The 57104-nt window shown below is 70.0% G+C and carries 45 protein-coding genes and 1 riboswitch (1 of these 46 running past the window's edge); of the genes, 24 read left to right on the forward strand and 21 right to left on the reverse strand.

The genetic code is table 11. From position 1 onward, the window contains the following. The first annotated feature begins 484 nt into the window (after positions 1–484). The 3 genes from ACS5PM_RS30975 (at position 485) to ACS5PM_RS30985 (ending at position 4081) form a co-directional block, all read left to right on the forward strand. Positions 485–1636 carry a T6SS phospholipase effector Tle1-like catalytic domain-containing protein gene (locus ACS5PM_RS30975; RefSeq protein WP_439391918.1) on the forward strand — a complete coding sequence of 384 codons (1152 nt, stop codon included), beginning with the start codon at positions 485–487 and terminating at the stop codon, positions 1634–1636. A 132-nt stretch (positions 1637–1768) separates the two neighbouring features. Then, on the forward strand, positions 1769–2815 hold the full coding sequence (locus ACS5PM_RS30980; protein ID WP_439391919.1) for a hypothetical protein: 1047 nt from the start codon (positions 1769–1771) through the stop codon (positions 2813–2815). Positions 2816–2845: 30 nt separating this feature from the next. After that, positions 2846–4081 (forward strand): lanthionine synthetase C family protein, encoded by a 1236-nt coding sequence (locus ACS5PM_RS30985; RefSeq protein ID WP_439391920.1) that lies wholly within the window; start codon positions 2846–2848, stop codon positions 4079–4081. Between the two features lie 26 nt (positions 4082–4107). Here the strand turns inward: ACS5PM_RS30985 and ACS5PM_RS30990 are convergent, their stop codons facing one another. Both ACS5PM_RS30990 and ACS5PM_RS30995 read right to left on the reverse strand, forming a co-directional pair. Continuing rightward, positions 4108–5811, reverse strand: coding sequence for a cation acetate symporter (locus ACS5PM_RS30990; protein WP_439391978.1), 1704 nt, complete (start codon positions 5809–5811; stop codon positions 4108–4110). A gap of 20 nt (positions 5812–5831) precedes the next feature. After that, complete coding sequence (locus tag ACS5PM_RS30995; protein ID WP_439391921.1) at positions 5832–6212, reverse strand: DUF485 domain-containing protein; 381 nt, start codon at positions 6210–6212, stop codon at positions 5832–5834. Between the two features lie 124 nt (positions 6213–6336). Between ACS5PM_RS30995 and ACS5PM_RS31000 the strand changes: the two genes are divergently transcribed. Then, entirely contained in the window at positions 6337–8163 is a 1827-nt protein-coding gene (locus tag ACS5PM_RS31000; RefSeq protein ID WP_439391922.1) for a putative nucleotidyltransferase substrate binding domain-containing protein, read from the forward strand. Further along, on the forward strand, positions 8160–8807 hold the full coding sequence (locus ACS5PM_RS31005) for a 3'-5' exonuclease (protein ID WP_439391924.1): 648 nt from the start codon (positions 8160–8162) through the stop codon (positions 8805–8807). Before ACS5PM_RS31000 ends, ACS5PM_RS31005 begins: the two co-directional genes overlap by 4 nt. Here ACS5PM_RS31005 and ACS5PM_RS31010 read toward each other — a convergent pair. Continuing rightward, positions 8776–10590, reverse strand: coding sequence for a DUF885 domain-containing protein (locus tag ACS5PM_RS31010; RefSeq protein ID WP_439391925.1), 1815 nt, complete (start codon positions 10588–10590; stop codon positions 8776–8778). The genes ACS5PM_RS31005 and ACS5PM_RS31010 overlap by 32 nt on opposite strands. 223 nt (positions 10591–10813) lie before the next feature. Here ACS5PM_RS31010 and ACS5PM_RS31015 point away from each other — a divergent pair, with 223 nt between their 5' ends. After that, positions 10814–11905 carry a beta/gamma crystallin-related protein gene (locus ACS5PM_RS31015; protein ID WP_439391926.1) on the forward strand — a complete coding sequence of 364 codons (1092 nt, stop codon included), beginning with the start codon at positions 10814–10816 and terminating at the stop codon, positions 11903–11905. Between the two features lie 460 nt (positions 11906–12365). Here ACS5PM_RS31015 and ACS5PM_RS31020 read toward each other — a convergent pair whose 3' ends face one another. Then, positions 12366–13424 (reverse strand): RNA methyltransferase, encoded by a 1059-nt coding sequence (locus tag ACS5PM_RS31020; RefSeq protein WP_439391927.1) that lies wholly within the window; start codon positions 13422–13424, stop codon positions 12366–12368. A gap of 5 nt (positions 13425–13429) precedes the next feature. Beyond that, positions 13430–13975 carry a cupin domain-containing protein gene (locus ACS5PM_RS31025; RefSeq protein ID WP_439391929.1) on the reverse strand — a complete coding sequence of 182 codons (546 nt, stop codon included), beginning with the start codon at positions 13973–13975 and terminating at the stop codon, positions 13430–13432. Positions 13976–14082: 107 nt separating this feature from the next. Between ACS5PM_RS31025 and ACS5PM_RS31030 the strand changes: the two genes are divergently transcribed. After that, positions 14083–15117, forward strand: a complete 1035-nt coding sequence (locus tag ACS5PM_RS31030) for a LacI family DNA-binding transcriptional regulator (protein ID WP_439391979.1) — start codon at positions 14083–14085, stop codon at positions 15115–15117. An 82-nt stretch (positions 15118–15199) separates the two neighbouring features. Here ACS5PM_RS31030 and ACS5PM_RS31035 read toward each other — a convergent pair whose 3' ends face one another. The 3 genes from ACS5PM_RS31035 to ACS5PM_RS31045 all read right to left on the reverse strand — a co-directional run bounded on the left by ACS5PM_RS31035 (position 15200) and on the right by ACS5PM_RS31045 (position 19541). Continuing rightward, the gene (locus ACS5PM_RS31035) at positions 15200–16606 is read right to left on the reverse strand and encodes a S53 family peptidase (protein ID WP_439391930.1); all 1407 of its coding nucleotides are present in this window, start codon (positions 16604–16606) and stop codon (positions 15200–15202) included. A 249-nt stretch (positions 16607–16855) separates the two neighbouring features. Then, positions 16856–18589 carry a single-stranded-DNA-specific exonuclease RecJ gene (recJ, locus tag ACS5PM_RS31040; protein ID WP_439391931.1) on the reverse strand — a complete coding sequence of 578 codons (1734 nt, stop codon included), beginning with the start codon at positions 18587–18589 and terminating at the stop codon, positions 16856–16858. 10 nt (positions 18590–18599) lie between these two features. After that, complete coding sequence (locus tag ACS5PM_RS31045; protein ID WP_439391932.1) at positions 18600–19541, reverse strand: hypothetical protein; 942 nt, start codon at positions 19539–19541, stop codon at positions 18600–18602. Positions 19542–19630: 89 nt separating this feature from the next. Next, positions 19631–19727, forward strand: a riboswitch (cyclic di-GMP riboswitch). Positions 19728–19911: 184 nt separating this feature from the next. Between ACS5PM_RS31045 and ACS5PM_RS31050 the strand changes: the two genes are divergently transcribed. The 8 genes from ACS5PM_RS31050 (at position 19912) to ACS5PM_RS31085 (ending at position 27991) form a co-directional block, all read left to right on the forward strand. Beyond that, positions 19912–21357 carry a sensor histidine kinase gene (locus ACS5PM_RS31050; protein WP_439391933.1) on the forward strand — a complete coding sequence of 482 codons (1446 nt, stop codon included), beginning with the start codon at positions 19912–19914 and terminating at the stop codon, positions 21355–21357. A 162-nt stretch (positions 21358–21519) separates the two neighbouring features. Beyond that, on the forward strand, positions 21520–23334 hold the full coding sequence (locus tag ACS5PM_RS31055) for a PQQ-dependent dehydrogenase, methanol/ethanol family (RefSeq protein ID WP_439391935.1): 1815 nt from the start codon (positions 21520–21522) through the stop codon (positions 23332–23334). After that, positions 23331–24149, forward strand: coding sequence for a quinoprotein dehydrogenase-associated putative ABC transporter substrate-binding protein (locus ACS5PM_RS31060; RefSeq protein WP_439391936.1), 819 nt, complete (start codon positions 23331–23333; stop codon positions 24147–24149). The genes ACS5PM_RS31055 and ACS5PM_RS31060 overlap by 4 nt, the downstream gene beginning before the upstream one ends. A gap of 23 nt (positions 24150–24172) precedes the next feature. Beyond that, the gene (locus ACS5PM_RS31065; RefSeq protein ID WP_439391937.1) at positions 24173–24589 is read left to right on the forward strand and encodes a c-type cytochrome; all 417 of its coding nucleotides are present in this window, start codon (positions 24173–24175) and stop codon (positions 24587–24589) included. A gap of 42 nt (positions 24590–24631) precedes the next feature. After that, entirely contained in the window at positions 24632–25903 is a 1272-nt protein-coding gene (locus ACS5PM_RS31070; protein ID WP_439391938.1) for a lipoprotein-releasing ABC transporter permease subunit, read from the forward strand. Continuing rightward, positions 25896–26603 carry an ABC transporter ATP-binding protein gene (locus ACS5PM_RS31075; RefSeq protein ID WP_439391939.1) on the forward strand — a complete coding sequence of 236 codons (708 nt, stop codon included), beginning with the start codon at positions 25896–25898 and terminating at the stop codon, positions 26601–26603. Before ACS5PM_RS31070 ends, ACS5PM_RS31075 begins: the two co-directional genes overlap by 8 nt. A gap of 6 nt (positions 26604–26609) precedes the next feature. Then, positions 26610–27149 (forward strand): preprotein translocase subunit YajC, encoded by a 540-nt coding sequence (locus ACS5PM_RS31080; RefSeq protein WP_439391940.1) that lies wholly within the window; start codon positions 26610–26612, stop codon positions 27147–27149. Then, complete coding sequence (locus ACS5PM_RS31085) at positions 27146–27991, forward strand: TatD family hydrolase (protein WP_439391941.1); 846 nt, start codon at positions 27146–27148, stop codon at positions 27989–27991. The genes ACS5PM_RS31080 and ACS5PM_RS31085 overlap by 4 nt, the downstream gene beginning before the upstream one ends. On the opposite strand, the gene ACS5PM_RS31090 is transcribed toward ACS5PM_RS31085, so the two are convergent. From ACS5PM_RS31090 to tyrS, 5 genes are all read right to left on the reverse strand, one after another. Further along, positions 27985–28311: a c-type cytochrome gene (locus ACS5PM_RS31090; protein WP_439391943.1), complete on the reverse strand. Its 327-nt coding sequence runs from the start codon at positions 28309–28311 to the stop codon at positions 27985–27987. The genes ACS5PM_RS31085 and ACS5PM_RS31090 overlap by 7 nt on opposite strands. Before the next feature lie 113 nt (positions 28312–28424). Then, complete coding sequence (gene dtd / locus ACS5PM_RS31095; protein ID WP_439391944.1) at positions 28425–28883, reverse strand: D-aminoacyl-tRNA deacylase; 459 nt, start codon at positions 28881–28883, stop codon at positions 28425–28427. After that, positions 28880–29770, reverse strand: coding sequence for a cation diffusion facilitator family transporter (locus ACS5PM_RS31100; RefSeq protein ID WP_439391945.1), 891 nt, complete (start codon positions 29768–29770; stop codon positions 28880–28882). Before ACS5PM_RS31100 ends, dtd begins: the two co-directional genes overlap by 4 nt. Before the next feature lie 22 nt (positions 29771–29792). Further along, positions 29793–30272: an FKBP-type peptidyl-prolyl cis-trans isomerase gene (locus ACS5PM_RS31105; RefSeq protein WP_439391947.1), complete on the reverse strand. Its 480-nt coding sequence runs from the start codon at positions 30270–30272 to the stop codon at positions 29793–29795. A 46-nt stretch (positions 30273–30318) separates the two neighbouring features. Then, complete coding sequence (gene tyrS, locus ACS5PM_RS31110) at positions 30319–31548, reverse strand: tyrosine--tRNA ligase (protein ID WP_439391948.1); 1230 nt, start codon at positions 31546–31548, stop codon at positions 30319–30321. Positions 31549–31826: 278 nt separating this feature from the next. On the opposite strand from tyrS, the gene ACS5PM_RS31115 reads away from it, so the two are divergent. The 3 genes from ACS5PM_RS31115 to ACS5PM_RS31125 all read left to right on the forward strand — a co-directional run bounded on the left by ACS5PM_RS31115 (position 31827) and on the right by ACS5PM_RS31125 (position 35493). After that, positions 31827–33215 (forward strand): M23 family metallopeptidase, encoded by a 1389-nt coding sequence (locus tag ACS5PM_RS31115; protein WP_439391949.1) that lies wholly within the window; start codon positions 31827–31829, stop codon positions 33213–33215. A gap of 205 nt (positions 33216–33420) precedes the next feature. After that, a complete protein-coding gene (locus tag ACS5PM_RS31120; protein WP_439391950.1) occupies positions 33421–34554 on the forward strand; it encodes an anhydro-N-acetylmuramic acid kinase in 1134 nt (377 codons plus the stop codon). A 153-nt stretch (positions 34555–34707) separates the two neighbouring features. After that, the gene (locus ACS5PM_RS31125) at positions 34708–35493 is read left to right on the forward strand and encodes an outer membrane lipoprotein (RefSeq protein WP_439391951.1); all 786 of its coding nucleotides are present in this window, start codon (positions 34708–34710) and stop codon (positions 35491–35493) included. A gap of 5 nt (positions 35494–35498) precedes the next feature. Here ACS5PM_RS31125 and ACS5PM_RS31130 read toward each other — a convergent pair whose 3' ends face one another. The 3 genes from ACS5PM_RS31130 to ileS are packed head-to-tail and all read right to left on the reverse strand — an operon-like array spanning position 35499 to position 40052. Further along, positions 35499–36635 carry an ABC transporter substrate-binding protein gene (locus tag ACS5PM_RS31130; protein ID WP_439391952.1) on the reverse strand — a complete coding sequence of 379 codons (1137 nt, stop codon included), beginning with the start codon at positions 36633–36635 and terminating at the stop codon, positions 35499–35501. Positions 36636–36681: 46 nt separating this feature from the next. Beyond that, the gene (lspA, locus tag ACS5PM_RS31135; RefSeq protein ID WP_439391953.1) at positions 36682–37191 is read right to left on the reverse strand and encodes a signal peptidase II; all 510 of its coding nucleotides are present in this window, start codon (positions 37189–37191) and stop codon (positions 36682–36684) included. Continuing rightward, positions 37191–40052, reverse strand: coding sequence for an isoleucine--tRNA ligase (gene ileS / locus ACS5PM_RS31140; RefSeq protein WP_439391954.1), 2862 nt, complete (start codon positions 40050–40052; stop codon positions 37191–37193). The genes lspA and ileS overlap by 1 nt, the downstream gene beginning before the upstream one ends. A 410-nt stretch (positions 40053–40462) precedes the next feature. On the opposite strand from ileS, the gene ACS5PM_RS31145 reads away from it, so the two are divergent. Further along, positions 40463–41575: an acyltransferase family protein gene (locus tag ACS5PM_RS31145; protein ID WP_439391955.1), complete on the forward strand. Its 1113-nt coding sequence runs from the start codon at positions 40463–40465 to the stop codon at positions 41573–41575. On the opposite strand, the gene ACS5PM_RS31150 is transcribed toward ACS5PM_RS31145, so the two are convergent. From ACS5PM_RS31150 to ACS5PM_RS31160, 3 genes are read right to left on the reverse strand one after another with little or no spacing between them, the layout of a single operon-like run. Beyond that, positions 41576–42553: a bifunctional riboflavin kinase/FAD synthetase gene (locus ACS5PM_RS31150; RefSeq protein ID WP_439391956.1), complete on the reverse strand. Its 978-nt coding sequence runs from the start codon at positions 42551–42553 to the stop codon at positions 41576–41578. Positions 42554–42577: 24 nt separating this feature from the next. Continuing rightward, positions 42578–43267 carry a 16S rRNA pseudouridine(516) synthase gene (locus tag ACS5PM_RS31155; protein ID WP_439391957.1) on the reverse strand — a complete coding sequence of 230 codons (690 nt, stop codon included), beginning with the start codon at positions 43265–43267 and terminating at the stop codon, positions 42578–42580. Continuing rightward, positions 43264–44268, reverse strand: a complete 1005-nt coding sequence (locus ACS5PM_RS31160) for a P1 family peptidase (protein WP_439391959.1) — start codon at positions 44266–44268, stop codon at positions 43264–43266. The genes ACS5PM_RS31155 and ACS5PM_RS31160 overlap by 4 nt, the downstream gene beginning before the upstream one ends. Positions 44269–44322: 54 nt before the next feature. On the opposite strand from ACS5PM_RS31160, the gene ACS5PM_RS31165 reads away from it, so the two are divergent. The 4 genes from ACS5PM_RS31165 to ACS5PM_RS31180 all read left to right on the forward strand — a co-directional run bounded on the left by ACS5PM_RS31165 (position 44323) and on the right by ACS5PM_RS31180 (position 51009). Then, the gene (locus ACS5PM_RS31165) at positions 44323–46098 is read left to right on the forward strand and encodes a DUF885 domain-containing protein (protein ID WP_439391960.1); all 1776 of its coding nucleotides are present in this window, start codon (positions 44323–44325) and stop codon (positions 46096–46098) included. Positions 46099–46240: 142 nt separating this feature from the next. Next, on the forward strand, positions 46241–49528 hold the full coding sequence (locus tag ACS5PM_RS31170) for a two-component regulator propeller domain-containing protein (RefSeq protein ID WP_439391962.1): 3288 nt from the start codon (positions 46241–46243) through the stop codon (positions 49526–49528). A gap of 71 nt (positions 49529–49599) precedes the next feature. Further along, positions 49600–50565, forward strand: coding sequence for a glycoside hydrolase family 26 protein (locus ACS5PM_RS31175; protein WP_439391963.1), 966 nt, complete (start codon positions 49600–49602; stop codon positions 50563–50565). Between the two features lie 57 nt (positions 50566–50622). Beyond that, the gene (locus ACS5PM_RS31180; RefSeq protein WP_439391965.1) at positions 50623–51009 is read left to right on the forward strand and encodes a VOC family protein; all 387 of its coding nucleotides are present in this window, start codon (positions 50623–50625) and stop codon (positions 51007–51009) included. A 16-nt stretch (positions 51010–51025) separates the two neighbouring features. Here ACS5PM_RS31180 and ACS5PM_RS31185 read toward each other — a convergent pair whose 3' ends face one another. Then, the gene (locus ACS5PM_RS31185; protein WP_439391966.1) at positions 51026–55837 is read right to left on the reverse strand and encodes an NAD-glutamate dehydrogenase; all 4812 of its coding nucleotides are present in this window, start codon (positions 55835–55837) and stop codon (positions 51026–51028) included. A gap of 163 nt (positions 55838–56000) precedes the next feature. On the opposite strand from ACS5PM_RS31185, the gene ACS5PM_RS31190 reads away from it, so the two are divergent. Further along, positions 56001–56669: a hemerythrin domain-containing protein gene (locus ACS5PM_RS31190; RefSeq protein ID WP_439391968.1), complete on the forward strand. Its 669-nt coding sequence runs from the start codon at positions 56001–56003 to the stop codon at positions 56667–56669. A gap of 60 nt (positions 56670–56729) precedes the next feature. Here the strand turns inward: ACS5PM_RS31190 and ACS5PM_RS31195 are convergent, their stop codons facing one another. Next, positions 56730–57104, reverse strand: the end of a protein-coding gene (locus ACS5PM_RS31195; protein ID WP_439391969.1) for a GAF domain-containing protein. 966 nt of this gene lie beyond the right edge of the window; only the last 375 of its 1341 coding nucleotides appear in the window; its start codon lies beyond the right edge, outside the window; the stop codon is at positions 56730–56732.

The raw sequence follows: 57104 nt of genomic DNA on the forward strand, positions 1-57104 counted from the left end.
CGGCCTCGCCGGCCTGCGCGAACATGCGCCGCAGCGCCGGCTGGTAGGCCCGGTCGGACTCGGCCAGGCCCGCCAGCCAGTCCTGCCGCTGCTCGGGCGCCAGCGTCAGCGCCTGCTCCAGCAACTGGCTCAACCTGGCGAGATCCTGTGCACCCAACCCTGCCTTTGCGGCCACTGCTCGACGACCCCCTGACATGCCCGACCGGACGGGCCGCGCCGTGACTCGGCGCCACGGCCGGAGAGTTCACCGGCGGGTGTCCGCCCCGGCCCTGTCCGCAATGTACGCGACGAGGCTGGCGCGGGCCGGCCCCGCAAGAAGGGGACGCGGGCCCGCGCCGCCCTCGTTCCTCACTCTTGTTGAGGATGGCCGGGACGCAACGCCGCCCGGCCTGGGGGATGCCGGCGCTGCAACTAGGGATGGGAACGGCCGCGTCCGGGGAAGACGCTCGCCTCGTCCCATTCGCACCCCAGCAGGAGGCATCTCATGGCCAACATCGTGTTCCTGGCCGACGGCACCTGGAACGGCCCCGGGCAGGCCGGCGACGAGCCGCAGACCACCAACGTCTTCAAGCTGTTCAACCTGCTGGCCGGGGTCGACGCGCCCGACTCGCTGGCCCTGGCCAAGGAGCAGGAGCGCGAGCTGTCCGAGAACGGGCAGCGCGTGCAGATCGCGAAGTACCTGCACGGGGTCGGCGACTCCTCCAACAAGCTGGTGAAGGCGCTGGGCGGCGCCTTCGGCTCCGGGGTGATCACACGCATCGTCCGCGGGTACACCTTCATTTCCCGCCACTGGCAGCCGGGCGACCGGATCTTCATCGCCGGCTTCAGCCGCGGGGCCTATACCGCACGGTCGCTGGCCGGCCTGATCGCGGCCAAGGGGCTGCTGGATCCGGCGGATTGCCGCGACCAGGACAAGGCCTACCGCATCGGTGCGGCCGTCTGGGCGAGCTATCGGGGCGAGCGCAGGGAAAGTGACGAGAAGCGCACCCTGCTCAACGGCGTCCTGAGCCTGCTGCCGGCCTTTGTCGACCCGTCGAGCCGCCGCGCCGAGCAGCCCAGCCAGCCTCTGCGGCAAGCCGACATCGACTGCCTGGCGGTCTGGGACACGGTGGGCGCCCTGGGCATCCCGCTGTACGACAGCGGCGACCGCCGCATCGACGTGTTCCAGTTCTGCGACTGCGCGCTTTCGGCGAAGGTGAAGAAGGGCTTCCACGCCGTGGCCTTGAGCGAACGCCGTGCCGATTTCACGCCGACGCTGTGGGACGCGCGTGAAGGCATCACCCAGATGCTGTTTCCCGGCGCGCATGCCGACGTCGGCGGCGGCTACCCGATGTCGAACGACGAAAGCGGCCTGGCCCACCTGAGCCTGAAGTGGATCTGCGACTCGCTGGAGGCCGAGGGGCTGCGCTTGCAGGCTCGTGCCGCCGACGTCTATCCCGGCTTCGCCTTCGGCCCCAGCCATCAGCCCTGGCGCGAGGGCATCTGGCCGCTGGCTCGCCGCGGCCCGCGCACCTTCGACGTCGGTCACCAGCTGCAGGTGCACGACTCGGTGCGGGCGCGAGCGGCCAGGGGGCCGTATCCCGTCTTCCCGCCCGGCGCCGACGAGCCGTTCGACACCGCCAACTTGCCGGCCTGAGCTTGCAGCGGGCCCGGGCGAATCAATTGCTGACAGCTCGGGTCGCGCGGTAACCACTTGCCTTGCGGCGCCATGCAGCCGCGGCAACACACTGCCGATGAACCCTGGTGTTTCAGGTCAAGGATCATCGGCATGTCTGCCCTTTTTCGCGCCGCGGCCACCGCGGCTTGGCTCGCCTGCTCGGCGCTGGCTGCGCAGGCCCAGCAGTGCCCACCCCAGGTGCCCGTGCAGGGCGCACCGCCGCCGGGGCCCCTGCCGGTCTTCCCGCCCGACAACTGGTGGAACACCGACATCAGCGCGGCGCCGGTCGACCCGGACTCGGACAGCTTCATCGCCTTCATCAACAACGGCGGCGTGCGGCGGCTGCACCCCGACTTCGGCGGCGAAGTGAAGCCGGGCAGCGTGGCGATCTACGGCTTCCCGTACGCCGTCGTCGATGGCACCCAGCCGAAGAAGAAGGTCAAGTTCAGGTACTGGGACGAGAGCGACGGCGTCGACCACGTCACCGGCAAATCGCTGCCGTTCTATCCCTTGCCCGACGAGGCGATCACCGAGCCGCACTGGGTGGAGGGCGGGGCGCCGGCCAACGTCGACCAGCGCAGGAAGAACGACCGCCACCTGCTGGTGATCGACTGCACCAGCAAGCACCTCTACGAGCTCTACAACGTCTACTACAACCCGACGACAGGCAAGTGGTTCGGCGGCTCGGGCGCCTTCTTCGACATGACGAGGAACGACCGCCGCACCGAGGGCTGGACTTCGGCCGACGCCGCGGGCCTGGCCATCTTCCCGGGGCTGGTGCGCTACGACGAGGCCTGGAACGATCTCGTCACCGACATCGGCCACGCGCTGCGCGTGACGGTGCGGGCGACCAACGGCCACGTCTACCCCGCCTCGCACACCGCGGGCAGCACGCCCGGCGCCTTGCCCATGGGCGCGCGACTTCGGCTCAAGACCAGCGTGAACGGCGAAGACCCGGCCACGCGCACGAGCGACCCGCATGCCCGCAAGATCTTCCGGGCCATGCAGCGCTACGGCCTGATCGTGGCCGACAACGGCTCGGACCTGTACATCAGCGGCACCTTCGACCTGCGCTGGAACAACGACCTCCTCAACCCCGCCTTCGCCACGCTCATGGCGAGCGATTTCGAGGTGGTACAGCGGGGCTGGAAGCCGTAGGGGTGACATCGCCGCACAATCCGCCCCACCATGCTGCACGACCCCACTCGCCACGAAGCGCTGCGCGCGCTGACCTGGGACCCGTCACGCGCCAGCGCGGCGATCGACTGGATCGTCGCCGACACGATGCTGCGGTTCCAGCCCCGGCAGGGCTGGCCGGCGCATCCGCAGGACCTGGGGCCGAGCGAGGACCCTGCAGCGCCGGTGACCCCTCTGTACTTCGGCGCGGCCGGTGTGATCTGGGCACTGCGTTACCTGCAGGACGTGGGCGCGGTCCCTGCGGGGCCACGCTGGCAGGACGAGCTGGAGCCGCTGAGGCAACTCAATCGCCGCTGGTTGTCGGAGGATGGAAGCGCCGAGGAGGTGGCCGCCTACCTGATGGGCGACACGCCGATCCGCCTGATGCAGTGGGCGGACGGGCCGGACCCCGGGCTGGCCGACGAACTCGCGGCGCTGATCGAAGGCAACCAGGCCCATCCTTCCCGCGAGCTGATGTGGGGAGCCCCCGGCACGCTGCTCGCGGCGCTGTTCCTGCATGAGCGCGATGGGCAGACGCGCTGGGCCGAGCTTTTTCAAAGCACCGCGGCCCAGCTGTGGTCCGGGATGCGCTGGTCCGAGGAGCACGGTTGCCACTACTGGCCGCAGCAGCTCTACGGCCGCGATGGCGCCTGCCTGGACGCCGTGCATGGCTTCGTCGCCACCGCGCTGCCTTTGATCCGGGGCCGGCATCTGCTCGGCGAGGGCGCATGGCAGGCCTGGCAAGAGCGCATCGTGCAGACGGTGCAGCGCACGGCCACCCGCGAAGGCGGCGGTGCCAACTGGCGAGTGGACCTGTTCGATCCGCCCCTGGGCAGCGGCAAGGTGCTGATGCAGTACTGCCATGGCTCGCCCGGCTTCGTCATCTGCCTGGCCGGGATGCCGGGCACGGGCCTGGACGACCTGCTGCTGGAGGCGGGTGAGGCCGTCTGGGCCGCCGGCCCGCTGGCCAAGGGTTCGAACCTGTGCCACGGCACGGCCGGCAATGGCTACGCCTTCCTCAAGCTGTACGAACGCACAGGTGACGATCGCTGGCTGGCCCGCGCCCGCGCCTTCGCCATGCACGCCATCGCCCAGGCCGAGGAAGAGGCGGGCACCTTGGGCCGCCTGCGCTACTCCCTGTGGACCGGCGACCCCGGCCTGGCGATCTACCTCTGGGATTGCCTGCGCGGCCAGGCCGCGTTCCCGACGCTGGACGTGTTCTGGGGCGCGGCGGCGCACGAGGGCTGAACCCGCGCGCGCCGCCCGTTTCAGTCTCAGTGGCCGGAAGCGCCTGACGCGCCGAAGCCCGTCTCCGACCGCACCTGCTGCGCCTCGAAGGCGCCGCGCTCCTTCGCGGCCTGGGCGCTGCGGTCCAGGATCGAGAACAGCCAGATGCCGACGAAGCCGATGGTCATCGAGAACAGGGCTGGCGAGGTGTAGGGGAACCAGGCCGAGCCCTTGGGATGGCCGAGCGTCACCTCCCACACCGAAGGCGAAACGACGGTCAGGCCCACGGACGAGATCAGGCCCAGGAAGCCGCCTATCACCGCGCCCTTGGTCGTGCAGTCTTTCCACAGCACCGACATGAACAGCACCGGGAAGTTGGCCGAGGCCGCGATCGCGAAGGCCAGGCTCACCATGAAGGCGATGTTCTGCTTCTCGAAGGCGATGCCCAGCAGCACGGCCACCATGCCGAGGGCGACCGTCGTCACGCGCGAGACCTTGAGCTCCGAAGCGCTGTCGGCATTGCCCTTCTTGAACACCGTGGCGTACAGGTCGTGCGACACAGCCGAGGCGCCCGACAGCGTCAGGCCCGCGACCACCGCCAGGATGGTGGCGAAGGCGACCGCCGAGATGAAGCCGAAGAACACGTCGCCGCCGACCGACTTGGCCACCAGCACGGCCGCCATGTTGGCCGTGCCCGCCCCGCCCTTGATGACGCCCTTGGCGACGTCGGCGAACTCGGGGTTGGTCAGCACCAGCGTGATGGCTCCGAAGCCGATGATGAAGATCAGCACGTAGAAGTAGCCGATCCAGGTGGTCGCCCAGAAGACCGACTTGCGCGCCTGCTTGGCATCCGGCACGGTGAAGAAGCGCATCAGGATGTGCGGCAGGCCGGCCGTGCCGAACATCAGCGCCATGCCGAAGCTGATGGCCGAGATCGGATCCTTGACGAAGCCGCCCGGACGCATGATCGAGCCGCCGAGGGTGGCGGCCTCCTCCGGCGTCTTGCCGGCCGCGGCGGCAATGGCGGTCTTGACCGCCACGCCCTTGGCGAACAGCGCCTCGGGGCTGAAGTTGAACTGCGCCATCACCATGAAGGCCATGAAGCTGACGCCAGCCAGCAGCAGGCAGGCCTTGATGATCTGCACCCAGGTGGTGGCCGTCATGCCGCCGAAGAGCACGTAGACCATCATCAGCGCGCCGACGATGACCACCGCCATCCAGTACTCCAGGCCGAACAGCAGCTTGATCAGCTGGCCCGCACCGACCATCTGCGCGATCAGGTAGAAGGCCACGACGACCAGCGTTCCCGAGGCCGCGAAGGCGCGGATGGGCGTCTGCTTGAAGCGGTAGCCGGCCACGTCGGCGAAGGTGAACTTGCCGAGGTTGCGCAGGCGCTCGGCCATGAGAAAGGTGATCACCGGCCAGCCGACGAGAAAGCCGATCGAGTAGATCAGACCGTCGTAGCCGCTGGCCATCACCGCGGCCGAGATGCCGAGGAAGGAGGCGGCCGACATGTAGTCGCCCGCGATGGCCAGGCCATTCTGGAAGCCGGTGATGCCGCCGCCGGCGGTGTAGAAGTCGGCGGCCGAACGGGTACGCGATGCGGCCCACTTGGTGATCCACAGCGTGGCCAGCACGAAGGCGCCGAACATGCCGATGGCCGTCCAGTTGGTGGCCTGCTGGGCGGCCTGGCCGAGATCGGCGCCGGCCGCGGTGGCGGCGCCGGCTGCTGCCAGCATCAACACGGCCATGGAGAGTCGACGGGTGAAGTTCACGGCATCTCCTTGGCGAGGATCTCGCGGGTCAGGGCATCGAACTCGCTGTTCGCCCGGCGTACGTACAGGCCGGTGATGAGGATGGTGAAGACGATGACCCCCATGCCGATGGGCACGCCGATGGTCGTCACCCCCGCACCGATCGGCTGCGACAGGAATTCCTTGTTGAAGGCGATCAGCGCGATGTAGCCGTAGTACACGACGAACATGCACAGCGTCAGCAACCAGCCGAAGGTGCTGCGCTTGCGCTTGAGCTCCTGGTATTTGGGGTTGGCCCGTATGCGCTGCGTGATGTCGCTCGCGGTGCGTTGTGCCGGGTCTTCTGCCGCGCGTGCTGTGGCACGTCTGCTTGCTCTGTCGGTTGCCGTGTCGGCCATCGTTGTCTCCTGTGATGGGGTGCGGCGCAGTGTGGGATCGGGCACTGACCCCTCACTGACCCGGCGCTGACCCGAGGCTGACGCTCAGCAGGGTGTAAGCGAGGCGGCACACCATCGCGCCGCCGTGCCCAATGCATTCAACTTCAGCGCCTCGCCTTTCGATTGCCTCACGGCGGTCGAGCGGCAGCTGGTGCGCGACAGCGTGGACATCGCCTACTACCGCGAGGGCGCGGTCATCCTTGACGCCGGTCAACGGCCCGAGCACCTGTTCGTGGTCTTCAAGGGCCACGTGCGCCAGTTCGACGGCGAGGAGCTGATCGACACGCTCGGCATCGACGACTGCTTCGACGGCCGTGCGCTCGTGGCCGGCCGTTCGGCCGCGCGATTCATCGCCGCGGAGGAGGTGCTGGCCTACCAGCTGGCGCGCCAGGCCGTGCTCGAGCTCATCGCACGCAACGCCACCTTCGGCGCTCTGCTGTTCGCCGACCTGTCGAAGAAGCTGGCCGCGCTCGCCGAGCGCGACAGCCAGCACGAGCTGCAATCCCTGAGCCTCGCGCGCGTCGACGAGGCCGTGGTGAGGCCGGCGACGGTGGTGGACGGCGAGACCGACATCGTGTCGGTGGTCAAGGTCTTCCAGGCCCAGCGAACCGGCAGCGTGCTGGTGCGTGACGAGACGACGACGCCGCCGCGCCTGGGAGTGTTCACCACCACGGGCCTGCAACGCGCGATCCTTCACGGCACGGCGTTGGCCGAACTGCCCGTGCGCGAGCTCGCCAGCTTCCGGCTGGTGAAGGTGCGGCCCGACGACCTGTTGTTCGATGCCCTGGCGCTGATGATCCGTCACCAGGTCCACCGGGTCGTCGTGATGGACGGCGAACGGGTCGAGGGGTTCCTGGAGCAGCTGGACCTGCTGAGCTTTCTTTCGAACCACTCCTACCTCATCACCCGGCAGATCCTGGACGCGGTGGACCTGGACGGGCTGGCCGTGGCGGCGGGGCAGATCACGCGATCGATAGCCCTGCTGCACCGCGGTGGCACCAAGGTCGCCCTGATCGCCCGCCTGGTGCAGGAGCTCAACGCCAAGCTCTTCGATCGCGCCTGGCGACTGGTGGCTCCGCAGGAGCTCGTGGCCAACAGCTGCCTGTTCGTGATGGGCAGCGAGGGCCGCGGCGAGCAGCTGCTGCGGACCGACCAGGACAACGGCCTGATCCTGCGAGACGGCTACGTGCCGCCGGCCGGCCTCGAAGACATCTGCCGACGCTTCTCGGAGGCCTTGGCCCGCTTCGGCTATCCCGAGTGTCCCGGGAAGATCATGGTCTCCAACCCCGCGTGGCGGCAGGACGCGGCCGGCTTCGGCCAGACGGTGCGGCGCTGGCTGCAGTCGGCGGACCCGGAGGGCCTGATGGCGCTGGCGATCTTCGTCGACGCGCACGCCGTGTCCGGCGATTCAGCGCTGCTGGAGCAGGTGCGCGGAGTGCTCGACGCCGTCGCGACGGACAACGACGCCATGCTGGCGCGCTTCGCGGCCTCCATCGATGCCTTCGAGACCCAGAGCGGCTGGTGGAACAGGCTGCTCACGCTGGGCGAAGGCGCGGCCGAATTGCTGGACCTGAAGAAGGCGGGTCTGTTCCCGCTGGTGCATGGCGTGCGCGCGCTGGCGCTGCAACAGCACGTGCGGGCCACCGGCACGGTCGAGCGCATCGAGGCGCTGGTCTCGGCCGGCGCGCTGCCGGCCGATCTGGCGCCCGACCTGGTCGACAGCCTGCACTTCCTCATGGGACTGAAGCTGCGCGTCGGCCTGGAGGCGCTGGAGCTCGGCCGCGACGATGGCCGCGCCGTCGACCTGCGGCGCCTGAACCACCTGGAGCGAGACCTGCTGAAGGACGCGCTGGCGGTGGTCAAGCGCTTCAAGGCCCACCTGCGGCAGCGCTTCCGGCTCGACATGCTGTGAAGCTCTCGCCGCTGCACTGGTGGGACGAGCTCAAGCGCTTCTGGCTGCTCTACCACCTGGGCGACTCGCGCTTCCGTTTCATGTGGGACGAGCCGCCGCCTGACGAATGGGTGGCGCTCGACTGCGAGACCACCGGCCTGAACGTGCACCGCGACCAGATCATCTCGATCGGCGCGGTGAGGATCGCGGGGGACCGCATCCTCGCGAGCCAACGGCTGGAGCTGCTGGTGCGGCCGAGCCGGGCCATCTCGCCCGATGCGGTGAGGGTGCATGGCCTGCGCGAGCGCGACGTGGCGCAAGGGCTGGACCCGGACGCCGCGATGATGCGGCTGATGCGCTTCATCGGCAGCCGGCCGCTGGTGGGCTACTACCTGGAGTTCGACGTGGCCATGGTCGACCGGGCGATCTTCCCGCTGCTCGGCATGGGCCTGCCGCAGCGCAAGATCGAGGTCTCGGCGATGTACTACGAGTACAAGCTGCGCCAGCTGCCGCCCTACCGGCACGGCGCCAGCATCGACCTGCGCTTCTCCACCATCATGGAAGAGCTCGGGCTGCCCGAGCGCCATGCCCACGATGCGCTGAACGACGCGGTCATGGCGGCGCTGGCCTTCGTCAAGCTGCGGCACCTGCTGAAGCAGAGCTGATCCAGGCGTCGATCTCCCGCTCCAGCACCGTCAGCGGCAGCGTCCCCTGCGAAAGCGCGCGGTCGTGGAAGCCGGCGACATCGAAGCGGCTGCCGAGGCGTTCGGCGGCACGCTGGCGCAGCGAACTGAACTTCAGCTGCCCGATCTTGTAGGCCAGGGCCTGGCTCGGCCAGGCCATGTAGCGCTCGGTGGACAGTCGGGCGTCCGCCTCGGTCATGCCCTGGTTGTCGACCATATAGCGCATGGTCCTTTCGCGCGTCCAGCCCTTGGCGTGCAGGCCGGTGTCGGTGACCAGGCGCACCGCGCGGTGCAGCTCGGCCTTCAGGTGGCCGAGGTACTGGTTCGGATCGTCGTAGACGCCCAGCTCGCGGCCCAGCGTCTCGGCGTACAGCGCCCAGCCTTCGCCAAAGGCGTCGCTCCAGCCGTAGCGCCGGAACATCGGCAGGGCCAGTTCCTGCTGGATGCAGATCTGGAAATGGTGGCCGGGCTGGCCCTCGTGCAGCAGCAGCGAGGTCATGCCCGAGTTGTTGTACTTCGCCGGCTGGGTGGGCGCGCCGACGAAGAAGATGCCGGGCCGCGACCCATCGGGTGAAGGGCTGTTGTAGTACGGGCTGGTGGTCGCGCGCTGGACCTCGGGGATCAGGCGGATGGCCAGCGGCTGCTTGGGCCGGCGGCCGAACAGCCGCGGCAACTGGGGCACGACCTGGTCGTTCAAGCGCTCGTACCCGGCGAGGATCTCGTCCCAGGTCCTGTAGGGCCGGAAACGCGGCTCCTGCTCGTGCCAGTGCAGGAAGCCGGTCACGTCGCCCTTGAAGCCGAAACCGGACTGCAGTGACGCCATCTCGGCATGGATGCGCGCCACTTCCGCCAGGCCCAGGCGGTGGATCTCGTCCGGCGTCATGTCCGTGGTGGTTGTCGATCGCACCAGCCAGGCGTACCAGGCCTCGCCGTCGGGCAGTGCCGACAGGCCCGCGCTGGTCCGGCACGCGGCCAGGTAGGGCCCTTGCAGGAAGGCCACGAGACGCTGCAGAGAAGGGCGGATCTCGCGCTCGTACGCGGCATGGTAGGCGCGCGTGATGCGGGTGCGATCGGCCGGCGTGAAGCTGCCGGGCATCACCTTCAGGGCGGCGCCGTAGGGCGTCTTCTCCAGCCTCGACGCGATGAGGTTCTTCAAGGCCGGCAGGGCCGACACGATCAGCGGGCGAGGCACGGTGAGGCCACGCTTGATGCCTTCGCGCATGTTCGCGATGGCCTGCTCGTCGTACTGCGGCAGGCGCCTCAGGCGCTTGAGGAAGTTGTCGTAGTCGGTGGGCGTCTTCAGCGGCTGGCCCTGGTCGCCGCCGGCCCAGTTGGCCAGCGACAACGGCAGTCCGCCCCACTGGTTCATCGGCAACAAGTGCTGCGGATAGCGATCGCCCTCGAGGGCGGTGCGCACCTCATGGTCGAGCAACTCGCGGCTGAGGCGGTCGGCCGCATCGAGCCGCTCGGGCGGGAGCCTGGCCAGTTCGCTCGCCACCCGCTCGTACAGGCCGCGTTCGCGGGCGATGTGCTCGGGCGCGATGCCGATCTCCAGCCGGCCTTCGTACTTCGGATCGGCCAGCAGGGCGGAAGCCTGCAGCGGATCCAGGTCCATGCGTTCGTCGAAATAGCGCGCGGCCAGGGCGGCGAAGTCGGCGTTGCCGGCTGGGACCTGTTGCGGGGCCGCCTGGCCCCACGACCATGGATGGGCGGCGCTCGCCATGAGGGCCGCGGTGGCCCGGCCCCAGTTGCGTCTCGTCAGCATCGTTCGATCGTCCGTTCAGCGAAGCGCGCGATGTTGCCGCGGCGGCCGGCCATGGCGCCGGCCATGCGACCAAAGCCTGAATCGCCGGAGTGAAATCGGTGCCGGGCGGCCTGCGGCGATACACAAAATCTTACGAGCCCGCTCCGGGAGGCGGTGTCGGCGCCGTGAGCCCGCCTGGCGTTGTCAGCACAAGGGCGCCGTGGGGCGCGATGGAGCAAGACAGATGAAGACGACGACACGCTGGTGGATGGGGGCGATGGCGCTGCTGGGCACGCTGGCCGCGATGCCGGCCTGCGCCGAGGTGACGTTCTACGAGCACCACGATTTCGAGGGCCGGGCCTTCACCACCGGCCGTGCAGTGAGCGATTTCCGGCGCTTCGGCTACAACGACACCGCCTCGTCGGTGGTCGTCAGCAACGAACCCTGGGAGGTCTGCGAGAACGTGGATTTCACCGGCCAGTGCATGGTGCTGGTGCCGGGCCACTACCGGTCGCTGCGCGACATGAACATGAACAACCGGTTGTCTTCCGCCCGCCCGGCGCGGCGCGACCACAGCTACGGCGAAGACCGCTACGCGCCCCGCCCGGTCGGTGGCGAGATCACCTTCTTCGAGCATGACGGTTTCCGCGGCCGCGCGGTCCGCTCGACCAACGACCTGCCGAGCCTGGGCGCCTTCGGCTTCAACGACCGCGCTTCTTCCGTGATGGTGGTGGGCGAGCGCTGGGAGGTGTGCGAACACACCAACTTCGGCGGCCGCTGCGTCGTGCTCCGTCCGGGCAGCTATCCCAGCCTCGGCTCGATGGGGCTGAACGACAGGCTGTCCTCCGCCCGCGCGATTTCGCCGAACATGCGGTTCGAGGATTCCCGCTACGCGCCGCCGCCGCAACCGGTGTTCGACTGGCGCCGCCGTCCTCAGGAGCGCCTGTTCGAGGCCGGCGTGGTCGAGGCCCACGCCGTCTACAGCACGCCGCAGCAGCAACGCTGCTGGATAGAGCGTGACCGGGTCCAGGAGCCGAACGTCGGCGGTGCCATTGTCGGCGGCGTGATCGGCGGCATCCTCGGCCACCAGATCGGCGGCGGCTCCGGCCGCGACCTGGCCACCGCCGGCGGCGCCGTCGCCGGGGCGGTGATAGGCGCCAATGTCGACACCGGCGATCGCCGTCCGGCCCAGCGCTGCGCCACCCTGCCGCCCCAGGGCCAGCCGGACTACTGGGACGTGACCTACAACTTCCGCGGCATGGAACACCACGTGCAGACGACCTTCCGCCCGGGGCCGACCATCACGGTCAACGACCAGGGCGAGCCGAGGTTGTGACCGGGGTCTTCTGCGAAGACTCTCGGTCCCCGCCTGCGGGGGAATGTCGGGCTCCCCCAGCCCCCTCCAAGCGGGGGCTCCAGCATGCAGTGGGCTCCCACCAGCCTCCCTCCGGGAGGGAGGCTCCAGCTTGAATGACGAGCTGTCGCTGCCCTTCAACGGACTGGCTGGTGCCCTCCTCGTGGAGGAGGGCTGGGAGGAGCCGTCGAACTGGCTGGAGCCCACTCTCGGAGGGGGCTCGGGGGAGCCGAACGTTCGCCAAAGGCAATGGCCATCGGCCATTGGCTGGAGCCCACTCTCGGAGGGGGCTCGGGGAGCCGAACGTTCGCCAAAGGCAATGGCCATCGGCCATTGGCTGGAGCCCACTCTCGGAGGGGGTCGGGGGAGCCGAACGTTCGCCAAAGGCAATGGCCATCGGCCATTGTCTGGGAGCCCCCTCTCGGAGGGGGCTCGGGGGAGCTCAGGGACGTCCCAGGGCTGTGGGTATCAGAGGCTTCCAGCCGCTGGTACCCGCGGCCCGTGCGCGCAACTGGCCGCAGCCGCCTTCCACATCCTGGCCGGCCGACTGGCGCAGCTTGGTCAGGATGCCGCGTCGGTGCAGGGTGCGGGCGATCTCCGCGGCCCGCTCCCAGCTGGGGCGGCGGTAGGGCAGTCCATCGACCTGGTTGTACGGGATCATGTTGAGGATCGCGTACTTGCCGCGCAGCAGCCGAGCGATCGCCTCGACCTCGTCATCGCCGTCGTTGATGCCTTCGAGCAGGGTCCACTGCAGCTGGATCGGGTAGCCGGTGGTGCGCGCATAGGTCTCGCCGAGCTCGACGAGTTCTTCAGGGTCGATGCGTGGCGCGCGCGGCAGCAGCTGCTCTCGCAGCGCGGGCTTGGTGGTGTGCAGCGAAAGCGCCAGCGCCGGCTTGACGCGGCCCAGCGGCAGGCGATCGAACACCCGCCGGTCGCCGACGGTGGAGAACACCAGCTGCTTGTGGCCTATGCCGCCGGCGCCGCCGAGCAGGTCGATCGCGTCGAGAACGTTGTCGAGGTTGTGGGCCGGCTCGCCCATGCCCATGAAGACCACCTTCTTCACCGGCCTCATCGTGCGCGCCAAGGCCACCTGGGCGACGATCTCGCCGCTGCCGAGCTGGCGCAACAGCCCTTCGCGGCCGGTCATGCAGAAGGTGCATCCCACGGCGCAACCCAGCTGCGTCGATACGCAAAGCCCGTCTCGCGGCAGCAGCACGCTCTCGACCGCCTGACCGTCGGACAGCTCGACCAGCAGGCGGGCCGAGCCGTCCTCCGCCGGATGGTGACTGCGCAGGCGGGCCAGGGCCCGCAGCTCTTCATCCAGCGCGGGCAGCGCGGCGCGCAGGCTCTGCGGCATGAAGTCTTCGAGCCGGCGCCGGCCGCTGGTCTGCGGCAGCGCATTGGCCCACAGCCGCAGCACGCGCTCTTCGTGCAGGGGCAGGGCGCCCAGGGCACGCAGGCGCTGGCGAAGTGCGGGCAGGTTGGCGATGAGGGACTGCAAGGTGATCAGGCGTCTGGCGTCGGGATCTCGGGTCGGCGATCGGTGACCACCTCGTCCCAGTAGTCCATTGTCGCCGCCGTGCGGAAGCTCTGTCCGGCCAGCCGCACGCCGACGCGGCCCGTATCCGGGTAAAAGGCGACGTCGTGCGGATGGGTGGCGCCGACGAGCAGGTAGCGGCACGGCGCGTCGCTGTGGTTGATCAACGTGTGCTCCGCCTTCTGGCCGGCCGGGAAGCAGACGTAGTGGCCTGGTTTCATCACGTAGTGGCGCTGGCCGAGCCTGACCGTCAGCTCTCCCTCCAGGATGTAGACGTGCTCTTCCTCGAGCATGTGGTAGTGGGCCTGGTTGGTCTGCTTGCCCGGGGGCAGTGTCTCCAGCACCACGCCGGTCTGGGTGCCGCCGCCGTAGGTGGAGAGATGTTGCCAGCGCATCTCGAAACGTTCGCCCTTGGCGAATCCGTCGAAAGGCACGACGGCGGTGTCGAAGGGCTCGTAGATGCCCTCGGCGTTGCGGGAGCTCGCCGGCGGATCGTTGTGGGGATCGGTGCTCATGGCTTGCATTGTTGATCGCTGTGGCACAGTCTTGCGACCCCTTTCCGACGTCAACCCCCAAGCCCGTGACCCCCACCCGTTTGGCGACCGCCCCGACCATCATCGACGTGGCCCGGGAGGCCGGTGTGTCGATCAAGACTGTCTCGCGGGTGCTCAACCGCGAAGCCGGCGTCCACGAGCACACGCGCGCGCAGGTGCTGGCGGTGGTCGAGCGGCTGAAGTACCGGCCCAAGCTCTCCGCCCGCAGCCTGGCCGGCGCCCGCAGCTTCCTGATCGGCCTGCTGTACTACGACCCGAGCGCGGCCTTCGTCGGTGCCGCCCAGAAGGGCGCGGTGGTGCGGTGCCGCGAGGCGGGCTACCACCTCGTCGTCGAATCGATCGAGGACCATGCCCCCGACATCGACGCGCAGGTCGATCGCATGGTTTCTGCGCTGCGGCCTGACGGCATGATCCTCACGCCGCCGTTGTGCGACAACCCGCGCGTGCTCAAGGCCCTGACCGAGCGCGGCACGCCGGTGGTGCTGATCTCGCCTGGCGAGCACGACGCCGGCCTGATGACCGTGCGGATGGACGACGTGGGCGCCGCCGAAGAGGTGACCCGGCTGCTGATCCGCCTGGGTCACGAGCGCATAGCGTTCATCCGTGGCCCGGCCGACCAGGCCGCGTCGGCGTTGCGCCAGCATGGCTTCGAGAGGGCCATGAAGGCCCAGGGGCTGCCGATCGATCCGGCGCTTGTCTGCCCGGGCGATTTCACCTTCGCCAGCGGTGCGCGGGCCGCGCGGGATCTGCTCGCCCTGCGGGAGCGGCCGACCGCGGTGTTCGCCAGCAACGACGACATGGCCCTGGGCGTGATGGCCGAGGCGCTGCGCCTCGGGCTCGGCGTGCCGGCGGATCTGTCGATCGCCGGCTTCGACGATTCTCCGGGCGCGGCGCTGGTCTACCCGCCGCTGACCACCGTGCGCCAGCCGCTGGAGGAAATGGCTCGGCTCGCGGTGGACCTGCTCATCACGCCCGGCGAGCAGGAGCCCGAGTCCGCGGACCGCGTGATGGCCCACCGCCTCGTGGTGCGCGGCTCGACGGCGACAAGGTCGCGCGGCGCCACGAGGGCGCAAGGCGCTGCCAACGCCATGCCTCAACCCTGACCCGTGAGTCCCGGCGAGCGGCCTTGAGCGAGCAGCAAAAAGCCCGGCCGAAGCCGGGCTGGTCTTCAAGGGTGGGTGATGCTCACTTGCCGAGCTTGCCGCGCGGCGTGCCCACGCCGGTGCAGTAGTCCCAGCCCGCGCCCGCGGCCGCGCCGTTGCTGCCGGTGGTCACGTCATAGAAGTTGGTCTTGTATTCCTTGTACGTGGCCAGTTGGGCGTACAGCAGGTTGTTCTCCATGTTGGAGTAGTAGCCGCCCGGCGAAGGCGCCACGCCGAGCCGGTTGTTGGAGTTGTTGATGATGCCGGCCATCAGGGGTGCCGAGAGGCTGGTGCCGCCGATGACATACCAGCCGCCTTCGAAGCGCACCCAGGCGCCGCTGTTGGGGTCGGCCACCGCAGACACGTCGGGCGTGGCCCGGCTCGCCTGGCCGAACAGCGGGTACTGGAAGTTCGTCCACGGCCCGGTGCCCTTGCCGAAGGTGCTGCTGTAGGTCTCGTAGGCGCTGATGCCGCCGCCCGAGCCGGCCCAGCAGCTCTCGCTCTGGAAAGCGCCCGTCGCCGGGTCGCGGTTGATGGTGGTGCCGCCTGCCGAGATGACCCACGGCGACGAGCTCGGGTACTGCGCCCCCAGGCCGGAATCGCCTGACGAGAAGATGTAGCTGATCGGCTTGCCGGCGACCCAGTTCTTGCGGAACGAGACGTCCAGGTCCACCTCGGTGGCGAACTCGCCGCTGCCCCAGCTGTTGGAAACCTGGCCGCCGCCGTACGCCAGCAGCTTCTGGCCCGCCGTTTCCACCGCGTACATCATGTCGGCGTAGCTGTTGGAGCAGGCCTCGACGAGGATGATGCGGGCGCTAGGAGCCATCGCGTGGGCCCATTGCAGGTCCATCGAGCCTTCCATGGCCCAGCCGGCGTTGTACGCGGGTGTGCCGCAGCGGCCGTCTGCATTGGCGATGACCTTGGTGAAGTTGGCCGTGGGCAGGCCGAAGAAGCTGGTGAAGTAGTCGAGGTCGGCCTTTGCGGTGGGATAGTCATAGGCGATCACGATCGCGATTGCGCGGCTGCCGCCCACGGCGTTGTGGGCCGGGTCGTTGGCCGGGGCGCAGCCGGCGTAGGTCGGGCCCATCTTGTACAGGCACGCCAGCGAGGCGGGGTACTCGGCGAAGGTGGCCTCTCCCCCGAAGCCGTTCTTGTCGGCCGGCCCCGCGAGGCGCAGGTCGCTCATCGCGCCTGGGCGGATGCCCTTCGGGTTGTGGATGACGTAGTTGGTGTGCACGCGCACGCCGGCGTCGCCGGGCATCTCCTTGCTGCTCTCGGGCACGAAGACGTTGGCCGGCGCCATGAAGGCGGCGGCTTGCGGGGCGACCTGCTTCGCCGACTCGAAGCCGGGCGTGGTGGTTTCGTCGGCCTGCGCGGCCAGGACGAATACGGGCAGCGAGACGATGCCGCCTGCGACAAGGCTGCGCATCAGGACGTTCAAGGCTTTCATGGGAATTCACTCCTCACCTGGATGGATGGACTTTCCGGACACCGTGCAGTCACTGCATCGGCCCGGAAAGTGTGGAAGGCGAGGCCCGCCGCACACATCCCTCACAGCCCCGGAAACATCCCCCAGGCGACGTACACAACGCCACCTAGGCCGACCCCTCGAACAGGGGAGCGCAATGAGCGCGCGATCACGTCTGCCGCGGCTCGCGCATCCCGGTGGTGCGCGCCGATTCCGGCGTCGCGTGAGGGCTCAGCCGGCGCCCTCGACAACCATCTGCAGCCTCTGCTGGCCCTGGAATTCGTCGAGGCACAGGCGGTAGGCCAGGCGCACGCGCGAGGGCAGGGGCTCGACGTGGCTGAACCAGATGGCGTCGCGCAGCACGCCGTGGTGCCTGAGCTGCAGCTTCAGGTGCTTCTCGCCGACCAGGCGCTGCTGCACGACATCGACCTCGTCGCAGAAGACGGGCGCCTCGAAGCCCTGGCCCCAGACCTGCGAATCGAGCCGCGCGACCGTCTCGGCGTTGAAGTAGTGCAAGGGCAGGGGCCCGTCGGTGGCCAGCTGGCGCTTCAGCGCGGCGGGCTGCAGCCACTCGCGCGCCACGCCCTGCAAGGCGGCATCGAAGGTGGCCACATCGCACTCCGCCAGCGTGCAGCCGGCGGCCATGGCGTGGCCCCCGAACTTCTTCAGCAGGCCCGGATGTCGCTTGCTGACCAGGTCCAGCGCATCGCGCAGGTGGAAGCCCGCGATCGATCGGCCCGAGCCCTTGAGCAGGCCGTCGCTGCCGAGCGCGAAGACGAAGGTCGGCCGGTGCAGCCTGTCCTTCATGCGGCCGGCCACGATGCCGACCACGCCCTCGTGGAAGGCCGGGTCGAACAGCACCAGCGCGGGCGGCGCCCCGCTGCCGTCGGCCACGCGCGCGGAGAGCTCTTCCAGCAGGATTTCGGCCTGCTCGCACATGCCGGCTTCCACTTCGCGTCTTTCTCGATTGATCGCGTCGAGCTGCAGCGCCAGCTGCATGGCGCGTTGCGGATCGTCGGTGGCCAGGCATTCGATGCCCAGCGTCATGTCGGCCAGGCGGCCGGCGGCGTTGATGCGGGGGCCGAGGGCGAAGCCGAAGTCGAAGGCGGAAGCGCTTTCGCAACAGCGGCCCGCCGCCTGGAAAAGCGCCGAGACGCCGGGCTGCATGCGGCCGGCGCGGATGCGCTTGAGGCCCTGCGCGACGAGGCGGCGGTTGTTGGCGTCGAGCCGCACGACGTCGGCCACGGTGCCGAGCGCGACGAGGTCGAGCAGTGCGTCCAGCCGGGGCTGCGTGGCGGCATCGAAGCGCCCTCGCGCGCGCAGCTCGGCCCTCAGCGCGAGCAGGGTATAGAACATCACGCCGACACCGGCCAGCGACTTGCTCGCAAAGCCGCAGCCGGGCTGGTTCGGGTTGACGATGACGTCGGCGTCTGGCAACACCACGGCGCCATCGACGAGGGCGGGCAGGTGGTGGTCGGTCACCAGCACCCGCAGGCCGAGGGCGCGCGCATGGGCGACGCCGGCGTGGCTGGCGATGCCGTTGTCGACCGTGACCAGCACGTCGGGCCTCTGGGCCCGCGCCAGGTCGACGATGGTGGGTGTCAGGCCGTAGCCGTGCACCTGGCGGTCCGGGACCACGTAGCTCAGCGTGCCGGGGGCGGCGCCCAGCATGGCGAGGCCTCGCAGCGCGACGGCACACGCCGTGGCGCCGTCGCAGTCGTAATCGGCCACGATGCACAGGCGCAGCCGCTGCTCGATGGCATCGGCCAGCAGGCGCGCGGCCTCTGCCGCCCCTCTCAGGTCGGCCGGTGGCAGCAACTGCCCGAAGCCATCGTCGAGTTCGGCCGGCAGGGTCACTCCGCGGGCGGCGAACAGTCGCGCGAGCAAGGGATGGACACCGCTCTGTTCGAGGGCGAAGACGGTGCGCGGCGGCACGTCGCGGGTCAGCAGGGTGGGGGAGCTCAAGGCAGATGCTTCAAAGGGCGGCCAGCCAGGGGGCGGCGTGCCGGTGTCTGGGGGCCAGCAGGCCGCGCCGCCACCACGGGCGTGCCGCGGGGGCGAAGGTCTGGGCGTGGCGCTCGCCGGTCAAGGTGAGGTGCACTTCGTCGCCCGCCTCGGCGGCGCGCAACGCAGCCGCCACCGGCCCGGCATCCAGGGCATGCCAGGCCTCGGCCCAAGCTGCCCAGTCCTCGGCCAGGGCGGGGGCGCGCAGGCGATCGTCGACCATAGTGGCACCCTGCGATGGCGTGGCCTGCGTGGTCCCTGTGCCGCTGAGCCAGAACGAGTTGACTGGCAGCACGCCTTCGGCCTCGCGGGCTTCGTTCAAGGGGTGACGGTGCAGCAGCATCTGCGCCTCGGCCTGCAGGCGGCGAACGCGCCGGGCGCCGGGATCGTCGCCGAGCCAGAGGTCGACGTTGCGGCCTATCACACGGTCCAGCGAGGCGCTGGGGATGGAAGCCAGGCTCTCGTGGTGGGCGTACCAGCGCGTCGGCGCGCCCCACAGCAGGGTCCAGCCCTCGTCGTCGAACAGCGGCACGAGCGACTCGAAAAGCAGGCGCGAGAAGGCCGCGTCCAGCCCGAGAGCCGCAGGGTCGCCGAGCGAGATCTGGTCGGTGCCGACGTGCCAGTGCGCGGGGGTGAGCAGGGCCCAGGCCTGCCCGGCAGGAGCTTCGGGCAGCCCGTCTCGCCGGGCCGCCAGGGCGGCAAAGGGGTGCAGGCCATCGGGCGTCTGCGGCCAGCCCCAGGCGCGCGCCAGGGCGCGCTCGTGAGGGGGCGTGAGGCTGAACTCGTCGCCCTCATTGCGCTCGGCCGGCTCCAGTCGCGCCAGCAGTCGTTCCAGGGAGGGCAGCTGCAAAGTCGACAGGGCGTGACCAGCGGCCGGCGAAAGGGCGGAGGCGAAGGGGAGCACCAGGTGCATCGGTGAATTATCGACGCCGGCCGGGCGCCCGCCGGCCGGGATCGCGGCTTGCCCTGAAGGCTGCCGTTACAGTCGAATCCTCTTTCCAGACATGACCAGGGCACACCCGCGCGAAAGCCGGGGTCGCAAAGCCACCGGTCCTCGGCCTCGGGCATCGCGCGAGTCCAGGACAGCGGGGCTGCCATGCAGGTGGGGCGCTCTCGCAGCGCCGCGCCTTGCTGGCCGTCGGCACTTTGCCGGCGGCCGCGCGGCCCCTTTCCCGCAGGCTTGGCCCATCAAGCACCCGGGAAGCCATGCCGCACCAATCTCCTTCACATCGACCGCCGCACGCTAGTCGCGGCGGCCCAATCCGTCATGTCCGGGGCGAGTCATGATCGCCACCGGACTTCGCCGCGTGTCGGCCGTGCGCGTGCTGGCGCCGTTTGCCGTGGTCATCGCGGTGCTGCTGGTGTTGTGCATCGGTGGCTACCAGCTGTTGTCGGCGGTCAGGGCCTTCGTGGGAGGCGAGAGCCTGTGGTCCAAGAGCCGCAGCACGGCGGTCGCCCAGCTGCGCGTGTACGCCGACACAGCGTCGCCGGCGGCCTTCAGCCGATTCGAGGCTGCGCTCGACGTGCCGCTCGGCGACCGCGAGGCTCGTGAAGCGCTCGATGCCGAGCACGTGGACGTGCAGGAGGCGCGAAACGGCTTCCTGCGGGGCGGCAACGATGCGGGCGACGTGGACGGCATGATCTGGCTGTATCGCCTCTTCAGCCGCAGTCCTCTCATGCAGGAAGCCGTGATCGATTGGCGCGCCGGTGATCAGCTGATCGGCGAGCTGAGGCTGGAAGGGCACGCCTTGCGGCAACGTCTGCAGCAGTCTTCGCCACTGCCGCAGGCCGAAGCCGCCCAGGTGCACCGGCGGCTGGACCAGCTCGACGCGCAGCTGGTCGCCCGCGAGAAGCACTTCTCGGAGTCGCTCGGCCAGGCATCGCGGGCGACGTTGCTGTTGCTGGAGGTGGCGGTGGTCGCACTGGCACTGTTGATGGGCGCCTCGGTCCTGTCGGGCGCCGCCCGCCGGTTGAAGCGCAACGACGAGCTGACCCGCCTGGCACTCGAGAAGGACGCCGCCGAGCGAGTGGCCCGCGCGCGGATGGAGTTCCTGTCGCGCCTGAGCCATGAGTTGCGAACGCCCTTGAACGCGGTGCTCGGGTTCTCCCAGCTGATGCTCAACGACGGGGAACAGGCCCTGCCCGCCGGCGCGGTGGAGCGCACGCGGCACATCGTGGCGGCCGGGACGCACCTGCTGCACCTGGTCGAGGACGTGCTGGACGTGACCCGCATCGATGCGGGCCAGGTCAGGGTGCAGGTGCAGGAGGTCGAGCCCTGGCCGGTGCTGCGCGCCGCCCTGAACCAGGTCGAGCCCCAGCGCGAGGCGCTGGGCATCGCCATCGAGGCTTCGCTGCCGTCGGAGCCGATGAAGGTCCGGGCGGATGCCGCCCGGCTCGAGCAGGTCTTCGTCAACCTCCTGACGAACGGCTGCAAGTACAACCGCCCCGGCGGCCGCCTCGAGGTGGCGCATCGCGTCGAGGAGGGTCGCCTGTGGATCGATTTCAGCGACCAGGGGCAGGGCATGGAGGCCGACGAGATCGAGACGCTGTTCCAGCCCTTCAAGCGCCTGACCCGCCACTGGCGCATCGAGGGCACGGGACTCGGCCTGGTGATCGTCAAGCTGCTAATGGCCCAGATGGGTGGCACCATCGCGGTCGCCAGCCGCCCGGGTCAGGGCAGCACCTTCAGCGTATGCCTTCAGCGGTGCATGGGGCGCGTGCCGGCCTGACGTGCCCGCCGGCCTGATTCGCTTCGTGCGGCATTCAGCCTGAGTGCCGATTTGAGGCCGTTTGGTTGCAAGTCCCTGCTGGCCAGGCCCCATTCATTCGTGGGCTGTGCAAGGTCCGGATGGCGGCCCAGTATCCGGGCCTCGTCGACACGAGGGGCTGCCATGGGTGCGATCAGGTTTGCGTGCGAAGCAGAGGCCAGGTCATCGTCGGGCCTCGCGGCCGCCGTGCTGGCGGTGCTGCTGTTGCCGGTGACGGCCGCGGCCCAAGGGGCGGGGGGCGAGTGGACGACACCCTCCGGCACGGTGCAGGGCACACGCTTCAGCGAGCTGTCGCAGATCAACTCGGCCAACGTGGCGTCGCTGGTGGAGGAGTTCTCCGCGCCGACGAACGCCGTGGCCAGCCACGAGGGCCAGCCGCTCGTCATCGGCCGCACGATGTACGTCGTCACGCCGTTCCCCAACAAGCTCATCGCGTTCGACCTGGACTCCCCCGGCAGCGTGCGCTGGACGTACACCCCGGGCGCCGACGTCTATGCCCACGGCGTGGCCTGCTGCGACACGGTCAATCGCGGTGCCGCCTACGGCGACGGCAAGATCGTCTACAACGTGCTGGACACCACCACGGTCGCGGTCGATGCGGTGACCGGCAAGGAGGTCTGGCGCGTCAAGCTGGGCGATCCGCACCGGGGCGAGACCATGACCATGTCGCCGCTGATCATCAACGGCAAGGTCCTCGTCGGCAACTCGGGCGCCGAGCTCGGCGTGCGCGGCTGGGTGCAGGCGCTGAACCTGAAGAACGGCAAGACGATCTGGAAGGCCTACAACACCGGGCCGGATGCCGAGGTGCTGATCGGCCCCAACTTCAAGCCGCACTACGCCAAGGACCAGGGCACCGACCTCGGCGTGACGACCTGGCCCGGCACGCTGTGGCAGCAGGGCGGCAGCACGGCCTGGGGCTGGTTCACCTACGACCCGACGCTGAACCTCTTCTACTACGGCACGGCCAACCCGGGCGTCTGGAACCCGAGCATGCGCAAGGGCGACAACAAGTGGGGCGCCAGCATCTTCGCCCGCAATCCCGACACCGGCGAGGCCGTCTGGGCCTATCAGCTGACGCCGCATGACGGCTGGGACTACGACGCGATCAGCGAAAGCATCGTCGCCGACCTGAAGATCGGCGGCTTCCCCCGGCGCGTGCTGATGCACGTCGACAAGAACGGCTTCGGCTACACGCTCGACGCCAAGACGGGCGAGGTGCTGGTGGCCGAGAAGGTCGGCCTGGCGACCTGGGCGCAGAAGGTGGACCGGACCACCGGCGAACCCAAGGTCATCTCCGAGATGAGGCCGCACCAGGGCCGGATCACCGAGAACATCTGTCCCACGCCGCTGGGCGTCAAGGAGTTCGCGCCCTCGGCCTTCTCGCCGCTCACCGGGCTGCAGTACGTTCCGGCGATCAACGCCTGCAACAATTTCGAGCCGCTGAAGGCGCTGTACATCGCGGGCACGCCGTTCATGGGCGCCGACCTCGAGTTCCTGCCTCCGCCGGGCGGCTACATGGGCGAGCTGGTGGCCTGGAACGCCGCCAAGGGCGAACGCGCCTGGAGCGTGACCGAGACGCTGCCGGTGTACAGCGGCGTGCTGGCCACGGCCGGCAACCTCGTCTTCTACGGCACGCTCGAACGCTGGTTCAAGGCGGTCGACGCGACGACGGGCTCGGTGATCTTCCAGACCCAGCTCGAATGCCCGATCGTCGGCAACCCGATCGCCTACAGCGCGCCCGACGGCACGCAGCGCATCGCGGTCTACACGGGCGTCGGCTACCTGGCCGGCGGCTTTGCCGGCGGTCCGTGCCCGGCAGCGGCGCAGCAAGGGCACGGCCCCTCGCCTCTGGCCGCGGCCGTGGCCAAGCTCAAGACCAACGCCGGCCCGAAGCCCGACGCAGAAAGCGGCATGGTCCACGTGTTCAAGTTGCCATGAATTGCCGTCTCTTCATCGCGTTGGCTGCGCTTTGCTGCGGCACCGCCTGGTCCGACCCCCCGCCCGGTCGTGAACTGGCGGTCTGCGCCGATCCGGCCAACCTGCCGTTCTCGAACGAGCGCCTGCAGGGCTTCGAGAACCGCATTGCGCAATTGCTGGCCGACGAGATGCACGCCACGCTGCGCTATGCCTGGAACCTGCAGCGGCGCAGCTTCCTGCGGCGCACGCTCAACGCCCATGCCTGCGACCTCGTGCTGGGCGCGCCAGTGGGTTGGCAGGCCCTGCTGACCACGCGGCCGTACTACCGCTCGACCTACGTCTTCGTCAGCCGCCGGGACCGCGGGCTGGACAAGATCCACCGCTTCGACGACCCGGCCCTGCAGAAGCTGACGATCGGATTGCACGCGCTGGGTGCGGAAGGCGCGAATCCGCCGCCCGCGATGCTGCTGGGGCAGCATGGCCTGGGCGCCAATGTGCGCGGCTATCCCATGTGGGGCGACGAGCAGGAGCAGGACACGCCGGCGCGGGTCATCGACGCGGTGGCGCAGGGCGACGTCGACCTGGCCATCGTCTGGGGCCCCATCGCCGGCTATTACGCCAAGGCCCATGGTGACCGCCTGGCGCTGGTGGCCGCGGAGCCGGACGAGACCGTGCCCGAGCTGCCGCTGAGCTTCGAGCTCGCGATGGGCGTGCGCCGCGGTGACGAGTCGCTGCGGCAGGAAGTGCAAGCGGCCCTGGACCGGCGCGAGAAGCAGGTCCAGGCCATCCTCGCCGACTATGGCGTGCCGCTGATGCCGCCGGCTGCCACCCACTGACCCACTGACAAGGAGATGCCGTCATGCGCACCTTGACCCGGACGACGATCTGGCTGGCTCCCGTGCTCGTGGGCACGCTGCTCGCGCTGGTTTCCGCACCCGCCCCGGCGGCTCCGGCGGCCCCGGCCGCGGCGCCGAAGAACGCCGTCCTCGATGCGCCCCTGAACCGCATCGGCGAAGGGCGGCGCCTGTTCCTCAAGTACAACTGCTACAGCTGCCACGGCATGCGTGCCGAAGGAGGGATGGGGCCCCCCATCGCCGGCAAGGAGATCGACGAAGTCCGCTCGGCCGTGATGTTCGGACGCGAGGGCGGCATGCGCTCCTTCGCCGACTTTCTGGACGAGAAGGACGTGCGCCGGCTCGCCTCTTACCTCAAGAGCATCGGCACCGACAAGGAACCGATGTTCAACGACTGGTGGGTGGACATTCCGCCGAAGTGAACCCCGGCCGGCGGGCATGTCGCTGCAAGGTAGCATGCCCGGATGAGTTGGACTTCCGCGCTGCCCTACGAGTGGCAGATTGGCTGGCGCTACACGCGCGCCGGCCGCGCCGGCCGGCGTAACGGCTTCATCTCCTTCATCTCCTTCGTCTCGGTGATCGGCATCGCGCTCGGCGTGATGGCCCTGATCGTCGTGCTGAGCGTGATGAACGGCTTCCAGAAGGAGGTGCGCGACCGCATGCTGTCGGCGATCGCGCACGTCGAGATCCTGCAGCCGCAGGGCGGGGCGTTGCCCGACTGGCAGGCGGTCGCCGCCAAGGCCAAGGAGGATCCGGCGGTGGTGGCGGCCGCGCCGTTCATCGCCGTGCAGTCGCTGCTTGCACGAGGCGAGGACATGCGCGGCGCCATCGTGCGTGGCGTGCTGCCGGCCGCCGAGAGCCAGATCACCGACCTGGCTTCGAAGCTGCAGTCCGACGGTACCTTCGCCCAGCTGCAGCCCGGCGCGTGGCGCATCGTCCTGGGCGCCGAGCTGGCTCGGGCCCTCGGCGTGAAGGTGGGCGACCCGGTCACGCTGATCGCTCCCGGCGGCCAGGTGACGCCGGCCGGCGTGGTGCCTCGGCTCAAGCAGTTCACCGTGGCGGGCGTGTTCAACGTCGGCCACTACGAGTACGACAGCGCGCTGGCGCTGATCCACCTCGACGACGCCGCCAAGCTCTACCGCACCGACGGCCCGACGGGCGTGCAGCTCAAGCTCGCCGATGTGCAGAAGGCCCGCGAGGTCGGCTGGCGACTCGCCGACACGCTGGGCCCGGAGGTGCGTGTGCGCGACTGGACGCGGACCAACGCCGCCTGGTACGACGCGGTGCAGATCGAGAAGCGGATGATGTTCATCATCCTCACGCTCATCGTGGCGGTCGCCGCCTTCAACCTGGTCTCGACGCTGGTGATGACGGTGACCGACAAGCGCGCCGACATCGCCATCTTGCGCACCATAGGCGCGAGCCCGCGCTCGGTGATGGGCATCTTCGTCGTCCAGGGCGCCACGGCGGGCGTGATCGGCACGCTGACCGGCGTGGGCCTGGGGCTGCTCATCGCCTTCAACATCGGCGTCATCGTGCCGGCCATAGAGCACACCCTGGGCGTGGCCTTCCTGCCCAGCAGCGTCTATCTCATCAACCGCATGCCCAGCGACCCGCAGATGGCCGACATCCTGCCCATCGCCCTGATCTCCCTCGTGCTGGCCTTCCTGGCCACGCTCTACCCCAGCTGGCGCGCCAGCCGCGTCAACCCGGCGGAGGCGCTGCGCTATGAGTGATGTCGACCGCGCGACGCGGCCGCCCGCGGTGCTGCAGTGCACCGGGCTGCAGAAGCGCTTCCACGAAGGCCCGCTCGACGTGCACGTGCTGCGCGGCGTGGACCTGGAGATCTTCGGTGGCCAGACGCTGGCCATCGTCGGCGCCTCGGGGTCGGGCAAGAGCACGCTGCTGCACCTGCTGGGCGCGCTCGATGCGCCGACCGCCGGCACCGTCACGCTGATGGGCCGCCGGCTGGACCAGATGGGCCCGGCCGAGCAGGGCGAGTGGCGCAACCAGCACCTGGGCTTCGTCTACCAGTTCCACCACCTGCTGCCCGAGTTCAGCGCACTGGACAACGTGGCCATGCCGCTGCGCATCCGCCGCATGAAGACCCAGCAGGCGCACGACAAGGCCCGCGCCGCGCTGGCCGAGGTGGGGCTGGGCGAGCGGGTGCTGCACCGGCCGGGCGAGCTCTCGGGCGGTGAGCGGCAGCGCGTGGCGCTCGCGCGCGCGCTGGTGGCCGATCCCGCCTGCGTGCTCGCCGACGAGCCCACCGGCAATCTGGACCGCGACACGGCGGATCGCGTCTTCGCGCTCATGATCGCGCGGGCCCGTGAACGCGGGCTGGCCTTCGTGCTGGTCACCCACGATCCTGCACTGGCGGCACGCTGCGATCGCCAGCTCCGGCTGGACGCGGGCCGCCTCTCGGTCACCGACTGAACGGCCATGCGATTCGGCGGCGGCCTCGACGACATCCACCCGCTCGCGATCATCGTGCCGGTCGCGGTGACGATCGCGCTGCTGCTGGTGCGCCTGTTCATCCTCCTGCGGGTGCGCCACAAGCGGCAGCGGGAGAACCGGCAGGAGACCGAGCGCTTGCGATCGCTGGTGGTCGCCTACCGCTCGCTGGCCGGCTCCTTCACGCCGGCAGGGGCCGAGCACCGCACGCAGCTGGAAGAGGCGCTGGCCGACATCGTGCTGTTCGGCAGCCTGAAGCAGGTCGAGATGGCCGCGACCTGTGCCCACGCGCTGGTGCGGGGCGAGAACGCCGATTGCCAGGCCCTGATCGAGGAGCTGCGCGCCGACCTGCGCAGCCAGCTGGGCCTGGAGGCCGTACCGCCTGAACTCCTGTTGCCGCCGTCCGGCCCCGGTCCTTCGCGATTGCTGCGCGGCCCGGGCGGAGGTGGCGCCCGGGGCGAAGGCGAAGGTGCCCGGGGCGCGCACGCCCGCTGGCGACCGCCGGAGCCCGGCAACACGCCGCGATGAACTGGATAGACACCCACTGCCACCTCGACGCCCCTGAATTCGACAGCGACCGGGAGGCCGTGGTCGAGCGGGCACGATCGGCGGGCGTGTCGACGATGGTGATCCCGGCGATCGATGCCTCGAACTTCGACACCGTGCGCAGCCTGGCGCACCGCCACGGCCACGCCTACGCGTTGGGTATCCATCCGCTGTACGTCGCCCGCTCGGCCGAGGAGGATCTGGATCGCCTGGCCGAAGCGCTGCGGCGTTGGCGCGATGACGAGCGCCTCGTCGCGGTGGGCGAGATCGGCCTGGACTTCTTCGTCCCCGGGCAGGACGGGCAGCGCCAGGAGCGCTTCTACCAGGCGCAGCTGAAGATCGCCCGCGATGCGGGCCTGCCCGTCATCCTGCACGTTCGCAAGTCCGCCGACGTCCTGCTCAAGGGCCTGCGGCGCATCGAGGTGAGCGGCGGCATCTGCCACGCCTTCAACGGCAGCCGCCAGCAAGCCGATGCCTTCGTCGAGCACGGCTTCGCGCTGGGTTTCGGCGGCACCGTCACCTTCGACCGTTCGCTCAACATCCGCGCGCTGGCCGCCGAGTTGCCGGATCACGTGCTGGTGCTGGAGACCGATGCGCCGGACATCCCGCCGCAGTGGCTCTACAAGACCGCCGTCGAGCGCGCGGCGGGCGAGACGAGCCGCAACGAGCCGGCCGAGCTGCCACGCATTGCCGAGTCGCTGGCCGAGTTGCGAGGCTGGTCTTTGCGGGACACCGCGACAGCCACCAGCGCCAATGCCGGGCGGGCCATGCCCCGGCTGGCGGCGCTGTTGGCCCGCCCCGCAGGCGGGTCAGGGACTCACTGAGCCAGGATCCACGCGGCCAGTTGCCTGGCCTCTGCTTCGCTGACCTGCGGCCGCTCCGCCTGGTCCGGCATCTTGGCCTTGTTCCAGTGCGGACCGCCTGTGCCGGCCGACCCTTGGCGAATGGTCTTGACGATGACGTCCTCGGCTTCGGGGCGGCCTTGCCAGCGTGCGGCGATGCGCTTGAACGCAGGGGCGGCACCGTCCTGCGCCATGGCATGGCAGCCGAGGCACTGCTTGGACTCCACCAGCTTCTGGTCGGCATGCACAGGGCCGACCACCATCGTGGCCAGGGCCATGGTCAGGAGCGAGAACGTCTTCATGCTGCATCTCCGTCTGGGCCGAGTGATGGGCACAGGCTACGGCAGGCACCGGGATGGACATTTGCGGGATGTCAACGCATCCCGTGCCGAGGCGTGTCAGTTCAGGCGCAAGCTCAGGCGATGCGCAGGGGAATGGTCACCGGCCCGTCGTTGACCAGGTGCACCTGCATGTGGGCGCCGAACTCGCCTGCGGCGACTTCGCCGTTGTGCAGCGCACGTGCCCGCTGCAGCAGCAGCTCGTAGAGGGCGCGGCCCTGCTCGGCGGGCGCGGCGCCGGTGAAGCTGGGCCGGTTGCCGCCGGTGGTGTCGGCGGCGAGGGTGAACTGGGAGACGATGAGCAGGCCGCCCGGCTGGCCGCGGCCGTCCAGGTCCTGCACGCTGCGGTTCATCTTGCCCGCCTCGTCGCTGAAGATGCGCAGCTTGAGCAGCTTGGCCAGGAAGCGCTCGACCTGCTCCTCGCCGTCCGCCGGCTCGGCGCAGGCCAGCACCAGCAGGCCGGGGCCGATGGCACCGACCACGCGCGCGCCCACTTCGACTCGTGCTGCGCTCACTCGCTGGATGAGTCCGATCAAATCAGGTCCTTCTCGTCGCCGAAATGCGCTTCGACATCCATCGGCAGCAGCTGGATGCTGGCCCGCAGGCCGGGCACGGCGCTCATCAGGGCCTGTTCGACATCGGTGCGCAGGGCCGCCGCGCGTTGCAGCGTCCAGCTCGCCGGCATGTGCATGTGCAGGTCGACGAAGCGGCGCGAGCCGGCGCGGCGGGAGGTCAGGTGGTCGAAGCGGATGGTCGGGTGGGCGAAGCCGGCCAGCACCTTGTCGATGACCTGCCGGTCTTCGTCGTCCAGGGAGTGATCCATGAGCCCGTTCGCCGAGCTCCTCATCAGCGAGTAGCCCTCGCGCAGGATGTTGGCGGCGACCATCAGCGCCGCGAGCGGGTCCAGCCAGGCCCAGCCGGTGGTGCTGACGCCGACGAGTCCGGCGACGACGCCGGCGCTGGTCCATACGTCCGTGATGAGGTGGCGGGCATCGCCCTCCAGGGCCATGGAGCGGTGCACGCGGGCCGTGCGCAGCATGCCCCACGCCAGCACGCCGTTCATGGCCGAACTGACGACCGAAAGCGTGATGCCGATGCCCAGGGCCTGCAGCGGTTGGGGGTGGCGCCAGCGCTCGATCGCGGCCCAGATGATGCCCAGCGCGGCAGCGATGATGAGCACGCCTTCGAAGCCGCTGGAGAAGTACTCGGCCTTGTGGTGCCCGTAGGGGTGGCCCTCGTCGGCTGGACGCGAGGCCAGCGTGACCATCGCCAGCGCGAACATCGCGCCGGCCAGGTTGACCAGCGACTCCAGCGCGTCGGACAGCAGGCTCACCGAGTCGGTGAGCCACCAGGCCCCGGTCTTCAGCACGATGGTGGCCACCGCAGTGGCCACCGAGAGCTTCAAGTACGAGGAAACCTGCATGCGGCGATTGTCGCCGCGGGTGTCACTGCTTCCCGGCGATGCCGAGCAGCTCGACGTCGAACTGCAGCGTCGAATTCGGCGGGACGACCCCACCCGCGCCCTTGGCGCCATAGGCGATGTTCGGCGGGCAGGTCAGCTTGGCCTTGCCGCCGACCTTCATCTTCTGCACGCCCTCGGTCCAGCAGGGGATGACGCGGTTGAGCGGGAACTCCGCCGGCTGGCCGCGGGTGTAGGAGCTGTCGAACTCCTTGCCGTTGGTGAACGTGCCGCGGTAGTGGACCTTCACGACGTCGGTGGTGCTGGGGCTCGGGCCGGTGCCCTCCTTCAGCGAGCGGTAGACCAGGCCGCTGGGCCAGGTCTCGCTGCCGTCGGCGCCCTTGACGGGGCCGGAGGCCGCCGAGGCGGGGGTCGTGCCGGTGACCGGCTCGACCTGGGCATGCACGCCGAGAGCGCCCAGGGCGAGCGCCGAAATGATCAGGGCAATGAGACGGGGTCGGTTCATCGGGATCTCCGCGAACGAATGGAGGGACGGCCGGGTAAGGCCTGGATCAAGCGAGGGTGACGCGAGCGAACTTGCGCTTGCCCACCTGGACGACGAATGTACCGGCTGGAAGTTTCAGGGACTTGTCCGAGACCACGGCGCCGTCGACGCGGACCCCCCCTTGCTCGACCATGCGCAGGCCCTCGGTCGTGCTGGGCACCAGGTTCGCGGCCTTCAGCAGCGCGCCGATGGCAAATGGCGCTCCCGACAGCGAGACCTCGGGGATCTCGTCAGGGATGCCGCCGCGGGCGCGGTTCTGGAAGTCGGCCTCGGCGGCATCGGCCGCCGCCGCATCGTGAAAGCGCGTGGTGATCTCCTTGGCGAGCATCACCTTGGCGTCCTTCGGGTTGCGCCCGGCCTCGACCTCGGCCTTGAGCTTGACGATCTCGGCTTCCGAGCGGAAGGACAGCAGGGTGAACCACTTCCACATCTGCTCGTCGCTGATCGACAGGATCTTGGCGAACATGGTGTTCGCCGGCTCGGTGATGCCGACGTAGTTGTTCTTGGATTTCGACATCTTCTCGATGCCGTCCAGGCCCTCGAGCAGCGGCATGGTCAGGATGCACTGCGGCTCCTGGCCGTACTCGGCTTGCAGGGTGCGGCCGACGAGGAGGTTGAACTTCTGGTCGGTGCCGCCGAGCTCCAGGTCGCTCTTCAGGGCGACCGAGTCGTAGCCCTGCATGAGCGGGTAGAGCAGTTCATGCACGGAGATCGGCGCGTTGGCGGCGAAGCGCTTGGCGAAGTCGTCGCGCTCCAGCAGCCGGGCCACCGTGTACTTGGCAGCCAGCTCGATCATGCCGCGCGCGCCCAGCGGGTCGCTCCATTCGCTGTTGTAGCGGATCTCGGTCTTCTCGGGATCCAGCACCAGGCTGGCCTGGCGGTAGTAGGTCTGGGCGTTCGCCTCGATCTGCTCCTTGGTCAGCGGCGGGCGGGTCGTGTTGCGGCCGGAAGGGTCGCCGATCAGCGAGGTGAAGTCGCCGATCAGGAAGATGACGCGGTGCCCCAGGTCCTGCAGCTGGCGCATCTTGTTGAGCACCACCGTGTGCCCCAGATGGATGTCAGGCGCGGTCGGGTCCAGGCCCAGCTTGATGCGCAAGGGCTGACCGGTCGCCTCGGCGCGCTGCAGCTTCCTGACCCAGTCGGCTTGCGGCAGCAACTCGTGGCAGCCCCGCAGGCTCACGGCCAGGGCATGCCCGACCTGTTCGGTCAGAGGGGCGTCGATCGCGTTTTCGGGCATACGGTCGTCACAAATTGCAAGCAGGGGATGGTGTTTGTAGGGGCCTGGCTATACTCGCGCGCACGCCCGGAGCGGGCTCCGATCCCATCGCGGATCGCCTCGCGCCGGTTCGCCCCGGGGCCATCGCGATGGTGGCTGCCAAGCGGCGGATTCTACGGGCCGGGCCTCGCCAGGGCGCTCCGGTCTTGATATCTGGTCCCCACCTCCAGCCGGTCACGGCTCAAGGTTGGGCTTTGTCGGCCGATGGGCTGTCCTGAAACAAGTTACCGATCGAAGCGATGACCGACACCCCCCGCGCCACCTTGACCGCCCTGGCCCTGGCCGCGCGAGACGCCGCCCACGCCCATCGCCGTGGCTTGGCCGCCACACTGGCGCTTGCTCTCGCCGGATTCGGCGTCACCGCCTTCGGCATCGCGCCGCTGGCGCCCGACGCGGCCGAACTGCCCCGCCGGGTGATCACCGAAGCCGTCGAGCCCGAGGGCCTGGCGGCCCAGATCGATGCCCTGGCCGAAGCCGGCATCGACCTGCGCCGCAGCGAGAACACCCGCGCCAGCGACACCGCCGACAGCCTGCTCAAGCGCCTGGGGGTGATCGACGCCGAGGCCGCGCAGTTCCTGCGCAGCGACCGGGTCGCCCAGCGCGTGCTGACCGGCCGGCCCGGCAAGATGGTGTCGGCCGAGCTGGATGACGAGGGCCGCTTGAAGAGCCTGGTTGCCCGCTATCCGGCCGAGGACGACGGCGCGGCCAGCAACCTGCCTTCGCGCTTCAACCGCCTGACGATCGAGCGCGGTCCGGACGGCCGCTTCGCCACGAGGCAGGAGACGGCGGCGCTCGGCTCGACCACGCGGCTGGCCGGCGGCGAGATCCGCAGCTCGCTCTTCGCCGCCACCGACACCGCCGGCATCCCCGACGCCGTCGCCTCGCAGATGGCCGAGATCTTCGCGGCCGACATCGACTTCCACCGCGAGCTGCGCAAGGGCGACGACTTCGCGGTCGTCTACGAGGCGCTCACCGCCGACGGCGAGCCCATCACCTGGAACCAGGGCAGCGGCCGCGTGCTGGCGGCCGAGTTCGTCAACGGGGGCAAGAGCTACCAGGCCGTCTGGTATCCCGGCGCCAACGGCAAGGGCGGCTATTACGACTTCAACGGCGAGAGCAAGCGCCGCGCGTTCCTGGCCAGCCCGATGGAGTTCTCGCGCGTCACCTCCGGCTTCTCGATGCGCTTCCACCCGATCCTGCAGACCTGGCGGGCGCACCTGGGCACCGATTACGGAGCGCCCACCGGAACGCCGGTGCGGGCGGTGGGCGAGGGCACGGTCGAGTTCGCCGGCTGGCAGAACGGCTACGGCAACGTGGTGGTGATCCAGCACGCCGGCGGCCGCTCCACGCTCTACGGCCACCTGTCGCGCATCAACGTCCAGCGCGGCCAGCGCGTCGATCAGGGCCAGAACGTCGGCAACGTGGGCGCCACCGGCTGGGCCACCGGCCCGCACCTGCACTTCGAATTCCGCGTCAACGGCCAGCACCAGGATCCGCTGAAGATAGCCAAGGCGGCAGAGACGGTGGCGCTGGATGCCTCGCAAAAGCCGCGCTTCCTGCAGCTGGCGGCCGGGCTGAAGACCCAGCTGCTCGCCGCCGACGAACTGCGCGGCGTCGCGAACGATTAGCCCCCACGGCCCCTGCCGGGGCCTGCCCCCCGTGGGGGCTCGCGCAGCGGACCGGCGAAGCCGGATCCGCGCACGCCCTGGAAGGGAGCGGCGCTTCGCGCGCTCGGGTGAGCAGGGCCGGATGCGCACACGCCCTTAAGAGCGGGCGGCGCAGGGCGCGGGCCGAAACGGTGGAGCGTTGAGCTGAACACAACACAATAGGCGGATGGCTCTGTACATCGGCTTGATGTCCGGCACTTCGCTGGACGGTGTGGATGGCGTGCTGGCGCGCTTTCCTGACGATCCTTCGCGGCATGAGATCGCTGTCCTTGCCCATGCGCATCGGCCCTTTGCGCCCGCGCTGCGCGAGGAGTTGCTGACGCTGAATCGCGCGGGCGGAACAGACGAACTGCACCGCGCCATGCTGGCGGCCAATGCGCTCGCGCGAGAGCAGGCCGAAGTGGTGCAGGCGCTGCTGGCGGCCGGTGGTCTTCGGCCCGGAGAGGTCCGGGCGATCGGTTCGCATGGACAGACGGTGCGTCACCGGCCGGGCGAGTTCGATGGCACGGGCTACACGGTGCAGCTCAATGCTCCCGCTCTGCTCGCCGAGCTGACCGGCATCGCGGTGGCCGCCGATTTCCGCAGCCGCGACGTCGCGGCCGGCGGGCAGGGCGCGCCGCTGGTGCCGGCCTTCCATGCGCGCGTCTTCGGCCGGCCCGATGCCGCCAGGGTCTTGCTCAACCTGGGCGGCATCGCCAACCTCACGCTGCTGCCGGCGATGAACGATCCGCAGGCCCAGGTGCGTGGCTTCGATTGCGGCCCGGCGAACGCCTTGATGGACCATTGGGCGCAGCAACACCTCGGCCACGACTTCGACGATGGCGGGCGCTGGGCCGCCGGTGGGCGCGTCTTGCCCGGCCTGCTGACGGCGCTGATGGCGGAGCCCTACCTGCAACGGCCGGCGCCCAAGAGCACGGGCCGCGACCTGTTCAACCTCGAATGGCTGGCCGCGCGGATGACCGGCTTCGAGGCGGCTGCCCCGCAGGACGTGCAGGCCACGCTGGCCGAGTTCACTGCACGCGCGGCGGCCGACGCGCTGCTGCGCGAGGCGCCTGGCTGCACCGAGCTGCTGGTGTGCGGCGGCGGTGCATTCAATGCGCACCTGATGGCTCGACTGTCCGCGTTGCTACCGGCGTGCCGCGTGGGCTCGACCGCCGAGGCAGGCCTGCCGCCGCTGGAGGTGGAATCGGCGGCCTTCGCGTGGCTTGCGCGTTGCGCCGTCCTGGGCCAGCCCGGCAATCGCCATGGGGCCACGGGCGCGCTCGGGCCGCGAGTTCTCGGTGCCGTCTATCCGGCCTGACGGACTGAACGCCTGATCGAGCTGCGACAGGCTCGAAGCATCCGGAAACCATCGCGCGTAGTCCGCCCGTCAGGATCGACGTTGACTCGGTAGGCCGCTCCAGCGGTCCGCTGCGATCAGCAGTTTCCCAATCAATCTCCGGAGGGCTCATTCATGCATCCATCTACCGCCGCCGTTCGACCGCCGGCATCACGCGCCGCCTGGCCACGCTCCGTCTGGGTCGTCATCGCCCTGCTCGTGGCCACCGTGGCCGCGCTCGGCGCCACGCTGGCATGGCAAAGCCGCGCTCCAGCGGAGCCTACGGTACCGATGGCACTGGCCGGCGGCCCCACCGAGCCGACACCCGAACAGGCCGCCCTGCCTGCTGAGGCACCAGCCTCCTCGCCTTCAGTCGTCCCAGGCCAGAAACCGTCGCCCGTGGCCGCTTCGCCGCGTGCTGCTGCGCCCCCGGCCCACGCGGTCGCGCCGGTGAAGCGGCCAGGCACGCCGCCATCGCCCACGAATGGCGCAGCGACATCCTCCACACCCTTGCCTACCCAGCCGGCCGTGGTGTCGGTTTGCAACAGTTGCGGCATCGTCGAGGCCGTGGAGCCGGTGCAGCGTCAGGGCAAGGCCAGCGGGCTGGGCGCGGTGGCCGGGGGTGTGGTCGGTGGCGCCGTCGGCAACCGCATGGGCGCCGGCAGCGGAAAGACGGCGATGACGGTGCTCGGCGCCATCGGCGGCGGCTTCGCCGGCAACGCGATCGAGAAGCACGCCAAGAGCGAGACCGTCTACCGGGTGAAGGTGAGGATGGAAGACGGCTCGCTGCGGACGGTGACGCAGCCGCAGACCGTGGCCGTGGGCAGCCACGTCACGCTGAACGGCGAGACCTTGAAGGTGACCGCGCCTGCGGCCGCGAGCAACGGCAAGTCGCCCGCAGGCGACGCTGCCAACACCTGAGGCCGTCAGCGGACGAAGCGCCCGCCGTCCGCGACCTGGACGAGCTCGATGAACTTCGAGCCGCTCGGGTCGTGGTCGTTGAAATCCACGTTCATGCCCGCCAGGCGCGTGTGGATGCCGCGGATGGCGGCGTGCAGGCGCACCGGGCTCATGTCCGCCGCCGCGCGCAAGGCGCCGATGAACAGCGTGGCGTTGAGGTAACCCTCGAAGCTCGTGTAGTTCGGCGGGGCCTTCCGGGCCGTGCACAAGCGCCGGTACTCCAGTGCCACCGGCTCGACCTCCGACCAGGGATAGGGGACGGCCTGGGCCACGACCAGGCCGCGAGCCTTCGAGCCGATGATCGAGGCGACCGCGTCGCCGGCCACGATCGACATGCCGTAGAAGCCCGGCCGGTGACCGGTCTGCAGGATGGCATCCATCAGCCCGGCCGTGAGCCCGGCATTGAGGAAGAGGATGACCGCCTGCGGTGCCTGGGCGGCCAGCGCGCGGCCCACCTCGGCGACGTTGGCACCGTCGTTGGCCACGGCGCCCGCGCCGCGCAGCTTCACTTGCCGCGACTCGAGCAGCGTCGACACCGAGCGCACCACTTCATCGCCGCCGGGGTTGGCCAGGTGGGCCACGGCGATCTTGTCGATGCCCAGCGTCAGCAGGTGGTTCACCAGCACTTCGGCCTCGCGGCCGTAGGTGGCGCGCACGAAGTACGCCGCCCCCTTGGCCTTGGCGCGTGCGCCATCGCCTACGGCATAGCCGCCGAAGCTGGGCAGGCCGGTCTCGCGCAGGGTGTCGGCGGCGGCCGCGGTGGTGCCCGATCCGACACAGCCCAGGAAGGCGCTGACACGGTGTTGAGTCGCCAGCGCCTTGTAGTTGGCGACGGCCTTGTCCGGTTTCAGCTCGTCGTCGAGCGAGATCAGGCGCAGCGCCTGGCCATGGACGCCGCCGGCGGCATTGGCCTGGTCCAGCGCCAGCTGCATGCCCTGGTTCAGGGCCGTGATGGTCTTGCCCAGCGGCCCGCTGAGGACGGCGGATTGCCCCAGCAGCACTTCGCCGCGGCCTTGTGCGCGCAAGGCGGGCGCCGTGGCGAGGGCCGCGCTGCCCAGGGCACCCAGCAGCAGTTGCCGGCGCGGGAGGGTCTTGTCGTCCATGAGTGTCTCCTCGCCCCAGTGTGGGGCGGGGGCATTGGACGAGTGTTCAGCTCCGGCGCACGCGCAGCAGCTCGTCCAGGACCAGGCAGATGGCGCCCAGCGTGATGGCGCTGTCGGCAAGGTTGAAGGACGGGAACGCGCGGCCGGCGTAGTGCAGCTGGATGAAGTCGACGACGTAGCCGTGCATCAGCCGGTCGATCACGTTGCCCAGGGCGCCGCCCAGGATCATCGCGATCGCGAAGCAGAAAAGCTTCTGCAGGGGATGCTTCTTCAGCATCCACACGATCACCGCCGAGGCCACGATGCCCAACCCGACGAACAACCAGCGCTGCCAGCCCGAGGAGTCGGCCAGGAAGTTGAAGGCCGCGCCGGTGTTGTGCACCCGGACGACGTTGAAGAACGAGGTCACGACCCGGCTCTCGCCGTAGTTGAAGTCGCCCAGGATCAGCGTCTTGCTGAACTGGTCCAGCAGGATGACGACCAGGGCGAGCCCGAGCCAGATCCACAGGCCCGGGCCGGACGACGCTGCGGAGCCCGACGAACGACGCGCTGCCATCAGGCCACCACCCGGGTCTCGCCCGCGCCGTGCAGGTTGCTCACGCAGCGGCCGCAGATGGTGGGATGGGCGGCGTCGCGGCCGACGTCCTCGCGGTAGTGCCAGCAGCGCTCGCACTTGCGGGCCGAGCTGGGCGAGACGATGACCGAGAGCACCGTGCCATCGACCACCTGCACGGCCGAAGTGATGGTGACGAAGCGCAGGTCCTCGCCCAGCGAACGCAGCAGCACCGCGTCGTCGTGCGGGGCGGTGATGGTCAGCGTGGCTTGCAGCGAGGCCCCGACGGCGCCCGTCGTGCGCACCGCTTCGATCTCCTTGTTGGCCAGGTCGCGGATCTCGCGCAGCCTCGTCCAGCGGGCCAGCAGGGCGCCGTCCGGCGTGGGCAGCGGCCAGTAGGTCTCGGTGAAGATGGTCTGCTTCGACGGCGTCCCGTGGGCGAACACCTGCCACGCCTCCTCGGCGGTGAAGCTGAGGAAGGGCGCCATCCAGCGCAGCATGGCCTGGGTGATGTGCCACAGCGCGGTCTGGGCGCTGCGCCGCGCCAGGCTCTTCGGCGCCGTGGTGTAGAGACGGTCCTTGAGCACGTCGAGGTAGAACGCGCCCAGGTCCTCCGAGCAGTAGACCTGCAGCTTCGAGACCACCGGATGGAACTCGTAGGCGGTGAAGTGCTTGAGGATCTCGCCTTGCAGCTCGCTGCAGCGGGCCAGGGCATAGCGGTCGATCTCGAGCAGCTCATCGCCGGAGACGGCGTCGGCCGTGGGGTCGAAATCGCTCACGTTCGCCAGCAGGAAGCGCAGCGTGTTGCGGATGCGGCGGTAGGCATCCACCACGCGGGCCAGGATCTTGTCATCGCCCGCGATGTCGCCCGAGTAGTCGCTGGCGGCGACCCACAGGCGGATGACCTCGGCGCCGAGCTTCTGGCTCACGGCTTGCGGCTCGATGCCGTTGCCGAGTGACTTGCTCATCTTGCGGCCCTGGCTGTCCACCGTGAAGCCGTGGGTCAGCAGGCCGCGGTAGGGCGCGCGGCCCTCCAGCGCGCAGGCGATCAGCAACGACGAGTGGAACCAGCCGCGGTGCTGGTCGTGGCCTTCGAGGTAGAGATCGGCCTCCGGCCCCTGCTCGTGGAAGCCCGGCGTGCCGGCCTCGTTCTTCGCATGGGTGCCGCGCAGCACGTGGCGGAAGGTCGAGCCGGAGTCGAACCACACCTCCAGGATGTCGGCGCTCTTGGTGTAGCTCGGCGCATCGACCGGGCCGAGGATCTCTTCGGCGGTCACGCGGCTCCAGGCCTCGATGCCGCCCTTCTCGACGATGTCGGCGGCCTGGTCGAGGATCTCCATCGTGCGCGGATGCAGCTCGCCCGAATCCTTGTGAAGGAAGAAGGGCAGGGGCACGCCCCAGCTGCGCTGGCGCGAGATGCACCAGTCGGGCCGGTTGGCGATCATGTCGCGCAGGCGCGCCCGGCCGTTCTCGGGGAAAAAGCCGGTCTGGTCGATCGCGTCCAGCGCGATCTGGCGCAGGGTCTTGGGCGACTTGTCCTTGGTGAACACGCCCTGGCCCTCGTCCATGCGGATGAACCACTGCGCCGCGGCGCGGTAGATCACCGGTGTCTTGTGGCGCCAGCAGTGCGGGTAGCTGTGGGTGATGGTCTCGGTGGCCATCAACCGGCCCGAGGCCTTCAGCGTGTCGATGATGACCGGCACCGCCTTCCAGATGTTCTGGCCGCCGAACAGCGGGAAGGTGGGTGCATACGAGCCGTTGCCCTGCACCGGGTTGAGGATGTCGTGGTAGTTCATCCCGTGCGCCATGCACGAGTTGAAGTCGTCCACGCCGTAGGCGGGCGAGGAGTGCACGATGCCGGTGCCGTCGTCCGCGGTCGCGTAGTCGGCCAGGTAGATCGGGCTCAGGCGGTCATAGCCCGCGTCGACGTGGGCCAGCGGATGCTTGAAGTGGATGCCGCCGAGGTTCTCGCCCAGCGTGGTGGCGACCACCCTGCCTTCGAGGCCGAAGCGCGCCAGGCACTTCTCGACCAGCACGGCGGCCAGCACCAGGAAGCCCTTCGGCGTCTCGACTAGCGCGTACTCGATCTTCGGGTTGAGGTTCAGCGCCTGGTTGGCCGGGATCGTCCAGGCCGTCGTGGTCCAGATCACCGCGAAGGCGTCGCCGGCGAGGGAAGGCAGGCCGAACGCGGCGGCGAGGCGGTCGTTCTCGGCGCACAGGAACGCCACGTCCAGCGTCTGGCTCTTCTTGTCGGCGTACTCGATCTCGAACTCGGCCAGCGAGGAGCCGCAGTCGAAGCACCAGTAGACGGGCTTCAGGCCGCGGTAGACGAAGCCGCGCTCGATGACGCGCTTGAACGCGCGGATCTCGCCGGCCTCGTTGGCGAAATCCATGGTGCGGTAGGGCCGGTCCCAGTCGCCGAGCACGCCCAGGCGCTTGAAGTCGGTCATCTGCTGCGCGATCTGCTCGGTGGCATAGGCGCGGCTCTTGGCCTGCATGTCGTCCCGGCTCAGGTTGCGGCCGTGCTTCTTCTCGATCGCGTTCTCGATCGGCAGGCCGTGGCAGTCCCAGCCGGGCACGTACTGCGCGTCGAAGCCGGCCAGCTGGCGGGCCTTGACGATCATGTCCTTGAGCACCTTGTTCACGGCGTGGCCCATGTGGATCTGGCCGTTGGCGTAGGGCGGGCCGTCGTGCAGGATGAACTTGGGCGCGCCGCAGCGGGCCTCGCGCAGGCGCTTGTAGGTGCCTTGTTCTTCCCACTGCTGGATCCAGCCCGGCTCGCGCTTGGCGAGGTCGCCCCGCATCGGGAAGGGCGTGTCGGGCAGGTTCAGCGTGCTGCGGTAGTCAGGGGTGGCGTCGGTCATGGCTGGGGCGCGCTCGTGGGTGGCGCGTGGGGGCAGTGCTGGCGGCGCGCGGCCTGCGCGCCGGGCTCGTGGACGCGGGCGACGGCCGCGTCAGGCGAGGCGCTGAATTCGATCCCGCGTGGTCTGCCGGCGCGTGCAGGCATGGCCTTGTGAGAGGCGCAAGGTCTGCACGGAGCGGGCGCGGGAGGAGGCCATCGGTCGATTCTAAGCGCCCGGGGGCTCGCTGCCTGCCGGCGGCTCGCTGGCGAGGAACTTACGGCTTGATCCAGCACTTGCAGCTCATCGGCCAGGTGTTTCCGGGTTCGCTCGGGAGAATCCGCGGCCAGGAGGAGGCACCAGACCCACCCGGCCGCCCGAGGCGATTCGTCGGCTCGAGGACAGGCCGGGCTTGTTGCCACAAGGATGATTCATTGAACCGCAACCTCTCGATCTACCTCGACCTCGTGCGCTTCCTGACGGCGTTGATGGTCTTCGTCGTCCATGCGAACTACCAGAGGTTCACGGGCGGGCTGCCGTTCCTCTGGCGTTTCAAGGATCTGGGCAACGACGCCGTGATGGTGTTCTTCGTCCTGTCGGGCTTCGTGATCGCGCATGTGGTCACGACCAAGGAGCGCACGCTGACGGAGTACGCCGCGAGCCGGCTGGCCCGGCTGTACTCGGTGGTGGTGCCGGCGCTGATCCTGACCATCACCCTGGATGCCGCCGGCTCGGTGTTCGATCCGAGCCTGTACAGCGGCCGCTGGTACGAGTACGACCAGCCGCTGCAGCGGGTGCTCGCCGGCCTGACCTTCACCAACGAGCTGTGGTTCTCGTACACGCGGCCCTTCTCGAACGGGCCTTTCTGGTCGCTGGGCTACGAGCCCTGGTACTACGCGCTGTTCGCCGCGGCGCACTTCCTGCGCGGGCATGTGCGCTACGTGGCGGTGACGGTGGTGTGCCTGGTGATCGGCCCGAAGATCCTGCTGCTGATGCCGGTGTGGCTGCTCGGGGTCTGGGCCTACCGTGAGACCACGCGGTCGCGACTGGGCGCGGGGCAGGGCCTGACGCTGATGATCGGCTCGGCGGCCCTGTACCTCGTGTTCCGCCTCAACGACGGGCCCGACCACCTGCTCGAGCTCAGCCGCGAGTGGCTGGGCACGGACATCCTCTACGACAAGCTCGCCTGGTCGCGCAAGTTCCTGTCGAGTTACCTGATAGGCATCTGCGTGGCCCTGCATTTCATCGGTGCCTCGGCCCTGGCGCCACACCTGCGGCGCCTGCCGGGCCTGCTGGAGCGGCCGATCCGCTTCGCGGCGGGGCTCACCTTCTCCCTGTACCTGTTGCATTACCCGCTGCTGCAGTTCTTCGCGGCCCTCACGCCGGTGGCGGGCATGCAGGAGTACCGGGCGGCCTTCGTCGCGGGCGGCGTCCTGACGGCGGTGTGCCTGGTCGGCACGGCGATCGAGCGGCAGAAGGGGCCGCTGAAGGAACTGCTGCTGACCTGGTTCGAGGGCCGGCGCCAGCCGGTGCTCAGGCCGCGCTAGCTAGGCGGTGGCGCCTTGCGCGGCGAACCAGGCGCGCGCGTCGGCCTCGTCCTGGGCGATGCCGGCGCGCAGCGCCTCGAGCGATTCATAGCGCCGCTCGTCGTGGAGCTTGTGCAGCAGCTCCACTGAGATCAGCTCGCCGTAGCCGGCCTCGGGGCCGAAGTGGGCGGGCCAGTCCAGGCAGTGCGTCTCGAGCAGCACGCGGCCCGCGTCCTCCACGGTCGGACGCACGCCCAGGCTGGCCACGCCCGCCAGCGCCTCGTCGCCCAGGCCGTGCACCCGCACGACGAAGATGCCGAGCGCCGCCGGCCGCTTGAACGGGAAGCGCAGGTTCAGGGTGCGAAAGCCCAGCTCCCGGCCCAGCTTGCGGCCATGGACGACGTGGCCAGTGACGGCATACGGCCGGCCCAGCAGGGTGGCGGCGCGCTCCATGTCGCCCGCGGCCAGCGCCTCGCGCACGGCCGAGCTGGAGACACGGATGCCGTGGACCTCGTAACTCAGCATGCGGGCGACGTCGAAGCCCAGCTGGGCGCCGGCGGCATCGAGCAGGGCGTAGTCGCCGGCGCGGCGGGCGCCGAAGCGGAAGTCGTCGCCCACCAGCACGTAGCGGGCATGCAGCCGGTCGACCAGCATCTGCTGGATGAAATCCGCCGCGGGCAGCGAGGCGAGGGCTTCGTCGAAGCGCAGGATGACGACGTCGTCCACGCCGCAGCGGGCCAGCTCGCCGAGCTTGTCGCGCAGGGTGGCGATGCGGGCGGGTGCCTTCTCGGGCGTCCCCGCCCTGGCGGCGAAGAAGTCGCGCGGATGGGGCTCGAAGGTCATCACGCAGCTGCGCAGGCCGCGGTGCTTCGCCTCGCTGTTCAGCAGCGCCAGCATGGCCTGGTGGCCGCGATGCACGCCATCGAAGTTGCCTATGGTCAGGGCGCAGCCGGGGCCGGGCAGGGCGTGAGGATGGTGCAGGCCGCGGAGGATTCGCATGGGGTCCCGATGATAGGTCGGCGCTCAACCGAAACTGAGCGGATCCACCCAGCGCCACTGCCCGGGCGCGAGGTCGTCGGGCAGGGTGAGCGGTCCGAAGGCGCTGCGGTGCAGCGTTTCGACGCGGTTGCCCACCGCCGCCACCATGCGCTTGACCTGGTGGTACTTGCCTTCGGTCAGGGTGAGCCGGATCCCCCGCTCGCCCACCGCCTCGCACGCGGCGGCGCGCACCGGGGCCGGATCGTCGTCGAGCACCACGCCGGCCAGCAGGCGCTCGACCTGGTCTGCCGTCACGGCGTGCTTGCAGCCGACCTCGTAGACCTTGGGCACGTGCTTCTTCGGCGAGGTCAGGCGGTGGATCAGCGCGCCGTCGTCGGTCAGCAGCAGCAGGCCGGTGGTGTCCTCGTCCAGCCGGCCGATGGCCTGCACGCCGCGCTGGCGAAGCGGCCCCGGCAAGAGCGTCATCACGCTCGGGTGGTGGCGCGGCTTCTGGGAGCATTCGTAGCCGGAGGGCTTGTGCAGCAGGACCAGCGCCCGGGCCTGGTAGGGCCACTCGCGGCCTTCGACCTCCAGCACCAGGCCGTCGGTCTCGAACTCGGCTTGCGGGTCGTCCACCACCTCGCCCTTGCAGCGCACCAGGCCGGCATCGACCAGGCCGGCGCACACCCGGCGGGTGCCGAAGCCTTGGGTGAAAAGGATTTGCGCGAGCTTCATGCCACGCCTCCCAGCTCGCGGGCCGCCGGCAGTCCCGGCAACCCGGTGGCGGCTCGAACCGCGCGCAGGACGGCCTGCACGACCGCCTCCGCGGCCAGCGCGCCCAGCACCGTGAGGCCCATGGGATCGACCCGCCCGGGTACCGCACTCGTGGCCAGGCCGAACAGCAGGTCACCGTCCAGCTGGGTGTGCACCGGCGCGATGCAGCGGGCCAGCCCGGCCTGCGCCATGGCGGCCAGGCGCTGCACGTCGGCCTTGTCCAGCGCGGCGTCGGTGGCGACGACGCCTATCGTCGTGGCGCTGCCGGCCATGATCGCCGCAGGCCCTTCGCCCCGGGTGAGCGCTGCCACGCTGTCACGCATCCCGAGCCCGAGGGGATCTCGCGCCCCGGCGACCAGCCGGCCACTGGCCGGATCGACGACGTCGCCGAGTGCATTCACCGCGACGAGCGCACCGACCGTGTGGCGGCCCACTCGCACCGACGCCGTGCCTATGCCGCCCTTCATCGCATGCGCAAAGCCGAACAGCTTGCCCACCGTCGCCCCGGCCCCGGCGCCGACGCTGCCCTCGGCCGGTGGACCGGCGCTTGCCGAGTCGCACGCCGCATAGCCTGCACCTGCATCTGGCCGGATCGACGCATCGCCGATCCAGAGGTCGAACAGGACCGCGGCCGGCACGATCGGCACCCGCGTCGGACCGACCGGCAGGCCGTGGCCGCGCTCCTCCAGCCAGCGCATGACGCCGCCGGCCGCCTCGAGCCCGAAGGCGCTGCCGCCGGTCAGCAGCACGGCGTGCACGCGGTCCACCAGGGCGCCGGGCGCCAGCAGCGCGGTTTCGCGGGTTCCGGTGGCGCCGCCGCGCACGTCGACCGAGCCGACCGCTCCGGCTTCGCAAAGCACCACGCTGCAGCCGGTGGGCCGGCGCGGGTCGGTGCAGTGGCCGACTTTCAGGCCGGCGACATCGCAAAGAGAGGACGGACTCGTGTTTTCGGGGATAGGCATCCGGCGATGGTAGCCAGCTAACATCGCCCGCTTTGCGGCGGCGGGAGGGGCTCGATGAACTGGCGTTTCGGTCTCTTGGTCCTCTCGCTGGCCGCCGCGCTGGCCAGCGCCCCGGCGTTCGCCGCCGAACGCCGGGGCCAGGCCTCCACCCGGGCCCTGCACGCGCTGTTCGAAGCCGAATGGGAGCGCAACCTGCGCGAGACGCCCGAGGCGGCCACCTACCAGGGCGACACCCGCTACGACGACCGCTGGAGCGACCTCAGCCTGGCCGCCATCGCCGCCAGCGAGAAGGCCGATCGCGCGGCGCTCGACCAGCTGCGCCGCATCGACCGCCGCTCGCTGCCTGCCGCCGACCAGCTCGACTACGACACCATGGCCTGGCAGCTCGAGCGGCGCATCGAGGGTCAGCGTTTTCGCGAGTACCTGGCGCCGATCAGCCAGCGCACGGGCGTGCAGCTGCTGGCCGAGATCGCCGACATCATGCCGTTCGAGAAGACGGCCGACTACCGCCGCTACCTGGCGCGGCTCGCCGCCTTGCCGGCGATGGTCGACCAGGTCATCGTGCTGATGCGCGAGGGCCTGCGCACCGGCCAGGTGATGCCCAAGGTGCTGATGGAGCGGGTGCCGGCGCAGATCGCCGCGCAGATCGTCGAGGACCCGGCGGCCAGTCCGTTCTACCGGCCGTTCAAGCGCATGCCCGAGCGCATTGCCGGCCCCGAAAGGCAGGCGCTGGCGACCGAGGCCGCGCGGCACATCCGCGAAGGCGTGGTGCCGGCCTACCGCAGGCTGCTGGCCTTCGTGCGCGACGAGTACCTTCCCCATGCCGGCACCTCGATAGCCGCCAGCGACCGGCCCGACGGCGCTGCCTGGTATGCCTGGCGAGCCCGCCTGAACACGACCACCGACCTCACGATCGAGCAGATCCACGAGGTCGGCCTGAAGGAGGTGGCCCGCCTGCGCACGGCCATGGACAAGCTGCAGGCCGAGATCGGCTACACCGGCAGCCGGCAGGATTTCTTCCGCTTCCTGCGCACCGACCCCAGGTTCTTCGACACCACGCCCGAGGCCGTGCTGCAGGACTACCGCGCCGTGGCCAAGCGCATCGACCCCGAGCTGGCGCGCATCTTCCACGTCTTGCCCCGCATGCCCTATGGCGTGCGCCCGGTCCCGCCTGAAGCCGCCCCGGCGGCCACCGCCGGCTACTACACCGGCGGCGCCTTCGACGGCAGCCGCCCGGCCTGGTTCTACGCCAACACCTACCAGCCGGAGTCGCGCCCGCGCTGGGAGATGCTCGCCCTGACGCTGCACGAGGCGGTGCCCGGCCACCACACGCAGTTCGCCCGCGCGCTGGAGCTCGACGGCCTGCCCATGTTCCGCAAGACCGCCTACTTCGTCGCCTACGGCGAGGGCTGGGCCCTGTATGCCGAGCAGCTCGGCTACGACATGGGCCTTTACGACGACCCGTACGAGCGCTTCGGCCAGCTGGCCTACGAGATGTGGCGCGCGGTGCGGCTGGTGGTCGACACCGGCATGCACGCCAAGGGCTGGAGCCGCGAGCAGGCCATCGACTACTTCAAGGACCACTCCCCCAAGGCCGAGCTCGACATCGTCAACGAGATCGACCGCTACATAGGCGATCCCGGCCAGGCCCTGGCCTACAAGATCGGCCAGCTGAAGATCAGCGAGCTGCGCCGGCGCGCCGAGCAGCGCCTGGGTGAGCGCTTCGACCTGCGCGCCTTCAACGACGCGGTCCTGGCCACGGGCTCGGTGCCGCTGACGGCGCTCGAAAAGCGGATCGACGACTGGCTGCAGGCGCAGGCCCGGCGTTGAAGCCGCCGCAGACCCCGGCCGCCGAAGTCGGGATTCCGCCACGCGGCGCGGCGCAGCCTTCGGGGAGAATCACCCCGTGCGGGCGTGCCGGCCCCCTGCCACCGAAGTGACGCTGTCCCTCCCCTTGCCCCTCGCGCGGTTCATGCTCCGCTGTGCCCTGCTGCTGGCCGCAGCCCTGGGGGCGAGCGTCGCGGCCGCGGCGAGCCGGTGGACGGATCCGGCCGACACGCCCTTCCAGCACCTGACGCGCGACTCCGGCCTGCCGCACGAGATCGCCAATGCGGTGTGCGAGGACGGTGCCGGCTTCCTCTGGGTGGGCACTTATGGCGGCCTGGTGCGCTGGGACGGCTATCGCTTCCGCGTCTACCTCGCCGATCGCCTCACCCCCGGCGCGCTGCCGGACAGCTACGTTCGCACCCTGCACCGCGACCCCGAGGGCAACTTGTGGATTGGCACGGGCAGCGCCGGCCTGGTGCGATACGACCCGGCGACCGACGGCTTCGTGACCTACCCGGTCGGGCCGCAGGGGCTGTCGCACGTGAACGTACGCGCCATCGTCGACGACGGCGCGCAGGGCCTGTGGGTGGCCACCGATGCCGGGCTCGACCACGTCGACCGCGTGACCGGGCGCATCGTGCAGGCTGCCACGTCCCTCGGCCTGGTGGGCGCGGCACCCAACTCGCTGCTGCACGACCGCCAGGGCAACCTCTGGGCCGGCACGCCGGCCGGGCTGTTCCGGCGCGGGGCGACGCAGCCGCGCTTCGCGCCTGTCCTGCTCCCCTCGCCGCGTGGCGACGTGGTCAGGACGGTGTCCCTCGGCCAGGACCAGGCGGGCCGCATCTGGGTCGGCAGCCGCGAGCACGGGGTGTTCGTGATCGCCAGCCCGGCGCCCGGCGCGTCGGTGCGCCACCTGGACGAGCTGTCTACGCTGCGCGAGCAGACGGCCCGGTTGATGGTCGAGGCCAAACCGGGCGAGATGTGGCTGGGCATGGAAGACCGCTCCATCCTGACCGTCGACCTGGACCAGGGGCTGCTGCGCCGCATCCGCAACGTGCCGAACTGGGCCGCCAGCCTGCCCGAGGCGGCGTTGCACGACCTGTACCGCGACCGCTCGGGGCTGGTCTGGGTCGCCACCGACAAGGGCGTCAGCCGGGTCGACCCGAGGCAGACGGCGATCACCACGCGCTTCGGCACCGCCGGCGCGGTCCAGGGCGAGCGCACCGGGACGGAGGTCAGCTGGATCCTGCCCATGCCGGGCGAGCGGGTCTGGCTCGGCACCCACCAGTCGGGCATCGAGATCGTCGATGCCGAAGGCGTCCGCGTGACGGCGCTGCGGCCGGATCCTTCACGGCCCGAAGGCGCCCTGCCAGACAGCATGGTGCTGGCGATGGAGCGCGCGCCCGACGGCAGCGTCTTCATCGGCACCCGGCGCGGCCTGTACCGGGCCAGCGCCGACGGAAGGCAGGTCAGCCGCGTGCACCTGGCCGGCCGCGACCCGGCGCTGGCGGTGTGGGCCCTGAAGGTCGAGGCCGACACCCTGTGGATAGGCGGACAGGACGACGGCCTGTGGCGGATGGACCTGCGAAGCGGCCTGGCCGAACCCTGGCTGCGCGAGCCGGGGAAAGGCCTGAGCGACGAGCGCGTGGTGGTGCTGGCGCTCGGGCCCGATGGCCAGCTGTGGGTCGGCACACGCAACGGTTTGAACGTGGTGGACAAGCGCCGGGGCGGCGTCGTCGCGCGCTACCTGCCGGGGCCGGCCGCCGAGCGCGGCCTGGTGGCCGGCTTCGTCACTTCGCTGCATTGGGATGGCCAGCAGCGCCTGTGGATAGGCACGCTCGGGGGAGGCATCGACCTGCTGCCGCTGGCCGACCCGAAGGCCGCCGTCATCCGGCTGGGGATGGCGCAGGGCCTGCCCGACTACAACGTCAACGCGATGCTGGAGGACGGGCAGGGCCGGGTCTGGGTCAGCACCGACAACGGTCTGGTGGTGATAGCACCCTCGGACCTTTCGGTGCGCTCCATGCGGCGCGCCGAGGGCGTCGTCTTCGCCACCTACTGGACGGGCGCCGCGGCGCGCACCGAACGAGGCGACCTGCTGTTCGGCGCCGCCGGCGGGCTGACCATCGTGCGGCCCGGCGAGGTGCAGCCCTGGACGTACCGGCCGCCGGTGGTGGTCAGTGACCTGAAGGTCGGCGGCCGCAGCGTCCCGGCCGCTCGTCAGGCGCTGTCCGCCGCTTCGAGCGATGCCGCCATCGTCGTGCCGGCGGACGCCAACAGCCTGACGGCCGAGTTCTCGGCCATCGACTTCTCGGCGCCCGAGCTCAACCGCTACGCCTACAAGCTCGAGGGCTTCGACAAGGACTGGACAGACACCGATGCCTCGCGGCGCCTGGCCGCCTACACCAACCTGCCGCCGGGTCGCTACCAGCTGCTGCTGCGCGGCTCCAACCGCGACGGGCTGTGGAGCGAGCAGGCCCTCGCGCTGCCGGTGCGCGTGATGCCGGCATGGCACCAGACGATGTGGTTCCGCGCGGTCGCGGCCCTGGCGGGCCTGGCGCTGGTGGTGGCGGTGGTCCAGGTGCGTACCCGCCTGCTGCGGGCGCGCCAGGCCGAGCTCGAGCGCAAGGTCCGCGAGCGCACGGCGGAGCTGGAGGCGCTGCACCTGGCGCTGAAGGACAAGTCGCTCATCCTGGAGCGCAGCAGCATCACCGACCCCCTGACCGGCCTGCACAACCGGCGTTTCCTCACCGAACACATCGAGCAGGACATCGCCGCCAGCCTGCGCCGCGCGCAGGAGACTCGCGCCGCCGGAGGCCTGCCGGCCGACACCGACAGCGTCTTCTACGTCGTCGACGCCGACCACTTCAAGCGGGTCAACGACCTGCACGGCCATGCTGCCGGCGACGCGGTGCTGGTGGAGTTCAGCCGGCGCCTGCGCTCGGTGCTGAGGGAGTCCGACCCGCTGGTGCGCTGGGGCGGCGAGGAGTTCCTCGCGGTGGCGCGCGACACCGATCGCAAGCGCGCCGAGGAGCTGGCCGAGCGCATCCGCTGCGTGATCGCCGACAAGCCGTTCGAGCTGGACGATGGCAGCCTGCTGACGATCACCTGCTCGGTGGGATTCGCCTGCCTGCCCTACCTGCCGCGGCGCCCCCACGCCCTGAACTGGCAGGACGTGGTGCGCCTGGCCGACCTGGGATTGCTGACCGCCAAGCGGGCCGGGCGCGACTGCTGGGTGGGCCTGCACGCCACCGAGACCGCGCGGCCGGAGACCCTGCAGGCCAGCGCGCAAGCGGCGCCCTTGCAGGCCCTGGAGCAGGGCGAGATGCGCGCCAGCAGCAACCGGCCGCTGCACGAGGTGCTGCAGGCCCTGGCGCCGGCGCAGGGCCATGCGGCCCCGTGGCCTTTCACGCCGACGCCGACCGCGGGTTGAGGCTTTCGCGGGCGCGTCGATTGCTGCCCATCCTCCGCCCGCAGGCTGTTGCCTTGTCGCAGGAGCTCACCATGAACCGGATGACGATGCTTGTTGCTGCCGCGTGCTCGCTGGCGTGCCCGGCCGCCTGGCCCGGCGTGATGCTGGGCGTGCATGTCGGCTCGCAGCACGATCCGAATTCGAAGGAGAAGTTCGAAGCCTTCGAGAAGATGGTCGGCCGCAAGATGGCGATAGACAACGACCACGAGGACTGGGCGCTGTTCCCCGATGCCGATCGCGTCCGCTGGGATCGCGCCAACGGCCGGCGGAGCATGTTGTCGTGGCGCATCGTCTTTGCGCGCAGCAACCCGGGTGGCGGCTGTGCCACGGGCGATGACATCGTCGCGGGCAAGCACGACGCGCAACTGCGCAAGCAGGCGGAGCAGGTCAAGGCGCTCGGGCCGCCGGCGATCATGGTGCGCTTCAACTACGAGATGACCAACAACGAGGAGAACACCTGCTTCACCGGCTTCAAGGTCAAGAGCAACCTGAACGCCGCCGCGGCCAAGTACGTGGCCGCCTGGAAGCACGTGGTCGACGTCTTCCGCAAGGCGGGGGCGACGAACGTCGAGTGGGTCTGGGCCCCCGGGCACAAGGCCTACGAAGGCGGCTACTGGAAGCTGTTCTATCCGGGCAACGACTACGTCGACTGGATAGGCATCGACAACTACAACAAGGGCAGGCAGGCGAAGTCCTTCGCCACCGACCCGGGCATGCTGGCCTTCGTGAAGGCCACCGAGAACATGGGCAAGCCGCTGATGGTGTCCGAGACGGGCGCGGTGAACGACCCGCGCCAGAACCCCGATCCCCAGGCGCTGTGGCTGCAGGGCGCACGCGAGTTCCTCAAGGCGCATCCGCAGATCAAGGCCTTCTGCTGGTGGCAGAACCAGGGCAAGCTCAAGCGCGAGGAGCCCGGCTACGGCGGCTCCGGATACATGCTGCAAGGCCAGGGCCTGGAGGCCTTCAAGGCCCTGGCCCACGACCCCTACTTCAACTGAGATTCACGCTGGCTGCCGCCGCTACGATCGCTGTCCCATCGCATCCCTGGAGGCAGCATGATCGATCACACCGGACTGGCCGTCAGCGACTACGAGCGCAGCAAGCGCTTCTACACCCAGGCCCTGGCTCCCCTGGGCTACACGATGCTGATGGAGGTGCCGCGGGTGCACACCGGCGGCATCGGCGTCGCGGGCTTCGGTGTCGCGCCCAAGCCGGACTTCTGGATCCACGAGGGCCAGGCCAACCAGCCGACCATCCACGTCGCCTTTCGTGCAGACAGCCGCTCGCTCGTCGATGCTTTCTACCGTGCCGCGATCGAAGCCGGCGGCACCGACAACGGCCCGCCGGGCCTGCGCCCGCACTACCACCCGAACTACTACGGTGCTTTCGTGCGTGACCCCGACGGGCACAACATCGAAGCCGTCTGCCATGACGCGCCCTGAGGCCGGCTGACGAACCTCACGCCAGGTTGCGCAACTCGCGAAGGGCGACGGAGAGCATGGACAGGTCGGCGTTCTTGGCGTCGGCCAGTTCCAGCAGCACGCGCTGGGCGCGGTCCAGGGCATCTGCGTTGGCAGCTTCCCACGCAGAGAGCATCGCGGCCGAGCCGCCGTTCTCTCCGCTGGCGAGCACCTCCTGGGTGATGGCGCGCTGCAGGCCGGCCAGGTCGTCGCCGAGCGCGGCCTTGGCCAGGCTTTGCCAGTGGCTGTTGCCGGGCAGGTCGTCGATCTGCTGGCGCAGCCGCGAAAGGCCCAGCCGGCTGCCCACGCCCACGTGGACCTCGCCCACCTCGGTCACGTCGCGCTTCGTGGCCTCGGCCACCTCCGCGATGTCCAGCGCCGCGAAAAGTCCGTCGGCGCTGGCCACGCGCGCGGCCAGGGCGGCCGGTACGCCGGCCGCGACCCAGGCCTGCGCCTGGGGCGTGCCGGCGGCCTGCACGGCCAGCGGCTCTCGCAGTGCCTCGACCGCGGCGCGGAAGCGGGTGAAGGTCTGCTCCATCGGCTCGGCCAGGCGCTTCCAGCGCAGGAACCAGGTGGTGGCTCGCGACGTGAGCCAGCCTTCCTCGATCAGCATCTCGGACTGCACTTCATCGGGCACCAGGTTGTCCAGCGCCTCGACCTGCTGCCACAGGGCCACGTGGCCCATCACCTCCCGCGTGCACAGGTAGGCCCGCACCACCTGCGCCGGCTTGGCGCCGGTCATGTCGGCCAGGCGGTGGACGAAGGTCGAGCCCACGCGGTTGACCATGCTGTTGAGCACATGGGTCGCGACGATCTCGCGCTTGAGCGGATGGCGCGGGATGTACGCGGCCATGCTCTCGCGCAGCGCGGCCGGGAAGTAGCGGCCTAGCGCTGTCCCTATCCACGGGTCCTCCGGCAGGTCCGAGGCGGTGATCTCGTCGAACAGCCACATCTTGCTGTAGGCCAGCAACACCGCCCGCTCCGGCGTGGTCAGGCCTATGCCGTGCGCGCCGCGGTCGGCGATCTCGTCGTCGCTCGGCAGGAACTCGATCGCGCGGTTCAGGCGCCCTGACTTCTCGAGGAAGCGGATGAAGCGCGCCTCCTGGTCCAGCAGCCTGGCGCCGAGGCGGTGGGTCACCGACAGGGCCTGGGTCTGGAAGTAGTTGTCGCGCAGCACCAGGGCGGCCACCTCGTCGGTCATCTGTGCCAGCACGGTGTTGCGCTGCTTCTCGGTCATCTCGCCATCGGCGATGGCCAGGCCGAGCAGGATCTTGATGTTGACCTCGTGGTCGGAGGTGTCCACGCCGGCGGAGTTGTCGATCGCATCGGTGTTGATCGACACGCCGTTCAGCGCCGCCTCGATGCGACCGCGCTGGGTGAAGCCGAGGTTGCCGCCTTCGCCGACCACCTTGCAGCGCAGCTCGCGGCCGTTGATGCGCAGGTTGTCGTTGGCCCGGTCGCCCACCTCGGCGTGGCTCTCGGTGCTCGCCTTGACGTAGGTGCCGATGCCTCCGTTGTAGAGCAGGTCGACCGGCGCCTTGAGGATGGCGGAGATGAGCTCGGTGGGGGCGAGGCGCTCGGCCTCTATGCCCAGCGCCTGCCGCGCCTGCGGGGAGATGGGGATGGCCTTCTCCGAGCGCGCCCAGACGCCGCCCCCGTCGGAGATCAGCTGCTGGTCGTAGTCGGCCCAGGAGGAGCGCGGCAGCTTGAACATGCGCTCGCGCTCGGCGAAGGTGGTCGCGGCGTCGGGCGTCGGGTCGATGAAGATGTGGCGGTGGTCGAAGGCGGCGACGAGCCGGGTATGGCGCGACAGCAGCATGCCGTTGCCGAACACGTCGCCCGACATGTCGCCCACGCCGACGACCGTGAACTCGGTGGACTGGATGTCGGTGCCGCGCTCGCGGAAGGCGCGCTTGACGCTCTCCCACGCGCCGCGGGCGGTGATGCCCATGGCCTTGTGGTCGTAGCCCACGCTGCCGCCCGAGGCGAAGGCATCGCCCAGCCAGTGGCCGTACTCCTTGCTGACCGCGTTCGCGTAGTCGCTGAAGGTGGCGGTGCCCTTGTCCGCGGCGACGACGAGGTAGGGATCGTCACCGTCGAGCCGCGTGACCATCGGGGGCGGCACGACGGTGGTGCCGGCCAGGTTGTCGGTCAGGTCCAGCAGGCCGCGCAGGTAGTCCTGGTAGCAGGCCACGCCCTCCTTCAGGAAGGCCTCGCGGTCGCTGGCCGGCGGCGCCTTCTTCAGCACGAAGCCGCCCTTGGAGCCGACCGGCACGATGACGGTGTTCTTCACCATCTGCGCCTTGACCAGCCCCAGCACTTCGGTGCGGAAGTCCTCCGGCCGGTCCGACCAGCGCAGGCCGCCGCGCGCCACCTTGCCTCCACGCAGGTGGATGCCTTCGAAGCGCGGCGAGTAGACGAAGATCTCGTACAGCGGCTTGGGCTCGGGCAGGCCCGGCACCTTGGCCGACTCGAACTTGAAGCTGAGGAAGGGCCTTCGCGGGCCGGGCGCGCCCGAGTGGCCGGTGCCGGTGCGCCAGTAGTTCGTGCGCAAGGTGGCCAGCACCAGGGCCAGCAGCTGCCTCAGCGCCCGGTCCTCCTGCAGGTTGCTGACCCGATCGAGCGCCTGCTCGATGGCATTGACCTGCGATTGCGCGCCTTGATCGTCGTGAGCGGCCGGGTCCAGCCTCAGCTTGAACAGCTGCACCAGCATGCGGGTGATGCGGGGATGCGCCACCAGCGTGGCCTCCACCGCGGCCTGCGAAAGCGCGAAGCCGATCTGCTTGAGGTAGCGCACATAGGCGCGCAGCACGACGATCTCCTCGGCCGCCAGGCCGGCGCGCAGCACCAGCTTGTTCAGGTCGTCGCTCTCCACCTCGCCGCGGAAGACGCGGCCGAAGGCATCCTCGAACAGGCGCGCCAGCAGCTCGGGCTCGGCTTCCTCGCTCATCGGCGCCTGCAGGTCGAAATCGTGCAGCGAGATGGCGTGCGCCGCGCTGCGCAGCCGGTAGTTCTGCTCGCCGAGCACGCGAACGCCCATGTGCTCGAGCATGGGCAGGCTGTCCGACAGCACGATCGGCTCGCCCAGGCGGTAGACCTTGAAGCCCAGCGAGTTCGGGCCGCCGCCCAGCGGCCGGTAAAGCGCGAGGCCGATGGGCGATTGCGGCGTCAACGCCGCCGCAGCGCGCACGTCCGGCACGGCCGCGCGGGCAGGCACCCGCTCGCGGAACTCGGGCGGGAAGGCGGTGGCCCAGGACTTGTACAGCGCGATGCCGCGACCCTCGCCCTCGGCCTCGGTCAGCGCATCGCGCAGCGCGTCGTCCCATCGCCGCGCGGCCTCGGCGAGCTTGCGCTCCAGCTCGCGCCGGTCCACGTCGGGAATGTGGCCGGGAGTCGTGCGCACGGTGAAGTGGATGCGGGCCAGCACCGTGTCGGACAGCAGCACGTCGAACTCCGCGCTGGTGCCGGCGAAGGCCTCCATCAGGATGCGCTGCATCTTCATCCGCAGGTCGGTCGCATAGGCCTCCCGCGGCACGTAGATGAGGCAGGAGACGAAGCGGTCGAACGGGTCGCGCCGCACGAACAGGCGCAGGCGCTGGCGGTCGCCGAGCGCGAGGATGCCAAGGGCGGTGTCGTACAGCTCGTCGTCCGAGATCTGGAACAGCTCGTCGCGCGGATAGGTCTCGAGGATGTGCGCCAGCGCCTTGGCCAGGTGGCCGCCCGGCGGCAGGCCGGCGCGCTCGACGATGGCCTCGACCTTGTGGCGCAGCAGCGGCGTCTCGGCCACGCGCGAGGCGTAGGCGCTGGAGGTCAGCAGACCCAGGAAGCGGTGCTCGCCCACCACCTGGCCCTGCGCGTCGTAGCGCTTGACGCCGATGTAGTCGGTGTAGCCCGGCCGGTGCACGGTGGAGCGGGTGTTGGCCTTGGTCACCACCAGCACCGGAGTGGGGGCATGGGCCATTTCGCGGGCGTTGGGCGGCAGCAGGGTCAGGCCGGACGAGGCCTTGTCGGCCTCGGTCTCGCGCAGCACGCCCAGGCCGGTGCCTGGCACCAGGCGAAGCGCGCTGTCGCCGTCCAGGCTGACGAGCTCGTGCTGGCGGTAGCCCAGCAGCGTGAGGTGATCGTCGGCCAGCCATTCGAGAAAGGCACGGCTCTCCGCGATCTGGCTCGCGGGCAGCGTTGCGGGCGCGCGGCCCAGCTCCGCAGTCGCCTCCTCCAGCCGCGCGACCATGGGCTTCCAGTCTTCGACCGCCTGGCGCACGTCGCCCAGCACGCGTTCTATGCCGGCCACCAGCTCGGCCTTCTGCGCCGCGTCGACCAGGCGGTCCACCTCGATGTGCATCCACGACTCGCGCGTGCCGGGTGCCGTTTCGGTGCCGGGGGCGATCGCGGAGAGTGCGCCGGCCTGGTCCCGCTCGACGAGGAAGATGGGGTGGACGATGAGGTGCAGGGTCAGGCCCTGGCGGTTGATCTCGACCGAAGTCGAATCGACCAGGAACGGCATGTCGTCGTTGATGAGCTCGATCACCGTGTGGCGCGAGGCCCAGCCGTGCTCGGCCACGGTGGGGCTCAGCACGCGAACCTTCGGTCGGCCCGGCGTGCGGCTGGCGCCGAACTGCCAGTGCGAAAGCAGGCCGCCGCACTGGTCTTCAGGCGAGCGGTCGGCGATGTCGTCGGCATCGAGCTGGCGCAGGCACTCGCGCGCGTAGCTCTCGAACATCGCCATGCGTTCGGCCGGCAGCCGGGTCGCGGCGATGGCCAGCACGGCCGCGAGACGGTCGCGGCGCAGGGTGTCGGTGGAAGCACTCATCCGGGATCTCCGTGTTTGTTGTTGTCCACTGCGGGCGCAGCTTACGCCTGCCGATGGCGGGTTTTACGAGATTCTTAAGAAGCCCGCAGCGGATTCTTACGAACGCATGCGGTGCCCGATTCCTAAGCTTCGCTACCTCCACTACTCGCACTTCTGCAAGCTCATGAACACCGCCATCGGCGCCACCCCGCGCTACGACATCTACGCCTTCATCCACAAGGGTCTGCGGGCCTTCATGGCCCACACGCTGGTGCGTGTCGGCCGCCTTGATGCGACCGACACCGACGAAGTGGCCGAGGTCGGCGCCGAGGTGCAGGCCCTGCTCGACACCTGCCGCAGCCACCTCGAACACGAGAACGACTTCGTCCATCCCGCCATGCAGGCCCGCGCGCCGGGCAGTTGCTCGCGCATCGCCGGCGAGCACGAGCACCACCTGCAGGACATTGCCCGGCTGCAATCGCTGCTGGCCGGCATGCCCGGCAGCCCGGAGGGTGCGCGGGCCTTGTATCGCGCGCTGGTCGCCTTCGTGGCCGAGAATTTCGAGCACATGCGGCGCGAAGAATCCGAGCACAACGCCGTGCTGTGGAAGCACTACAGCGACGCCGAGATCCTCGACATCGAGCACCGCATCGTCGGCAGCCTGAAGCCCGAGGAGACGGCGCTGAGCATGCGCTGGATGCTGCCGCACATGACGCCGGCCGAGCGGGCGGCGATGCTCGGCGGCATGCGCCAGGCGGCGCCGAAGGAAGCCTTCGACGGCATCCTCAGCCTGGTCCGCCCGCTGCTGGGCGGGCGCGACTGGCGCAAGCTGAGTTTGGCGCTGGGGCTTTGATTCCCACCCGTTCGGACTGAGCCTGTCGAAGCCCAGTCCCCACGCAGGCCCCTTCTGTCTTCAGCCTTCCACGTCGGACAGCCGCACGCGGCCGCGCAGCGACAGCCGGAACTGCCCGCGCCCGGTCTTCTCGATCGCGATCGCCGGGCAGCGCTCGGCCAGGCGCCGCTGCAGCAGCACCAGCCGCGCCTCGAGGTTGTCGCTGATCTCCGGCAGGCCCAGGTCGGTGGCCATTCGCAGTTCGCGGTTGCTGAATTCGCAACGGCCGGTGGCTGCCTGCGTCTGCAGCAGCTTCCACAGGATGGCGCCGGCCACGCCCTTGATGAGGTAGTCGTCGTCGACGAAGACGCTGTGGTTGGCGCGGTAGTGGCGCACCTCGACCGTGGCCGCCGCGGGCGAGGAAGGCGAGGGCGTCGTGGTCTCGGGCACGCCGGC

The organism is Ideonella flava (assembly GCF_051857595.1).
Lineage (GTDB): Bacteria > Pseudomonadota > Gammaproteobacteria > Burkholderiales > Burkholderiaceae_C > Ideonella.

What these genes read in the sequence shown, in the direction of transcription:
- ACS5PM_RS31190 (WP_439391968.1), top strand. Translation starts at nt 56,001, where the DNA reads ATGAACACCGCCATCGGCGCCACCCCGCGCTACGACATCTACGCCTTC.
- ACS5PM_RS31180 (WP_439391965.1), top strand. Translation starts at nt 50,623, where the DNA reads ATGATCGATCACACCGGACTGGCCGTCAGCGACTACGAGCGCAGCAAG.
- ACS5PM_RS31150 (WP_439391956.1), bottom strand. Translation starts at nt 42,553, where the DNA reads ATGCGAATCCTCCGCGGCCTGCACCATCCTCACGCCCTGCCCGGCCCC.
- ACS5PM_RS30975 (WP_439391918.1), top strand. Translation starts at nt 485, where the DNA reads ATGGCCAACATCGTGTTCCTGGCCGACGGCACCTGGAACGGCCCCGGG.
- ACS5PM_RS31015 (WP_439391926.1), top strand. Translation starts at nt 10,814, where the DNA reads ATGAAGACGACGACACGCTGGTGGATGGGGGCGATGGCGCTGCTGGGC.
- lspA (WP_439391953.1), bottom strand. Translation starts at nt 37,191, where the DNA reads ATGGCAGCGCGTCGTTCGTCGGGCTCCGCAGCGTCGTCCGGCCCGGGC.
- ACS5PM_RS31050 (WP_439391933.1), top strand. Translation starts at nt 19,912, where the DNA reads ATGATCGCCACCGGACTTCGCCGCGTGTCGGCCGTGCGCGTGCTGGCG.
- ACS5PM_RS31130 (WP_439391952.1), bottom strand. Translation starts at nt 36,635, where the DNA reads ATGGACGACAAGACCCTCCCGCGCCGGCAACTGCTGCTGGGTGCCCTG.
- ACS5PM_RS31090 (WP_439391943.1), bottom strand. Translation starts at nt 28,311, where the DNA reads ATGAAGACGTTCTCGCTCCTGACCATGGCCCTGGCCACGATGGTGGTC.
- ACS5PM_RS31035 (WP_439391930.1), bottom strand. Translation starts at nt 16,606, where the DNA reads ATGAAAGCCTTGAACGTCCTGATGCGCAGCCTTGTCGCAGGCGGCATC.
- ACS5PM_RS31010 (WP_439391925.1), bottom strand. Translation starts at nt 10,590, where the DNA reads ATGCTGACGAGACGCAACTGGGGCCGGGCCACCGCGGCCCTCATGGCG.
- ACS5PM_RS31125 (WP_439391951.1), top strand. Translation starts at nt 34,708, where the DNA reads ATGCATCCATCTACCGCCGCCGTTCGACCGCCGGCATCACGCGCCGCC.
- ACS5PM_RS31170 (WP_439391962.1), top strand. Translation starts at nt 46,241, where the DNA reads ATGCTCCGCTGTGCCCTGCTGCTGGCCGCAGCCCTGGGGGCGAGCGTC.
- ACS5PM_RS31175 (WP_439391963.1), top strand. Translation starts at nt 49,600, where the DNA reads ATGAACCGGATGACGATGCTTGTTGCTGCCGCGTGCTCGCTGGCGTGC.
- ACS5PM_RS30985 (WP_439391920.1), top strand. Translation starts at nt 2,846, where the DNA reads ATGCTGCACGACCCCACTCGCCACGAAGCGCTGCGCGCGCTGACCTGG.
- ACS5PM_RS31160 (WP_439391959.1), bottom strand. Translation starts at nt 44,268, where the DNA reads ATGCCTATCCCCGAAAACACGAGTCCGTCCTCTCTTTGCGATGTCGCC.
- ACS5PM_RS30995 (WP_439391921.1), bottom strand. Translation starts at nt 6,212, where the DNA reads ATGGCCGACACGGCAACCGACAGAGCAAGCAGACGTGCCACAGCACGC.
- ACS5PM_RS31065 (WP_439391937.1), top strand. Translation starts at nt 24,173, where the DNA reads ATGCGCACCTTGACCCGGACGACGATCTGGCTGGCTCCCGTGCTCGTG.
- ACS5PM_RS31100 (WP_439391945.1), bottom strand. Translation starts at nt 29,770, where the DNA reads ATGCAGGTTTCCTCGTACTTGAAGCTCTCGGTGGCCACTGCGGTGGCC.
- ACS5PM_RS30990 (WP_439391978.1), bottom strand. Translation starts at nt 5,811, where the DNA reads ATGGCCGTGTTGATGCTGGCAGCAGCCGGCGCCGCCACCGCGGCCGGC.
- ACS5PM_RS31165 (WP_439391960.1), top strand. Translation starts at nt 44,323, where the DNA reads ATGAACTGGCGTTTCGGTCTCTTGGTCCTCTCGCTGGCCGCCGCGCTG.
- ACS5PM_RS31120 (WP_439391950.1), top strand. Translation starts at nt 33,421, where the DNA reads ATGGCTCTGTACATCGGCTTGATGTCCGGCACTTCGCTGGACGGTGTG.
- ileS (WP_439391954.1), bottom strand. Translation starts at nt 40,052, where the DNA reads ATGACCGACGCCACCCCTGACTACCGCAGCACGCTGAACCTGCCCGAC.
- ACS5PM_RS31060 (WP_439391936.1), top strand. Translation starts at nt 23,331, where the DNA reads ATGAATTGCCGTCTCTTCATCGCGTTGGCTGCGCTTTGCTGCGGCACC.
- ACS5PM_RS31080 (WP_439391940.1), top strand. Translation starts at nt 26,610, where the DNA reads ATGCGATTCGGCGGCGGCCTCGACGACATCCACCCGCTCGCGATCATC.
- ACS5PM_RS31185 (WP_439391966.1), bottom strand. Translation starts at nt 55,837, where the DNA reads ATGAGTGCTTCCACCGACACCCTGCGCCGCGACCGTCTCGCGGCCGTG.
- ACS5PM_RS31085 (WP_439391941.1), top strand. Translation starts at nt 27,146, where the DNA reads ATGAACTGGATAGACACCCACTGCCACCTCGACGCCCCTGAATTCGAC.
- ACS5PM_RS31070 (WP_439391938.1), top strand. Translation starts at nt 24,632, where the DNA reads ATGAGTTGGACTTCCGCGCTGCCCTACGAGTGGCAGATTGGCTGGCGC.
- ACS5PM_RS31155 (WP_439391957.1), bottom strand. Translation starts at nt 43,267, where the DNA reads ATGAAGCTCGCGCAAATCCTTTTCACCCAAGGCTTCGGCACCCGCCGG.
- tyrS (WP_439391948.1), bottom strand. Translation starts at nt 31,548, where the DNA reads ATGCCCGAAAACGCGATCGACGCCCCTCTGACCGAACAGGTCGGGCAT.
- ACS5PM_RS31055 (WP_439391935.1), top strand. Translation starts at nt 21,520, where the DNA reads ATGGGTGCGATCAGGTTTGCGTGCGAAGCAGAGGCCAGGTCATCGTCG.
- ACS5PM_RS31115 (WP_439391949.1), top strand. Translation starts at nt 31,827, where the DNA reads ATGACCGACACCCCCCGCGCCACCTTGACCGCCCTGGCCCTGGCCGCG.
- ACS5PM_RS31105 (WP_439391947.1), bottom strand. Translation starts at nt 30,272, where the DNA reads ATGAACCGACCCCGTCTCATTGCCCTGATCATTTCGGCGCTCGCCCTG.
- ACS5PM_RS31025 (WP_439391929.1), bottom strand. Translation starts at nt 13,975, where the DNA reads ATGAGCACCGATCCCCACAACGATCCGCCGGCGAGCTCCCGCAACGCC.
- ACS5PM_RS30980 (WP_439391919.1), top strand. Translation starts at nt 1,769, where the DNA reads ATGTCTGCCCTTTTTCGCGCCGCGGCCACCGCGGCTTGGCTCGCCTGC.
- ACS5PM_RS31045 (WP_439391932.1), bottom strand. Translation starts at nt 19,541, where the DNA reads ATGCACCTGGTGCTCCCCTTCGCCTCCGCCCTTTCGCCGGCCGCTGGT.
- ACS5PM_RS31075 (WP_439391939.1), top strand. Translation starts at nt 25,896, where the DNA reads ATGAGTGATGTCGACCGCGCGACGCGGCCGCCCGCGGTGCTGCAGTGC.